This window comes from Barrientosiimonas humi (genome assembly GCF_006716095.1).
GTDB classification, from domain to species: Bacteria; Actinomycetota; Actinomycetes; order Actinomycetales; family Dermatophilaceae; genus Barrientosiimonas; species Barrientosiimonas humi.
In genome coordinates, this window is sequence record NZ_VFOK01000002.1 from 1 (window position 1) to 56,185 (window position 56,185).

The 56,185-nt window shown below is 72.7% G+C and carries 57 protein-coding genes and 2 pseudogenes (1 of these 59 cut by a window edge); 26 read left to right on the forward strand and 33 right to left on the reverse strand.

From position 1 onward, the window contains the following. The 4 genes and pseudogenes from FB554_RS15750 to FB554_RS17950 form a co-directional block, all read right to left on the reverse strand. On the reverse strand, positions 1–484 hold a 484-nt coding region (locus FB554_RS15750), incomplete at its 3' end, for an IclR family transcriptional regulator (RefSeq protein ID WP_142007645.1). 13 nt (positions 485–497) lie between these two features. Continuing rightward, the gene (locus FB554_RS17715) at positions 498–821 is read right to left on the reverse strand and encodes a PfkB family carbohydrate kinase (protein WP_244937450.1); all 324 of its coding nucleotides are present in this window, start codon (positions 819–821) and stop codon (positions 498–500) included. Next, positions 818–1,090: a carbohydrate kinase family protein gene (locus FB554_RS17720; RefSeq protein ID WP_244937451.1), complete on the reverse strand. Its 273-nt coding sequence runs from the start codon at positions 1,088–1,090 to the stop codon at positions 818–820. The genes FB554_RS17715 and FB554_RS17720 overlap by 4 nt, the downstream gene beginning before the upstream one ends. Positions 1,091–1,205: 115 nt before the next feature. After that, positions 1,206–1,508, reverse strand: a pseudogene (locus tag FB554_RS17950) (PfkB family carbohydrate kinase); the annotation flags it as partial. A 174-nt stretch (positions 1,509–1,682) separates the two neighbouring features. Between FB554_RS17950 and FB554_RS15760 the strand changes: the two are divergent. The 7 genes and pseudogenes from FB554_RS15760 (at position 1,683) to FB554_RS15775 (ending at position 6,752) form a co-directional block, all read left to right on the forward strand. Next, entirely contained in the window at positions 1,683–2,564 is an 882-nt protein-coding gene (locus tag FB554_RS15760) for a type III PLP-dependent enzyme domain-containing protein (RefSeq protein WP_244937452.1), read from the forward strand. Continuing rightward, positions 2,561–2,770 (forward strand): annotated as a pseudogene (locus FB554_RS17725) (amino acid deaminase); the annotation flags it as partial. The gene FB554_RS15760 and the pseudogene FB554_RS17725, both read left to right, overlap by 4 nt. Before the next feature lie 64 nt (positions 2,771–2,834). Then, positions 2,835–2,963, forward strand: a complete 129-nt coding sequence (locus FB554_RS17845; protein ID WP_276489375.1) for a hypothetical protein — start codon at positions 2,835–2,837, stop codon at positions 2,961–2,963. 10 nt (positions 2,964–2,973) lie between these two features. Continuing rightward, positions 2,974–3,141: a hypothetical protein gene (locus tag FB554_RS17425; RefSeq protein ID WP_211344686.1), complete on the forward strand. Its 168-nt coding sequence runs from the start codon at positions 2,974–2,976 to the stop codon at positions 3,139–3,141. A 968-nt stretch (positions 3,142–4,109) separates the two neighbouring features. Then, positions 4,110–4,673 (forward strand): amidohydrolase family protein, encoded by a 564-nt coding sequence (locus tag FB554_RS17735; protein ID WP_244937453.1) that lies wholly within the window; start codon positions 4,110–4,112, stop codon positions 4,671–4,673. Then, entirely contained in the window at positions 4,673–5,311 is a 639-nt protein-coding gene (locus FB554_RS15770) for a bifunctional 4-hydroxy-2-oxoglutarate aldolase/2-dehydro-3-deoxy-phosphogluconate aldolase (protein WP_142007319.1), read from the forward strand. The genes FB554_RS17735 and FB554_RS15770 overlap by 1 nt, the downstream gene beginning before the upstream one ends. A gap of 49 nt (positions 5,312–5,360) precedes the next feature. Further along, a complete protein-coding gene (locus tag FB554_RS15775) occupies positions 5,361–6,752 on the forward strand; it encodes a GntP family permease (RefSeq protein ID WP_142007320.1) in 1,392 nt (463 codons plus the stop codon). A 293-nt stretch (positions 6,753–7,045) separates the two neighbouring features. Here the strand turns inward: FB554_RS15775 and FB554_RS15780 are convergent, their stop codons facing one another. The 7 genes from FB554_RS15780 to FB554_RS15810 form a co-directional block, all read right to left on the reverse strand. Next, positions 7,046–7,636, reverse strand: a complete 591-nt coding sequence (locus FB554_RS15780) for a DUF6801 domain-containing protein (protein ID WP_142007321.1) — start codon at positions 7,634–7,636, stop codon at positions 7,046–7,048. A gap of 116 nt (positions 7,637–7,752) precedes the next feature. After that, positions 7,753–8,361, reverse strand: coding sequence for a hypothetical protein (locus FB554_RS15785; RefSeq protein WP_142007322.1), 609 nt, complete (start codon positions 8,359–8,361; stop codon positions 7,753–7,755). Positions 8,362–8,452: 91 nt separating this feature from the next. Continuing rightward, the gene (locus FB554_RS15790; RefSeq protein ID WP_211344628.1) at positions 8,453–9,508 is read right to left on the reverse strand and encodes a DUF6801 domain-containing protein; all 1,056 of its coding nucleotides are present in this window, start codon (positions 9,506–9,508) and stop codon (positions 8,453–8,455) included. A 187-nt stretch (positions 9,509–9,695) separates the two neighbouring features. Next, positions 9,696–10,166 carry a DUF3592 domain-containing protein gene (locus tag FB554_RS15795; protein ID WP_142007646.1) on the reverse strand — a complete coding sequence of 157 codons (471 nt, stop codon included), beginning with the start codon at positions 10,164–10,166 and terminating at the stop codon, positions 9,696–9,698. A gap of 15 nt (positions 10,167–10,181) precedes the next feature. Beyond that, positions 10,182–10,646 carry an SRPBCC family protein gene (locus FB554_RS17270; RefSeq protein ID WP_170206947.1) on the reverse strand — a complete coding sequence of 155 codons (465 nt, stop codon included), beginning with the start codon at positions 10,644–10,646 and terminating at the stop codon, positions 10,182–10,184. Continuing rightward, complete coding sequence (locus FB554_RS15805; RefSeq protein ID WP_142007647.1) at positions 10,643–11,557, reverse strand: diacylglycerol/lipid kinase family protein; 915 nt, start codon at positions 11,555–11,557, stop codon at positions 10,643–10,645. Before FB554_RS15805 ends, FB554_RS17270 begins: the two co-directional genes overlap by 4 nt. An 11-nt stretch (positions 11,558–11,568) precedes the next feature. Then, positions 11,569–11,754, reverse strand: a complete 186-nt coding sequence (locus FB554_RS15810; protein WP_142007648.1) for a hypothetical protein — start codon at positions 11,752–11,754, stop codon at positions 11,569–11,571. 71 nt (positions 11,755–11,825) lie between these two features. Here FB554_RS15810 and serS point away from each other — a divergent pair, with 71 nt between their 5' ends. From serS to FB554_RS15835, 5 genes are all read left to right on the forward strand, one after another. Further along, entirely contained in the window at positions 11,826–13,133 is a 1,308-nt protein-coding gene (gene serS / locus FB554_RS15815; RefSeq protein ID WP_142007649.1) for a serine--tRNA ligase, read from the forward strand. Between the two features lie 139 nt (positions 13,134–13,272). After that, positions 13,273–14,292, forward strand: coding sequence for a hypothetical protein (locus FB554_RS17435; RefSeq protein ID WP_211344687.1), 1,020 nt, complete (start codon positions 13,273–13,275; stop codon positions 14,290–14,292). Between the two features lie 24 nt (positions 14,293–14,316). Continuing rightward, positions 14,317–15,123, forward strand: a complete 807-nt coding sequence (locus FB554_RS15825; RefSeq protein WP_142007650.1) for an HAD family hydrolase — start codon at positions 14,317–14,319, stop codon at positions 15,121–15,123. Further along, complete coding sequence (locus tag FB554_RS15830; RefSeq protein WP_142007651.1) at positions 15,120–15,956, forward strand: TrmH family RNA methyltransferase; 837 nt, start codon at positions 15,120–15,122, stop codon at positions 15,954–15,956. Before FB554_RS15825 ends, FB554_RS15830 begins: the two co-directional genes overlap by 4 nt. 42 nt (positions 15,957–15,998) lie before the next feature. Then, positions 15,999–16,655, forward strand: a complete 657-nt coding sequence (locus FB554_RS15835) for a VOC family protein (RefSeq protein ID WP_142007652.1) — start codon at positions 15,999–16,001, stop codon at positions 16,653–16,655. Between the two features lie 230 nt (positions 16,656–16,885). Here FB554_RS15835 and FB554_RS15840 read toward each other — a convergent pair whose 3' ends face one another. Beyond that, positions 16,886–17,104, reverse strand: coding sequence for a heavy-metal-associated domain-containing protein (locus FB554_RS15840; protein ID WP_142007653.1), 219 nt, complete (start codon positions 17,102–17,104; stop codon positions 16,886–16,888). Positions 17,105–17,307: 203 nt separating this feature from the next. Between FB554_RS15840 and FB554_RS15845 the strand changes: the two genes are divergently transcribed. Beyond that, complete coding sequence (locus tag FB554_RS15845) at positions 17,308–18,759, forward strand: SigE family RNA polymerase sigma factor (protein WP_142007654.1); 1,452 nt, start codon at positions 17,308–17,310, stop codon at positions 18,757–18,759. On the opposite strand, the gene purB is transcribed toward FB554_RS15845, so the two are convergent. After that, positions 18,760–20,199 (reverse strand): adenylosuccinate lyase, encoded by a 1,440-nt coding sequence (gene purB, locus FB554_RS15850; RefSeq protein ID WP_142007655.1) that lies wholly within the window; start codon positions 20,197–20,199, stop codon positions 18,760–18,762. Between the two features lie 42 nt (positions 20,200–20,241). Further along, positions 20,242–21,018: a VOC family protein gene (locus FB554_RS15855; protein ID WP_142007656.1), complete on the reverse strand. Its 777-nt coding sequence runs from the start codon at positions 21,016–21,018 to the stop codon at positions 20,242–20,244. A gap of 119 nt (positions 21,019–21,137) precedes the next feature. Between FB554_RS15855 and FB554_RS15860 the strand changes: the two genes are divergently transcribed. After that, a complete protein-coding gene (locus FB554_RS15860) occupies positions 21,138–21,656 on the forward strand; it encodes a hypothetical protein (RefSeq protein ID WP_142007657.1) in 519 nt (172 codons plus the stop codon). Here the strand turns inward: FB554_RS15860 and FB554_RS15865 are convergent. From FB554_RS15865 to FB554_RS15915, 11 genes are all read right to left on the reverse strand, one after another. Further along, positions 21,649–22,146 carry an arsenate-mycothiol transferase ArsC gene (locus tag FB554_RS15865; RefSeq protein ID WP_170206948.1) on the reverse strand — a complete coding sequence of 166 codons (498 nt, stop codon included), beginning with the start codon at positions 22,144–22,146 and terminating at the stop codon, positions 21,649–21,651. The two genes, FB554_RS15860 and FB554_RS15865, sit on opposite strands and share 8 nt — an antisense overlap. A gap of 85 nt (positions 22,147–22,231) precedes the next feature. Further along, positions 22,232–22,870 carry a DUF4282 domain-containing protein gene (locus tag FB554_RS15870; RefSeq protein WP_142007659.1) on the reverse strand — a complete coding sequence of 213 codons (639 nt, stop codon included), beginning with the start codon at positions 22,868–22,870 and terminating at the stop codon, positions 22,232–22,234. Between the two features lie 35 nt (positions 22,871–22,905). Next, positions 22,906–23,775, reverse strand: coding sequence for a M56 family metallopeptidase (locus FB554_RS15875; protein WP_142007660.1), 870 nt, complete (start codon positions 23,773–23,775; stop codon positions 22,906–22,908). A gap of 616 nt (positions 23,776–24,391) precedes the next feature. After that, positions 24,392–25,000 carry a response regulator transcription factor gene (locus FB554_RS15880; protein ID WP_142007661.1) on the reverse strand — a complete coding sequence of 203 codons (609 nt, stop codon included), beginning with the start codon at positions 24,998–25,000 and terminating at the stop codon, positions 24,392–24,394. Positions 25,001–25,010: 10 nt separating this feature from the next. After that, entirely contained in the window at positions 25,011–26,114 is a 1,104-nt protein-coding gene (locus tag FB554_RS15885) for a sensor histidine kinase (RefSeq protein ID WP_236022175.1), read from the reverse strand. 59 nt (positions 26,115–26,173) lie between these two features. After that, positions 26,174–26,938, reverse strand: coding sequence for an ABC transporter permease (locus FB554_RS15890; protein ID WP_142007662.1), 765 nt, complete (start codon positions 26,936–26,938; stop codon positions 26,174–26,176). After that, on the reverse strand, positions 26,935–27,936 hold the full coding sequence (locus FB554_RS15895) for an ABC transporter ATP-binding protein (protein WP_142007663.1): 1,002 nt from the start codon (positions 27,934–27,936) through the stop codon (positions 26,935–26,937). Before FB554_RS15895 ends, FB554_RS15890 begins: the two co-directional genes overlap by 4 nt. Before the next feature lie 270 nt (positions 27,937–28,206). Then, on the reverse strand, positions 28,207–28,578 hold the full coding sequence (locus FB554_RS15900; RefSeq protein ID WP_142007664.1) for a BlaI/MecI/CopY family transcriptional regulator: 372 nt from the start codon (positions 28,576–28,578) through the stop codon (positions 28,207–28,209). Beyond that, on the reverse strand, positions 28,575–32,192 hold the full coding sequence (gene cydC, locus FB554_RS17740; RefSeq protein ID WP_142007665.1) for a thiol reductant ABC exporter subunit CydC: 3,618 nt from the start codon (positions 32,190–32,192) through the stop codon (positions 28,575–28,577). The genes FB554_RS15900 and cydC overlap by 4 nt, the downstream gene beginning before the upstream one ends. Next, the gene (gene cydB / locus FB554_RS15910) at positions 32,192–33,241 is read right to left on the reverse strand and encodes a cytochrome d ubiquinol oxidase subunit II (RefSeq protein WP_142007666.1); all 1,050 of its coding nucleotides are present in this window, start codon (positions 33,239–33,241) and stop codon (positions 32,192–32,194) included. Before cydB ends, cydC begins: the two co-directional genes overlap by 1 nt. 23 nt (positions 33,242–33,264) lie before the next feature. Further along, a complete protein-coding gene (locus FB554_RS15915; protein ID WP_142007667.1) occupies positions 33,265–34,704 on the reverse strand; it encodes a cytochrome ubiquinol oxidase subunit I in 1,440 nt (479 codons plus the stop codon). A 167-nt stretch (positions 34,705–34,871) separates the two neighbouring features. Here FB554_RS15915 and argS point away from each other — a divergent pair, with 167 nt between their 5' ends. Beyond that, entirely contained in the window at positions 34,872–36,665 is a 1,794-nt protein-coding gene (gene argS, locus FB554_RS15920; protein WP_142007668.1) for an arginine--tRNA ligase, read from the forward strand. A 492-nt stretch (positions 36,666–37,157) separates the two neighbouring features. On the opposite strand, the gene galE is transcribed toward argS, so the two are convergent. Beyond that, positions 37,158–38,180 carry a UDP-glucose 4-epimerase GalE gene (galE, locus tag FB554_RS15925; RefSeq protein ID WP_142007669.1) on the reverse strand — a complete coding sequence of 341 codons (1,023 nt, stop codon included), beginning with the start codon at positions 38,178–38,180 and terminating at the stop codon, positions 37,158–37,160. A gap of 121 nt (positions 38,181–38,301) precedes the next feature. Here galE and FB554_RS15930 point away from each other — a divergent pair, with 121 nt between their 5' ends. Further along, positions 38,302–38,886 (forward strand): hypothetical protein, encoded by a 585-nt coding sequence (locus FB554_RS15930; protein ID WP_142007670.1) that lies wholly within the window; start codon positions 38,302–38,304, stop codon positions 38,884–38,886. Between the two features lie 42 nt (positions 38,887–38,928). After that, on the forward strand, positions 38,929–39,474 hold the full coding sequence (locus tag FB554_RS15935) for a DivIVA domain-containing protein (protein WP_170206949.1): 546 nt from the start codon (positions 38,929–38,931) through the stop codon (positions 39,472–39,474). On the opposite strand, the gene FB554_RS15940 is transcribed toward FB554_RS15935, so the two are convergent. The 5 genes from FB554_RS15940 to FB554_RS15960 form a co-directional block, all read right to left on the reverse strand. After that, complete coding sequence (locus FB554_RS15940; protein ID WP_142007672.1) at positions 39,453–41,183, reverse strand: hypothetical protein; 1,731 nt, start codon at positions 41,181–41,183, stop codon at positions 39,453–39,455. The two genes, FB554_RS15935 and FB554_RS15940, sit on opposite strands and share 22 nt — an antisense overlap. A gap of 18 nt (positions 41,184–41,201) precedes the next feature. Then, positions 41,202–42,950, reverse strand: coding sequence for an alpha/beta hydrolase (locus FB554_RS15945; protein ID WP_142007673.1), 1,749 nt, complete (start codon positions 42,948–42,950; stop codon positions 41,202–41,204). 134 nt (positions 42,951–43,084) lie between these two features. Next, positions 43,085–44,401: a phenylacetate--CoA ligase PaaK gene (gene paaK, locus FB554_RS15950; protein WP_142007674.1), complete on the reverse strand. Its 1,317-nt coding sequence runs from the start codon at positions 44,399–44,401 to the stop codon at positions 43,085–43,087. A 2-nt stretch (positions 44,402–44,403) separates the two neighbouring features. Further along, positions 44,404–44,832 (reverse strand): hotdog fold thioesterase, encoded by a 429-nt coding sequence (locus tag FB554_RS15955; protein ID WP_142007675.1) that lies wholly within the window; start codon positions 44,830–44,832, stop codon positions 44,404–44,406. Further along, positions 44,829–46,109 carry a 3-hydroxyacyl-CoA dehydrogenase NAD-binding domain-containing protein gene (locus tag FB554_RS15960; RefSeq protein ID WP_142007676.1) on the reverse strand — a complete coding sequence of 427 codons (1,281 nt, stop codon included), beginning with the start codon at positions 46,107–46,109 and terminating at the stop codon, positions 44,829–44,831. Before FB554_RS15960 ends, FB554_RS15955 begins: the two co-directional genes overlap by 4 nt. Before the next feature lie 60 nt (positions 46,110–46,169). Here FB554_RS15960 and pyrE point away from each other — a divergent pair, with 60 nt between their 5' ends. Beyond that, entirely contained in the window at positions 46,170–46,709 is a 540-nt protein-coding gene (pyrE, locus tag FB554_RS15965) for an orotate phosphoribosyltransferase (protein WP_142007677.1), read from the forward strand. Beyond that, positions 46,709–47,356, forward strand: a complete 648-nt coding sequence (locus tag FB554_RS15970; RefSeq protein ID WP_142007678.1) for an HAD family hydrolase — start codon at positions 46,709–46,711, stop codon at positions 47,354–47,356. The genes pyrE and FB554_RS15970 overlap by 1 nt, the downstream gene beginning before the upstream one ends. A gap of 131 nt (positions 47,357–47,487) precedes the next feature. Here FB554_RS15970 and FB554_RS15975 read toward each other — a convergent pair whose 3' ends face one another. Beyond that, positions 47,488–48,261 carry an SDR family oxidoreductase gene (locus FB554_RS15975; protein ID WP_142007679.1) on the reverse strand — a complete coding sequence of 258 codons (774 nt, stop codon included), beginning with the start codon at positions 48,259–48,261 and terminating at the stop codon, positions 47,488–47,490. A 121-nt stretch (positions 48,262–48,382) separates the two neighbouring features. Here FB554_RS15975 and FB554_RS15980 point away from each other — a divergent pair, with 121 nt between their 5' ends. Further along, complete coding sequence (locus FB554_RS15980; protein WP_236022176.1) at positions 48,383–49,432, forward strand: NUDIX hydrolase; 1,050 nt, start codon at positions 48,383–48,385, stop codon at positions 49,430–49,432. Positions 49,433–49,451: 19 nt separating this feature from the next. Here FB554_RS15980 and FB554_RS15985 read toward each other — a convergent pair whose 3' ends face one another. Continuing rightward, complete coding sequence (locus FB554_RS15985; protein WP_142007681.1) at positions 49,452–49,847, reverse strand: phage holin family protein; 396 nt, start codon at positions 49,845–49,847, stop codon at positions 49,452–49,454. Positions 49,848–49,906: 59 nt separating this feature from the next. Between FB554_RS15985 and FB554_RS15990 the strand changes: the two genes are divergently transcribed. The 6 genes from FB554_RS15990 to FB554_RS16020 form a co-directional block, all read left to right on the forward strand. Beyond that, entirely contained in the window at positions 49,907–50,896 is a 990-nt protein-coding gene (locus FB554_RS15990) for a nucleoside hydrolase (protein ID WP_236022177.1), read from the forward strand. Beyond that, positions 50,897–51,727 carry a ribokinase gene (locus FB554_RS15995; RefSeq protein ID WP_142007682.1) on the forward strand — a complete coding sequence of 277 codons (831 nt, stop codon included), beginning with the start codon at positions 50,897–50,899 and terminating at the stop codon, positions 51,725–51,727. It begins immediately after the preceding gene. A 32-nt stretch (positions 51,728–51,759) separates the two neighbouring features. Continuing rightward, a complete protein-coding gene (hisC, locus tag FB554_RS16000) occupies positions 51,760–52,875 on the forward strand; it encodes a histidinol-phosphate transaminase (RefSeq protein WP_142007683.1) in 1,116 nt (371 codons plus the stop codon). A gap of 196 nt (positions 52,876–53,071) precedes the next feature. Next, complete coding sequence (locus tag FB554_RS16005; RefSeq protein WP_338070578.1) at positions 53,072–54,109, forward strand: alpha/beta fold hydrolase; 1,038 nt, start codon at positions 53,072–53,074, stop codon at positions 54,107–54,109. 212 nt (positions 54,110–54,321) lie between these two features. Next, positions 54,322–55,494 (forward strand): pyruvate dehydrogenase (acetyl-transferring) E1 component subunit alpha, encoded by a 1,173-nt coding sequence (gene pdhA, locus FB554_RS16015; RefSeq protein WP_236022415.1) that lies wholly within the window; start codon positions 54,322–54,324, stop codon positions 55,492–55,494. Next, on the forward strand, positions 55,494–56,185 hold the 5' portion of the coding sequence (locus FB554_RS16020) for an alpha-ketoacid dehydrogenase subunit beta (protein ID WP_142007684.1). It continues 301 nt past the right edge of the window; only the first 692 of its 993 coding nucleotides appear in the window; it begins with the start codon at positions 55,494–55,496; the stop codon falls past the right edge of the window. The genes pdhA and FB554_RS16020 overlap by 1 nt, the downstream gene beginning before the upstream one ends.

A 56,185-nucleotide genomic window follows, 5' to 3' on the forward strand; every position in this document is an offset into this window, starting at 1 on the left:
TGGGCGTCCGGCGTACGAAATCGATCCGGTCGACCTCGAGCTCCAGCTGGTCGTCCGGCAGGTCGGCCAGGATCACCTTGGCGACTCCGGTCGAGTTCAGGTTGGCCGCCGTGCCCACCCGGGAGAACATCCGGATCTGGTCGCGCGACTCCAGCTTCTCGATGTAGACGACGTTGGATCCCTCGCGCTCGGCGAGGTGGGTGGTGCGACCGTACTCCCGGTTGAACGAGGTCAGGTGCGGCGAGGCGATAACGCGCAGCGTGCGCTGCTCGGCCGCTGCCGCGGCGAGCTCGAGCAGCCGGGCGCCGAGGTGATAGCGGTGCTGTTCGTCGCGATAGGTGAAGTGCTCCTCGGTCAGCGGCCTCAGCAGGCGCAGCACCGTCGTCTTGTGCACGCCCAGCTGGCCGGCGAGGTCGTCGAGGCTGGCCGGCTCGTCGCCGAGCAGGGTGAGGATGTGCAGCGCACGCTGCAGGCTCTGGCTCATCGCACGCTCCTTGTCAGCCGACCGGCTCGAGCACGTCGGCGCCGGTGAACCGTATCCCGGCCCACTGCTCGTGGTCGGCGGCCAGCAACCGGCGTACGACGTCGGCGCGAGCGCGGGCGAAGTCGCCGTGCACGGTGAGGGTCGCGGCGGCGCCGATGTGCCCGCGGCGCAGGCAGGTCTGCAGGTGTTCGCCCGCGAGCCAGCCGTGGAGGAAGCCGGCGGCGAACGAGTCACCGGCGCCCACCGCCTCGACCACCTCGACGCGCAGCGCGGGCACCTCGGTCTGCGTCCCGTCGCGGCCGACGGCGACGGCGCGGCGGTCGGCGTCCTTGATCACGAGCAGCTCCGGCTCGGGCAGCAGCGCCCGCAGCCGCGCGGGTCGCTCTCGCCGAGCACCCGCTCGGCCTCGTCGGCGCCGACGAGCACCAGGTCGGCCAGACCCGCTAGCCGTACGACCTCGGACGGGTCGCCGCTCGGCCACAGCTTCTCGCGCCAGTTGACGTCGAAGCTCACCTGCCCCGCGACGCCGCGGCGCTCGCCGACGAGCGCGTCCATCAGCGCGGCGCACTGCGGGGACAGGGCCGGGGTGATGCCGGAGCAGTGCACGAGGCGGGGCGCCGCCGAGGAGGTCGCGCACGGCGGGGTCGACGAGCAGCTCCGGGCCGGCGGCGGAGAAGGCGGAGCCGGCCCGGCGGTAGTCGGCCACGGTGGACGGCTCCCCCGACGCGTCCGGGGTGACGACCTTGGTGAAGCGGCCCGTGGGTCGCTGCGGGTCGACGCCCAGCGCCGAGACGTCGACCCCGGCCTGCTCCAGCGCGGTCACGACGTCACGGCCGGCCGCGTCGGCGCCGACCCGACCGACGTAGCCCACCGGCACCCCCGACCCGGCGAGCCCCACGGCGACATTGGCCTCGGCCCCGCTCAGGCCGGCCTCACCGGGGGCGGGCACGAGGTCGAGGCGCTCGGGCGCGACCAGGGCCAACGGCTCGCCGAGGCAGGCGACGGTGGGCTGGGCAGCGCGCATGCGCGGGCTCCTTCCGGGTCATCGGGTGGGTGATCCGAGCGGGATGTGTGCGTTGCCACACCGCCGCGACGATGCTAACGTCAACGCTGCTCAATACGCAACATGCGTTGCATATTACGCAACACAAGCCGTAGAACCCCCAGATCGACCGGCATCCGAGAAGGACGTGATCGCGTGCCGCACCAGCTCACCGGCCGCCCCGAGGGCCCGCTCTCCGCGACGGACAAGGCCCTCCCGCCGCAGGCCGACGGACTCACCGCCGAGCAGTTCTTGGCCACCGCGCCACGCCTGTCCTCGCTCGCGACCCCGCTGCTCACGTTGTCCGAGCCGGCGATCGCCGCCAATGTCGAGACCCTTGCCGCCTGGTCGAGCGACCACGGCATCGCGCTCTCCCCGCACGGGAAGACCACGATGTCTCCGGTCCTGTGGCGCCGGCAGCTGGAGGCGGGCGCGCACTCGATCACCGTGGCCAACTACCCCCAGCTGCGGGTGGCGGTCGCGGCCGGGGTGCGCTGCATCCAGGTCGCCAACGACCTCGTCGACCCCGCCGCCCTGCGCTGGCTCACCGAGGCTGTCGACACCGACCCCGAGCTGGAGGTCATGGTCTGGGCGGACAGCCTCGAGTCGGTCGCGGTGCTGCGCGAGCACTTCACCGGCAACCGTCCGCTCACCGTGCTGGCCGAGCTCGGCGGGGCGCACGGCCGCACCGGGGCGCGCAGCGTCGAGGTCGCCGTCGCCATCGGTCGCGCCCTCGCCGAGGCCGGCAATCTGCGACTCGGCGGGGTCGCCGGCTACGAGGGCGCCCTCGCCCACGACCCGACGCCCGAGGCGGTCGCCGCGGTCGACGCCTCCTGCGCAGGATGGCGGCGACGCACCAGGCGCTGCACGACGCGGGGAGTTACCCCGCCGACGGGGAGATCGTGCTCACCGCCGGCGGCAGCGCCTACTTCGACCGGGTCGCCGCAGTGCTCGCGCCCCTGGCGTCCGACCGGGTCCGGTCGTCATCCGCTCGGGGGCGTACGTCATCCACGACTCCGGCTATCTACACGGCCATGACGCCTTTCGCCCGCACCGACGACGGCGCGACCTATCACCCCTCACTCCGCGATGACGGCGTGGGCGCGGGTGTGCTCTCGCGGCCCGAGCCGGGGCTGGCGCTGCTCGACGTGGGCAAGCGCGACGTGTCCTTCGACGAGGGATGCCCACGGTGCTCGGCGTCGCCGCGCAGCTCGGCGCGCCCCCGCCGGGAGCTCGAGGGCGCACAGGTCACCGCGGTCAACGACCAGCACGCGTTCGTGCAGCTGCCGGCGGAGGGCCGACCTCGCCGTGGGGGAGGTCGTCGCGCTGGGCCTGTCGCACCCGTGCACCGCACTCGACAAGTGGCGCACCATCCCGGTGCTCGCCGACGACAGCGACGACCCGGTGGTCGCCGACCTCCTCACGACCTACTTCTGAGGGCAGCACGATGAGCAACGACCTGCGCGCCCCGCGCCTGCTGATCACCGGCGCCACCGTCGTCGACGGCACCGAGACCCCCCAGCTTCACCGCCGACGTGCTTGTCGACGGCGACCAGCAGTCGCCAAGCCGTCGGGTGTGAACCTCGGGAGCGCGCGAACGGGCCGCACCGGGTGATCGATGCTGCCGGTCTGGTGCTCGCGTCGCCCCTGGACTTCATCGGACATGCACGCCCACATCCGTACCTGCAGGTCTTCCTACAACCCCGAGCACTCCCTCGCGGCGGCGGACCCCATGCGATGAACAGTACCGACGGTGAATCGGCCAGGACGGCCTGTCCTACGCCCCGGTCACCGACGAGACACTGTTCGGTGGCTACCGGCGGAAAGAAATCGCCGGCCTGGAACAAACCGAACCCGACGACTTCGACTATCCCGTGGGCGGCTCGGTTGCCGAACTATCTCGACGATCATCGACCGCGGCGCTGTCGCGAACCAACCTCGCCTACCAGTCTCTCCGCACTGGCAAACGATCCCAGCTGCGCTGTCCCGCGGCTGGAACACCGGCTGGGGGCGTAAAGTGCGACCGACGACGAGATCGACCAATGGCCCGGATCCTCGACCGCTGCGCTCGAGGAGGGGGCGGTGGGCCTGTCGACCGGCCTGACGTACACGCCGGCCATGTACGCCGAACGCGGCGAGCTCGTACGCCTGTGCCAGGTCGTGGCGCGCCGCGGGCGGCTTCTTCTCGCCGCACCACCGCAGCTACGGTGTCGGGCGCCCTGGACGCCTACCGCGAGATGGTCGAGGTGACGTCGGCGGCCGGCTGCGCGCTGCACCTGTCGCACGCCGCGATGAACTTTCCGGCCCAACGCCGGCAAGGGTCAGGAGCTGCTCGCGCTGCTCGCCGAGGGGCGCCGCCGGCGGGGCTGACATCAGCCTCGACACGCTATCCCTACCTGCCCGGCGCGACCACGCTCTCGGCGATCCTGCCCAGCTGGGCCGGTGCGGGCGACACCGACGAGATCATCGCGCGGCTGCGCGACCCCGACGCGCTGGCACGCATCCACGAGCACCTGGAGGTCACCGGGTCCGACGGCTGCCACGGGGTCGTCGCCGAGTGGGACAACCATCGAGATCAGCAGTGTGGGCAACCCCCGCGCTCGCCGACCGCGTCGGCCGACGATCGCGCAGGTCGCCACCGAGACCGGGCGCGAGCCGTTCGACGTGTGCATCCAGCAGCTCGTCGACGACCGGCTCGCGACGGGCATCCTGCAGCACGTCGGGCACGAGGGCAAACGTGCGGGCGATTATGACCCACCCGTGGCACACCGGCTGGCAGCGACGGTCTGCTCATCGGCGCCAAGCCGCACCCGCGCGGCTTCGGGACGTTCGCCCCGATACCTCGGCCGATACTGCCGCGAGCTCGGCATCTTCTCCCTCGAGGAGTGCGTGGGACACCTCACCGGGCGCGCCGCCCGCCGGCTGCGGCTCGTCGACCGCGGCTTGGTCCGCGAGGGCTACGGGGCCGACCTGGTGCTGTTCGACCCCGACACCGTCGCCGACCGCGCGACGTTCGACGCCCCGCGGCAGCCTGCCGCCGGCTTCCACCACGTCCTCGTGCGCGGGCAGCTCGCGCTCGACGACGGCCATCTCACCGGCGCGCGCTCCGGACGGGCCCTGCGCCGCACCGACGAAGGAGTCCGTTGATGACCGCGCCCTCACCGCAGCAGGTGCTCGCAGACCTCACCGCCGACCGGGTGCTGGCCATCGTCCGCGCCCCCGGCATCGCCGACGCCGGCGCCCTGCGCGACGCGCTGGCCGCCGGGGGGATCCGGTGCATGGAGCTGACGTTCACGATCCCCGACGTGCTGCGTCACCTCGAGCGAGCGGCGAGCGCCGCCGGCGGTGACGTGCTGCTCGGCGCCGGCACCGTGCGTTCGGCGGGGGAGGCGCGCGACGCCGTCTCGGCGGGCGCCACGTTCCTCGTCGCGCCTGACGTGAACGAGCAGGTCGCCGAGGCCGCCCGCGACCTCGGCGTGGCCTACTTCCCGGGCGCGATGACCCCGACCGAGGTCGCGCGGGCCGAGACGCTCGGGGCCACCGCGGTCAAGGTCTTCCCGGCCGCGACGCTGGGCGCCCGGTTCCTGCGCGACCTGGCCGGGCCGTTCCCGCAGGTCCCGCTGCTGCCCTCCGGCGGGATCACCGAGCAGAACGCCGCCGACTTCCTGTCCGCCGGCGCGGTCGCCGTCGCCGCGGGCACCGGCGTGGTCCCGCCCGACGCCGTCGCCGGCGGCGACTGGGCCGACATCACGGCTCGCGCGCGCAGCTTCCGCTCCCACCTCTGAGCCCCTCAGCCGGGCTCCACCCGCGAGCCCCGCCCCACCCAGGAGAGTCATGACGTCCTTCATCGACTGGTTGCAGACCAGCACCGGTGGCCTGCTGCTGCTCGCGGCGCTGTCCATCGCGGGGCTGCTCGCGATGATCATCAAGGCCAAGATCGAGCCGTTCATCGCGCTCATCGTGGTCTCTCTCGCGCTCGCGCTCGTCGCGGGCGTACCGGTCGAGGAGCTGGTCGGGACCCCACGAGCGGCCGGCGAGTCGATCCTGGAGACCGGGTTCGGCGGGATCCTCGGCCACATCGCGCCGATCATCGGCCTCGGCACGATCCTCGGCGCGCTGCTCGAACGCTCCGGCGGCGCCGACGTGCTTACCGAGCGGCTCATCCGGCTGTTCGGCGAGCGTGGTGCCCCGCTCGCGATGGGCGTCTCCGGCCTGATCCTCGGCATCCCCGTGTTCTTCGACATCGGCGTGTTCATCCTCGCGCCGCTGGTGTACGTCACCGCGCGCCGTGGCGGGAAGTCGCTCGTGCTCTACGCGATGCCGATGCTCGCCGGACTGTCCATGACGCACGCGTTCCTGCCGCCGCACCCGGGCCCGGTCGCGGCCGCGGGCGTGCTGGAGGTCTCGCTCGGCTGGATCATCGTGATGGGCCTCGCGTGCGGCATCCCCGCGTGGTTCGTCGCCGGCATCCTGTGGGGTTCGTGGATCGGCAAGCGGGTGCAGGTCGAGGTGCCCGAGGACCTCGTGCCCGAGGAGCGCAACGCCTCGGCCCAGCCGCCCGGCATCGGCACGATCGCGTTCATCATCGCGGTGCCCATGCTGTTGATCCTCGGCGCGACGTTCGGCGACGTGCTGCTCACCCCGGGCACCACGCTGCACGGCGTGCTGATCTTCCTCGGCACCCCTGCGGTCGCGCTGACCATCGCCGTGCTCATCGCGCTGTACCTCCTCGCGCTGCGGCGGGGCACCTCCGCCAAGGAGGTTGCCGAGATGACCTCGAACGCGCTGAAGCCGATCGGCATGATCCTGCTGGTCGTCGGCGCCGGAGCGTTCTTCGGCGCGGTGCTCAAGGCGACCGGGGTCGGGCAGGCCATCGCCGACTCGATGTCCGACCTCGGCCTGCCGGTGATCGTGTCGGCCTACATCATCAGCTCGGCCCTGCGCATCGCCCAGGGCTCGGCGACGGTGGCGATCGTGACCACCGCGGGCATCGTCGCCCCGACCGTCACCGCCGGCGGGTTCAGCTCGGCGCAGGTCGCCCTGATCGCGATCGCCATCGCGGCCGGCTCGATCATCCTCAGCCACGTCAACGACGGCGGCTTCTGGATCGTCTCGCGCTACTTCAACATGTCGGTCAAGCAGACCCTGCTGACCTGGACCGTCCTCGAGACGGTGCTCTCGCTCGTCGGCTTCGGCGTCGCGATGGTGATCTGGGCCTTCGTGTAGCTCGCAGGACGAACCCGGCACGGACGGCTCCGGACGTACGCCTCGCCCGGCGAGGGCGTACGGCACCCGGCGGAGCCGACGACGGCGGCCCACAAACCACGACGGCGGCACAGATCTTTTCTGTGCCGCCGTCGTGGTTACTGTGCCGCCCTCGACGATGCCGGGCGGGTGAGCCTGCGAGCCCGGCCGGAGGAGGAGAGGCGGCCAAAGGATGCTCCCTTGCCGCCCTCGACGAGGAGCGGCCCCGTCCCTGACGGAGGTCCAGGACGGGGCCGCCGGTGCTGCAGCGGGAATCAGGAGACGCTGATCGTGTCGATTACCCGGTTGCCCGACTTGTAGGTGCAGCTGGACTGGATGACCGGCTGGGGTTCGCCCGCGGCGTCGTACGGCGTGATGTCCATGGTCACCGTGGTCGGGGCGAGCAGCGTCCAGTCGCCGGCGACGTCGGCGACCGGGGTGGTGCCGGCGGCGCCCGTGGCGTTGAGCGTGGTGCCCGAGCCGTTCAGCTTCACCTTCGGGGCGTCGAGCGAGGAGTCCATCGTGGCGCGGGTGGCGCCGGTCGGGTCGACGACCTGCACGCTCGTGCCGGCGACGCCGGAGATGCTGTCGTAGCCGAGGAACATCAGGCCCGTCGACAGGGAGCTCGGCAGGGTCGCGGCGACGGTGCCGGTGCCTCCGGAGAACGACTCCCCCATGGGCAGGGTGGCCGGCGCGTTGGTGTCGATGGTGGTCGACACGTCGGCCGGCCCGACCGGGCTGGTGCAGCTGTAGACCAGCGTGGTCGCGGCCGACGCCGAGGGGGAGCCCGCGGCGACCCCCGCCCCGGCGAGGAGCAGGCCGGTGGCGGCGACGCCGAGGGCGCGGGTGGTGCGGTGTGCAGACATGGTGCTGTCCTTTCGAGAGGGGGCGGACACGTGCGGTGGTGCAACCCGCCGACGGCGGGGCGTTGGGGGCGCGCGGTCGGGCCGGGCGCGGTGCGGACCGGCGCAGGCCGGCCTGGTCAGGTCCCGGCGGGTGACAGGTCGACGGTCACCGTGTTGCCCGGGCCGGAGACCGCGGCGGTGACCAGCAGGTCGCGGCCGAAGCCGCACCCGGAGAAGCTCGGGATCGTCAGGTCGCCGGTCAGCGTCGCCGGCTCGGTGATGCCGGTGAAGTCGCCGCTCAGCGCCACCGTCCCCGCCGACGTCGTCTTGCACGTGGGCTTGACCAGGTTGATGCCGGGCGCGATGACCGGCCTGATCGACTCGATCTCGACGTTCAGCCGCTGGGTGGTCCTGATCCAGCCCTCGGTCGGGCTCATCGACCCGACGGCCGGTCCGTCGGGGACGATCCGCAGTCGTACGTCCGCGAGCGGCAGACCCGCCAGCGCCAGTCGGGTGGTCGTGGTCTGAGCGGGCATCGTGCTGGTCATCGACCCGTCGTCGGTGTCGATGGTGCTGGTCATCGTGGTGGCCGGGAAGCTCACCGTGCTGCCGAGCTTGGCGAGCCGGGTCGAGGTCGTGGCCTGCTGGGTCGTGGTCAGCTCGACCGCCGACGCGGACGGGGCGGCAGCCAGCAGGAACGCGACGGGCAAGGTGGTGAGCGCGGCGGAGCGGGCGATGGTGGGCATGACGAGATCACCTCTGGTGCGAAGTCGGGCGAAGGCGGGGTGGAACGAGTGCGGGGCAGGCACCGCTGCGGGTGCCTGCCCCGTTCGTGGGCTACTGCCGGGTGAGGCGGCGGCGCGCGGCGAACCCGCTCGCGCCGGCGGCCGCGCCGAGTGCACCGAGCGTCATCAGCGTGGCGGTGTTGCTGCCGCTGCCGACGACTCCGGTCTGCACGGGCGGGCCGCTCACCGACGGCTCGCCGCTGCCGGCGTCACCGGCTCCCGGGCCGGACGGCGCGGTCGTGCCCGGCGCGGTCCCGGTCGGTTCCGACGTGGGCTCGCTGGTGGGCTCCGAGGTCGGCTCGCTCGTGGGCTCAGAGGTCGGCTCGGAGGTCGGCTCGCTCGTGGGCTCAGAGGTCGGCTCGCTGGTCGGCTCGCTGGTCGGCTCCGCGGTGGGCTCGGACGTCGGCTCGCTCGTCGGCTCCGGGCTCGGCTCGCTCACGGCCGGCGCGACCGTCAGGTTGCCGACCACGTCGTCACCCTGCGGCGTGCAGCTCATGAACACGTCGACCTTGGTGCCGTCGGCCTTGGTGACGACCGTGTTGGCCGTGAAGTCCGACACCCGGATCACCAGGTCGCCGGCCTCGGCGGCGGTCAGCCCGGTGGCCGAGCCGGTCCCGGTGGCGGTCATCGTCGACCCGGCCTCCTGAGGCACGTCGGACTCGGGGATCGTGATGTCGCCGCTGATCGTCTGCTCGGAGGCGCTGTCGTCGTTCAGCGTCGTGGTGATCGTGGTGCTGCCCGTGCCGCCGAGCGTCTGGCCCTGCAGGATGCCGCGGGTCGCGTCCATCAGGCCGGCGGGGATCGTCATCGCCGCGGTGATGTCGGTGTCGTACGACTCGCCCGCCACGGGCTCGTCGGGCGCCGTCGCGGAGATGGAGACCGGGAACGGGTCCTGGTTGGCGTCGGTCGCCTCGGGGTCGCCGGGCAGGTACCAGAGCTTGAACGGGCCGGTGTCGTCGGTGCCGAGGTAGACCTCGCAGCCGAAGGTGAGGTCCTTGGAGATCGTTGCGGCCTGCGCCTGGCCGGGGGCGACGGCCATGAGTCCGAGGGCGAAGGCGCCGGCCACGCTCACGCGGGCGGCGGTGGTGAGGGGGTTGCGAGGGGTCACGTGCGGCTCCCTGTCCGAATGGGTGAAGTGGGCACCCCCTACGAAACCGTAGCCCGCAACTGTGGGCAAGGTCACAGATGCTGTGAAGTCCTGTGAATCCGGTCGCGGTCCGGACACGACCAGGTGAACGACAGATCCGGCGGATCCTCAACGGGGAGAACGCATTTCGCGTGCGAGTTCGCCGTGCTCAGCCGCGCAGACCGTTGACCGCGTCGACCAGCAGCAGCAGCCCGACGGCCACCGCGACGAGCCCGCCGACCGCGCGCACGACCGGGTTGAAGTCGACGAACATCGAGCGCGACAGGCGCGGGCTGACCAGCACCGTGATGGCGTCGCCGACCGCGGGCGGCAGGTCCGAGTGCCACCGGGCCACCCCCTCGCGCGAGCGGCCGGACCGGTCCTGGAAGGCGTACCGGATCTTCCACCGCACGTCGCCGACGTCGTCGACCCACACGCTGCTCAGGTCACCGGTGGCTCCCCACGGCATCCGCATCACCCGGCTCGCGCCGATCTCGGTGACCGTGGCCGGGGTCGGCGCCCAGGTGCGGCTGCGCACGGAGTGCAGCACGACCGGCACGATCAGCCACAGCCCGAAGATCGCGAGCGCGGGCCCCAGAACCACCAGTGCCTGGTTGGCCAGTGTGGTGCCGCTGTCCATCGTCGTCCCCCTGCGTCAGTCCTGCGCGGCCGGCTCCTCGCGCGCTCGCACGGCGAGCCGGCGCATCCCGGTTCGCATCATGGCGCTGTGGTTGAGCTGGAGCAACGGACGCGCCGCGAGCGCCACCCGCCGGACCCGCGCGTGGGCCAGGTCGCACTCCTGGTCGTACGTCACCCGCGCCCGGTCGGGCGCGTCACCCTCGGCGACGCGGAACTCGATCCAGCCGACCAGGTCGCGGGCGAGGTCGGCGCGCAGCACCCCGCGGTCGGGGTCGTCGACGGTGCTGGTGAGCTCGATGCGCAGCGAGAACGGCAGCACGCTGCGGGCGGTGACCAGCCCGCGGCGCTCGTCGTAGCGCTCGACGCTGCGGATCTGCGGCCACCACTGCGGCCAGCGCTCGGCGTCGCGCAGCACCGCGATCACCTGCTCCGGCGGGGCGGCCAGCGGGAAGCTGCCGGCGAACCGGAACGGCCGGCTCACGGCACGCGCAGCACGAGCGAGCGGGGCTCGACGGTCACCCGCATCGCGCGGCCCTCGCCGATCAGGTCGCCGTCGACCTGGACCGTGCGGGGCGTCACTGCGGTGACGTCGAACTCCCGACCCGGGCGATGGCGTACCTGACTGCCGCCCTCGCCGCCGCGCAGCACCTGGACCACGAGCCGGCCCCACTGCGGCAGCGACCCCGCGGACAGCACGACCGCGTCGAGCAGACCGTCGTCGGGCAGCGCCCGGGGCATCAGGCGCACGCCGCCGGTGAGCCGGCCGCAGTTGCCGATGAGCACGGTGGTGGTGGGGGCGGGGTCGGCGCCCTCGCCGTCGGTGTAGAGCTGCATCTCGACCGTCGGCCGGCGCAGGTGCCGCGCGCCGGAGAGCACGTAGGCGACCCAGCCCAGCCGGGCCTTGAGCGACTCGGGGGTGCCGCCGAGCATCTCGGCCTCCAGGCCCATGCCGCACATGACGAGGAAGACGTGCTCCTCGATCGTGCGCCCGTCGCCGGTGCGGTCCAGCTGCAGCACCCCGACGTCGATGCGCCGGTCGGTGCCGTGGATCGCGCGGCGCACGGCGTCGGCGTAGCGCCGGTTGACCGGCAGCCCGAGGTTGCGGGCGAGCAGGTTGCCGGTGCCGGCGGGCACGAGTCCCATGGGGGTGGTGCTGGAGCGTACGGCCGTGGCCACCTGGCGCACGGTGCCGTCGCCGCCGAGCGGGCAGATCAGGTCGACGCCCTCGTCGAGGGCCGCGCGCGCCTGCCCCTGGCCGGGGTCCTCGATGGTGGTCTCGAGCCAGAGCGGCGGGGCCCAGCCGTTGCTGCGGAAGACGGCGTCGACGTCGGTGCGCAGCCGCCGCAGGTCGTGGAACTTGGCAGGGTTGACGACCAGGCCCGCGCGGCGCATGCCGGAGGCGGTCAGTGCCTGGCGGAGTCGGCGTCGGCAGACGACTCGAGCTCGGCGACCGGGTCGGGGTCGTAGTCCGACGGCGCCGGGACCGAGCTCGACTTGCCGAACATCAGGCCAGAGGCCCAGGCGGGCACCACGATGAGCGCGATGATGAACGCCAACGTGACCACGATTTCGGCGAAGAGGTCGACCACGAGACCCATGCTAGCGGGGCAGGGGAGAACTCGGTCGGCGCCCGGGTGCTGCGCTCGTTAGCCTGACCTCCGTGATCGACATCAAGCAGCTGCGCGACAACCCCGACCTGGTGCGCGCGAGCCAGCGTGCTCGCGGTGAGGACGAGAGCCTCGTCGACCAGGCGCTGGCCGCCGACGAGCGCCGGCGCTCCAGCCTGCAGGAGTTCGAGTCGCGGCGCAGCGAGCAGAAGTCGGTCAGCAAGGGCATCGGCGCGGCCATGGGACGGCTGGGCGCCGCCAAGAAGGCCGGCGAGCCGACCGAGGAGCTCGAGCGCGCGGCCCAGCAGGCCCGCGACGACGCCGCGAGCCTCAGCGAGGACGTCAAGCGGCTGGAGGCCGAGGCGACCGAGGCGCAGGAGCTCTACGACCGCACCCTGCGCAGCATCGGCAACGTCATCATCGACGGCGTCCCGGCCGGCGGCGAGGACAACTTCGTGACGCTCGAGACCGTCGGTGAGACCCCGACGTTCGACTTCGAGCCGCTGGACCACCTGGCCCTCGGCGAGAAGCTCGGCGCCATCGACATGGCGCGCGGCGCGAAGGTGTCGGGGTCGCGGTTCTACTTCCTCACCGGCGTGGGCGCGCGGCTCTCGCAGGCGCTGATGGCGTACGCCCAGCAGGTCGCCTACGAGGAGGGCTTCAGCCCGCTCGGCGTGCCGACGATGGTCAGCGCCGCCACGATGAGCGGCACGGGATATCTCGACGCGCACGACGACGTCTACCGCGTCGCCGACGTCGACCTCTACCTCACCGGCACCAGCGAGGTCGCGCTCGCCGGCTTCCACAGCGACGAGATCCTCGACCTGTCCGACGGGCCGCTGCGCTACACCGCGACCTCGACGTGCTACCGGCGCGAGGCCGGGTCGTACGGCAAGGACACCCGCGGGATCTTCCGGGTGCACCAGTTCACCAAGACCGAGATGTTCGTCTACTGCAAGCCCGAGGACGCCGTCGCCGAGCACGACAACCTGCTGCGCATCGAGCGGCGGCTGCTCGACGGCCTGGAGCTGCCCTACCGCGTCATCGACGTCGCGGCCGGCGACCTCGGCGGCTCCGCCGCGCGCAAGTACGACATCGAGGCCTGGGTGCCGACGCAGGGCAAGTACCGCGAGCTCACCTCGACCTCGAACACCACGTCGTTCCAGGCGCGCCGGCTCGGCATCCGATACCGCACCGACACCGGCCGCACCGACTTCGTCGCGACCCTGAACGGCACGATGCTCACCGACACCCGGCCGATCGTCGCGCTGCTGGAGAACAACCAGCAGGCCGACGGCTCGGTGCGGGTCCCCGCGGTGCTGCAGCCGTTCCTCGGCACCGACGTGCTGCGCCCGGTCTGACCCGTCCCGCGCGACCGGCTCCGCGGGGAGCCGCGCCTCGCGCCAGCCGCCCGACGCCACCGGCCCGAAGCCCTGCTCCGGGCCGGTGCGCGCTGCTACCTTGACTGCGAATCTGCACGGTGGATGGGGGAGTTCAGCGATGAGTCAGTACCCAGGCCAGCCCGGGCCGCACGGCGGCGGGCAGGGGCACAGCGGTCAGCACGGCGGCGGTCAGCAGGGCGGCCCGTACCCCGGCGGTCAGCCGCCGCAGCAGGGCGGCCGGTCCATGGGCCAGCAGTACGGCGGTGGCCAGGGAGCGCCGCAGCAGGGCCAGTCCTACGGCGGGCCGGGGGGCCAGCCGGGCGGGCACCAGGGCGGTCCGTCGATGGGTCAGCAGTACGGCGGTGGCCAGGGCGCACCGCAGCAGTCCTACGGCGGGCAGCAGGGCTACCCGGGCCAGGGCCCGCAGGGCGGGGCCGGTCACGGCCAGCCGCAGCAGGCGTACGGCGGGCAGGGGCAGCAGGGCTACGGCCAGCAGCCGACGTACGGCCAGCAGTACGCCGGGCAGCAGACCGCGCAGCGGCCCGCCTCGGGCATGGGCAAGATGCTCGGCTGGGTGCTCGCGGCCGTCGCGGCGCTCGCGCTGCTCGGCAGCTTCGGCACGTGGATGAGCTTCTCGTTCGAGGCGCCGGGCGTGCCGGGCAGCGGGGGCAGCATGTCGGGCATCGGCTCGTTGTCCGCCGACGACCCGCGGGCCCAGCAGCAGCTCGACCAGGACAGCTCCAGCGGCGACAGCGAGCAGACCTTCGGCCTGATCAGCAAGAGCAACGGCGCCACGCTCGACGGGTGGATCGTCATCGCGCTCGCGCTGGGCGCCATCGCGGTCGGCGTGCTGATGGGGCTCGGCCGGCGCGGAAAGCTCTTCCCCGCCGTCGGTCTCGGGCTCGGGCTGGTCGCGCTGCTCGTCGGGCTGCTCAACTTCTTCGACGTGCGCGACGCCGCCGGCCAGCTGGAGAGCCAGATGAACCAGCTGGAGCAGCAGCAGAACAACAGCGGCATCCCGATGCCGATGCCCGACATCAACGTGGAGATGGGCGCCGGCTGGGGGCTGTGGCTCGTGCTGCTGAGCGCGCTCGCGATGATCGCGGTCGGCGCCGCCGGGTTGGTCAAGTCCCGCTGACCCCGGGGCAAGTAGGGTGCTCGCGTGCCCTGGCTGATCGCGCTCGACATCGACGGCACCACCATCGACCACGACGGCCACCTCGCCGATCGCGTGCGCCGCGCGGTGCGTGCCGTGGTCGACGCCGGTCACCACGTGGTCCTGTCCACCGGCCGCACGGTCATGGGCACGTTGCCCATCGCTGAACAGCTCGGTCTGACAACGGGATTCGCGATCTGCTCCAACGGGGCGGTGACGATCACGCTCGACCCCGACGCGCCCGAGGGGTACCGCCTGCTGCGCGCCGTGACGTTCGACCCGGCGCCGGTGCTGGAGCGGCTGCGCGGGGTCGTGCCCGACGGGGTGGTCGCCGTCGAGCAGATCGGCGTCGGGCACAAGGTCAACGCCCCCTTCCCCGACGGGGAGCTCATGGGCGATCAGCAGGTCGTCGACTGGGCCGAGCTCGCGGCCGACCCGGTCACCCGCGTGACGTTCCGGTCACCGGGCAGCAGCGCCGAGGAGTTCGTCGAGCTGGTCGAGCGGCTCGGGCTGCACGGCGTGAACTACGCCGTCGGCTACACCGCCTGGCTCGACATCAACCCCGAGGGCGTCTCGAAGGGCACCGCGCTGGAGCAGGTGCGCGAGGAGCTCGACGTCGACCCGCAGCGCACCCTCGCCGTCGGCGACCAGCGCAACGACCTCGAGATGCTGCGCTGGGCCGCGCGCGGTGTCGCGATGGGGCAGGCGCCCGACGAGGTCGTCGCCGCCGCCGACGAGGTGACCGCGCCGGTCGAGCAGGACGGTCTCGCCCTGGTGCTGGAAGGTCTGGTCGCCGAGGCCGCGAGCGCATGAGCGACCTCGTGATCACCTCTCCTGCGAACGCGCGGGTCAAGGCGCTGAGCGCGCTGCGCCGACGCCGGGTGCGCGAGGCCGAGGGCGTCACCCTGGTCGAGGGCTACGACGAGCTGCGGCTCGCGGTCGAGGCGGGCGTGCGCCCGCGCCAGCTGTTCACCTGTCCCGAGCTGATGCACGACCCCGACGCCCAGCGCGGGCTGGTCGACGAGGTGGTCGCGCTCGGCGCGGAGGGCGTACGTCTGTCGCGGCCGGTCTTCGAGAAGGTCGCCTACCGCGAGGGCCCCGACGGATTCCTGGCCGTCGTGCCCGGCGTCGACCGCGAGCTGGCGGCGCTCGAGCTGCCCGCGCGGCCGCTGCTGCTGCTCGCCGAGGGCGTCGAGAAGCCCGGCAACCTCGGGGCGATGCTGCGCACGGCCGAGGCCGCCGGGGTGGACGCGGTGATCGCGGTCGACCCGCAGACCGACTGGGGCAACCCCAACGTGGTGCGCGCGAGCAAGGGCACGGTGTTCGCGGTGCCGGTCGCGAGCGCGACGCTCGCCGACACCCTCGCGTGGCTGGCCGAGCACGAGGTGCAGCTGGTCGCGACCACCCCCGACACCACCACCGCGCACACCGCGGTCGACCTCACCGGCGGCGTCGGCATCGCCGTCGGCACCGAGAAGCACGGCCTCACCTCCGGGCTGCTCGAGGCGGCCGACGCGCGGGTGCGCATCCCGATGCACGGCAAGGTGAACTCGCTCAACGTCGCCACGTCGGCGGCGATCATGCTCTACGAGGCCGAGCGACAGCGTACGTCCGAGGGTGGATCGCGCACCCCCGCTGCCGATTGACCCGATTCCGGGATGCCTGCGCCCCCGTGGCACGATGCAGACATGCGCATCGACCATGTGGTGTACGCCGCAGAGCCCGACGGTCTGGTGGCCACGGCCAAGCGGCTGGGTGACCGGCTCGGCGTCGAGTCGCTCGACGGCGGACTGCACCCGCGCTTCGGCACCCGCAACTCGATCATCCCGCTGCGCACCCACCGGTTCGTCGAGATCGTCGAGCCGCTCGACCACCCCGCGTCCGACAAGGCTCCGTTCGGTCAGGCCGTGCGCGCGCGCTGCGAGGCCGGCGGCGGCTGGCTCGGCTGGGTCGTCGAGGTCTCCGACATGCGCGGCGCCGAGGAGCTGGTCGGTCGCGAGGCCGTGCCCGGCAATCGGCACCGCCCCGACGGCACCGAGATCACCTGGCGCCAGCTCGGCGTCAAGGGCCTGATGGCCGACCCGCAGGTGCCGTTCTTCATCACCTGGGACGACCCCGACCAGCACCCCTCCGCCGAGGGCGAGGCGGGCGCGGAGCTGACCGGTCTGCAGATCGCCGGCAGCCCCGACCGGGTGCGCGAGTGGCTCGGCCTCACCGGTGAGCCCGGCGTCGACCGCAACGACTGGGAGCCCGGCGTCGACTTCGACTTCGCCGCCCCGCACGGCACCCCCGGTCTGCTGTCGGTCACCTTCCGCACCGACGGCGGCGACGCCGTCACCGTCTGACCCGAACTTTCTGGCCGCGTCTCCTCCTCCGGGCGGGCTCGCAGGCTCACCCGCCCGGCATCGTCGACGGCGGCGTTGACCCCCTGGGCCGCGTCTCCTCCTCCGGGCGGGCTCGCAGGCTCACCCGCCCGGCATCATCGACGGCGGCACAGTAACTACGACGGCGGCACAGATAACTTCTGTGCCGCCGTCGCGGTATGTGGGCCGCCGTCGTCGGGCGGGGGCGTACGTCAGGAGCCGGTGACCTGGTAGCCCGCCTCCTCGACGGCGGAGCGCACAGCGGCGTTGTCGAGGTCGCGGTCGCTGGTGATGGTCACCGGGGAGTCGCCGCCGGCGACGAGGTCGACCTGCACGTTCTGCACGCCGTCGACCTCCTGCAGCTCCTCGGTCACCGACGCCACGCAGTGCTGGCAGGTCATCCCGGACACGGTCACCGTCGTCGTGGTCATCGTTGCTTCCTTCCGTGCGGACGTTGTCGGATACCCCACCAGGGTATCTCATGGTGTCCCGGAACCGCTTGCCCCCGGGGTCACCCGCGCCCATGCTTGCCCCAGGACCACAGGGCCCACCCGTCTCACCGACGGCGCCGACGGCACGAGCCGCGACCCGCCGGCGCTGGAGGCGGTGGGACGGAAGGGTGGGCGAGGGTGCGATGACGCGATCCCGGGAGGAGTTCGCGCACTTCGCCGAGACCGTGACCGGCTCGTCAGCCCGGCTGGCGTGGCTGCTGACCGGCGACGCGACCCGCGCGAAGGGGCTGGTGCGCGCGGCGCTGGCGCGGACGTACGTCGACTGGCCGCACCTGCACGACGACTTCGCCCGGGGCCAGCGCACGCGAGAAGTGTTGCTGCGCAACGCGATCCACGACCCTGAGCCGTTCGTCCCGCTCGCCACCGACCGGCTCGCGCGGCTCGGGCAGCTGAGCCCGCGGGACCGGGCGATCGCGGTGCTGCGGCACGGGGTCGAGCTGCCCGAGGCCGCCGTGGCCGAGCTCGTCGGGTGCTCGCGCGGCGCGGTGCGCACGGTCGCCCACGACACCCACGACCTGCGCGGCGGGCTGCGCGACGCTGACGCCCCGCCCGAGCTGGGGCGGCTCGACCCGGCCGAGGCCGTCGCCGAGGGCGAACGGCTGCGCACCACCTCGAGCCGCCGCGACCGGCGCCTGGTGATCGGCGGGCTGGCCGCGGTCGCGCTGCTGGCCGCGGTGGTCGTGCCGCAGGTCGCCGGCCCGCCGGAGGTGCGCACCGAGTCGCTGATCCTCGACGCGCGCCTCGCCGAGACCGGGCGCCCGCTGCAGGGCACGTTCGGCCTCGGGCGGGTCACCGACGGCGACGGCCAGGCCGCCTCGCTGGTCGCGACCGTGGTCGGCAGCGGGCCCGGGCGGCAGCTGGTGCTCGCGCTGGACTACGTCGACGGCGCGGCGCGCATCGGCTCCACCGTGCTCGACCTGCCCACGCAGCAGGGCCGCGTCAGCCAGGGGATGATCGGCCGGATGCCGGTGTACGTCGTCCGCGGCCGGGTCGCGCAGGCGATGGTCAGCTTCGGCCCCACCGTCGGCGACGCGAGCCGCCGGTCGGTCGAGGCGCTGCCGCTGAGCGAGTGGACCGTGCTGTGGCCCTGGCAGCCGGGCCTGTCGCGCACGAGCCGGCAGCCGGTCGGCCTGCTGTGGAACGACGGCGACCAGGGCTACTACGCCGCCGCCGTCGCGGGCAGCTACCCGGCGGCGCAGCGGATGCGGGTGCTCGCCCCCAACGGTCGCCAGGGCCTGCTCACCTCCGACGGCACCAGCCTGCTGTTCGAGACCTGGTCGGGCGAGAGCCGGCTGGCGCTCGACAACGGGCCGAGCCTGGTCGCCGTCGACCGCGTCGGGATCGGCTACGGCATGCCGTTCACCGCCGTCGGGTCCGGGCCGGCCACCCGGGGCGAGGTGCTCGGCGTGGCCGGCGCACGCGTACGGCTCCAGCGCGCCACCCCGCCCACCGACGTCTACGCGGTGACGGTCGAGGGCCCGGGCGGCACCCAGCTCGCGGAGTCGGTGCTGGTGCAGGTGTTCGACGGTGCGAAGCCGGTCGCGCGGGTCCAGGTCGGCCCGGCGACCCGCTGATCAGCCGGCGTCAGGGGCGTCGACCGGGTCGACGTCGAGGTGGTCGACCAGCTGCGGCGCCAGCCCGACGTACGTCTGTGGCGTCAGCGCGACGAGCCTCGCCTCCACGTCGGCCGGCAGCCCGAGCCCGCGCACGAACTCGCGCAGGTCGTCGCCGGTGATCCGGCGACCGCGGGTGAGCTCCTTGAGCCGCTCGTACGGCTGGTCCATGCCGGGCACGCCCTGCGCGGCGAGCGCCCGCATGGCCGACTGCACCGGCTCGCCGAGCACCTCCCAGTTCGCCTCGAGGTCGGCGGCCATCGCCGCGGGCACGGCGTCGAGGCCGTCGAGCCCGCGCGAGACGTTGTCGATCGCGAGCAGCGAGTGGCCGAAGGCGGTGCCGATGTTGCGCTGCATCGAGGAGTCGGTGAGGTCGCGCTGCAGCCGCGAGGTGACCAGCGTCGAGGCGAGCACGTCGAGCAGCGCGTTGCTGACCTCGAGGTTGGCCTCGGCGTTCTCGAAGCGGATCGGGTTGACCTTGTGCGGCATGGTCGAGGAGCCGACCGTGCCCTGGCCGCGCACCTGCGCGAAGTAGCCCATCGAGATGTAGGACCACACGTCGGTGCACAGGTTGTGCAGGATCCGGTTGAACCGGGCGACGTCGGCGTACAGCTCGGCCTGCCAGTCGTGGCTCTCGATCTGCGTGGTCAGCGGGTTCCAGGTGAGGCCGAGGCGCTCCTCGACGAACGCCCGCGCGATGCCCGGCCAGTCGGCGTCGGGCAGGGCCGCGACGTGCGCGCCGTAGGTGCCGGTGGCGCCCGACATCTTCGCGAGGTAGTCCTGCCGCGCGACGCGGCGCAGCTGGCGGGTGAGCCGGTGGGCGTGCACCGCGAGCTCCTTGCCGAGCGTCGACGGCGTGGCCGGCTGGCCGTGCGTGTGCGACAGCAGCGGCACGTCGCGCAGCTCGCGCGCCATGGTCGCCAGCTGCTCGACGAGGGCCCGGGCGCGCGGCAGCCAGACCTGCTCGACGGCGCCGCGCACCATGAGCGCGTAGGAGGTGTTGTTGATGTCCTCGCTGGTAGCGCCGAAGTGCACCAGCTCGCCGAGGCCGGCCGCGTCGTCGCCGACGATCGCCGGCAGCCGCCGCTTGAGGTAGTACTCCACCGCCTTGACGTCGTGCACCGTCTCGCGCTCGATCGCACCGAGCTCGGCGATGTCGTCGGTGCCGAAGTCGGTGACCACCGCACGCAGCTGCGCCTGCTCGTCGGGGGTGAGCCGGCGTACGTCGGGGACGAGCTGGGCGTCGGTCAGGTGGATCAGCCACTCGATCTCGACGTTGACCCGCTGACGGTTCAGCGCGGCTTCGGACAGGTGGTCGACCAGGGGCGCGACGGCCGGGCGGTATCGGCCGTCGAGCGCACCCAGCGCGATCGGGGGTTGCGCGTCGGCGAGGGAGGGCATGCGTCGATTATCGCCGGGCCCGCACGCGTGCCGTCGCCCGCCTCACTCCTCGGGCGGGGTGTCGGGCAGCTCGGTCACGTTGAAGACCTCGCCCTCGGGCCCGCGGATCACGGCCTCGGGCCCGGCGGGGGAGTCGAACGACATGAGGATGTCGGTGTCGTCCTCCATCTCGGCCATCGCGACCGTGGCGTCGCGGCTGGCGACGGCGAAGTGGACGTTCCAGGCGGCGTCGACGCCGTCGGGCAGCTGGTCGGCCTGGTGCATCGCGCCGGCGGGTTGCCCGTCGACGAGGAACGTGACGAGCCCGCCCTGCTCCACGCCGAAGGTGTAGCCGAAGACCTGCTCGTAGAACGCGCGCGAGGCCTGCAGGTCGCGGGTGAGCAGCACGCACGCCGCGACCGTGCCCGGCTCGCCGAACACCTGGAAGCCGGTGTGCGCGCCCGCGCCCCAGAGCGCGAGCACCCCGCCGCTCGCGTCGCGCACGACGGCCAGGCGCCCGGCGCCGCGGCCGACGTCCTTGGGCTCCTCGATCACGGCACCGCCGGCCTCGACGACGCGCTGGGTGGTGGCGTCGACGTCGCTGGTGGCGAGGTAGGTCAGCCACGCGCTCGGCTCCTCGGCCGAGGTGCGCTCCATGATCCCGGCGGCGGCGCGGCCGTTCTTCAGGCAGGTGACGTATCCCTCGTCGCCACCGGGGGAGTCGTCGGTGTCCCAGCCGAACAGGTGGCCGTAGCGGCGCTTGGCGCTGCCCAGGTCCTCGACGCTGAGGTCGGCCCAGCACGGGCTGCCGTCGGGCCAGGCGGTGTCACGGGTGGGCATGCGATCTCCTCGTGCGGTGGTCCAGGGCGTGCGGGACCAGCCAACCACGACCGACCGCACTGTGAACGCAGGTGTCGCGGACGGCACGCGCCCTGCCCGGCGGCCCTACAGTGCTGCGGGTGACGTGCACAGAGGGTCGCGAGCCGATCGATCGTCGGCTCGCGGATCTGCTGGCCTCACCCGCGTTCGCCGGGTGCCGCCGCGAGGCCGTGGCGATCTCGACCGACCCGGGCCGGCTGCGCGAGCTGATGCGCCAGGTCGAGCAGAAGCAGTTCGCCGGCTGGGACGTCAGCGACTCCTTCGGCCGGGTCAACGTCGACATCGCCTGCGCCGTGCTCGACGCCCGCATCGAGGAGCTGGAGTGCGGCGCCCCCCGCACCGAGACCGGTCTGCTGGAGCAGCGCCGCGACGGGATGATCGGCGGGGCGGGCGCCGACGCCTCGGCCGGCACCAGCCGGCTCGACGCGGCGGCGATCATCGCCGGGGCCCGGCTGCAGCTGTTCGTCGCGGTGCTCTACTACTTCGCCAAGTCCGACGACACCGTGCCCGACCACACGCTGCCCGGCCACCTCGACGACCTCACGCTGCTGCGCTGGGTGATCGATGTGGCGCGCCGCGAGCTGCCGGCGCTCAGCTGACCTCGGCGAGCCGCTCGATCTCGGTGATCACCCGCGGCGCCGCCGCGCGGATGTCCTTCAGGCACTGGCGGTACGCCTGCGCACCCCTGCCGTAGGGATCGGCCAGGTCGGTCTCGCGCAGCGCGGAGGCGACGGGGTCGAACGAGCGGATCAGGCGTACGCGCTCCTGCCAGCCGCGCGGCGGCCAGGCCGACGCGACGAGGCCGACGTGCCGCTCCTCGGCGAACACGACGAGGTCGAGCTCGGGGAAGTCGTCGATCTCGAACTGCGTTGCGCGGTGGGCGGATCCGTCGAGCCCGACCGCGGCGAGGGCGGTGAGCGCCTCGGGGTCGGCGGGGGCGCCCGGCTGGTGCACGAGCAGCCCGGCGGAGGTGATCTCGGTGGCCGCGGCCGCGGGCGACCGGGAGAGCAGGTCGCGCAGCACGACCTCGGCCATCGCCGAGCGGCCGGTGTTGCCGTCGCAGACCACCTGCACGCGCACGGGTCGCATGGACGTTCCTCTCATGCGGCGACGGCCGCGCCGGTGAGGTCACCGGGCGCGGCCGTCGTCACGGTCGTGATCGAGCTGGCCTCGGTCAGCTCTTGCCCCGCGCCAGGCGCGCGACGTTGACGAACAGCTCGAGGGCGAGCCGGGCGGCGATGATCGCGAAGATCATCCAGGCCAGGCCGCCGAGGGTGGTCATCATCGCCTCGAAGCCGCCCATGTTGCGGACCTGGAACTCGCCGTTGCCCTGCGAGCCCCACGCGTTGGCGAGCACCCGGATGAAGTTGAGCACCTGCCACACCACGGCCACCAGGAACGCGATGGAGGCGAGCTGCTCGGTGAGGCTCTTGCGGAAGCCGAAGTCGCTGAACAGGTCACCGAGGCCGCCCCCGGAGCTGCTGGTCGTGATCGGGCCGCTGCTGCCCGGGCCGCCGGGAGCGCCGAAGCCCTGCTGCCCGTGCTGCTGACCCTGCTGGCCGAAGCCCGAGTCGGAGCGGCCGTGCTGCTGACCGAAGCCGGAGTCGGACTGGCCCGGCTGGCCCTGCTGGCCGAAGCCGGAGTCGGACTGGCCCTGCTGGCCGAAGCCCTGTTCGGCGGGGTAGCCGCTGCCGCTCTGGCCGAATCCCTGGCCGAGGCTCTGCTGGCCGAAGCCACCCTGCTGCTGCCCACCCCCCTGGGGGGCGCCGTACTGCGGCCCGTCGTTCCACGAGCCGTTGGAAGGCGTAGACATCGTGATCTCCTCCTGGTCCGGTGTCGGTCCACACCCTAGGCCAGGGCAGCCACCACGAGGACGATCGGGCAGGCGAGGATCAGCGCGGCCGCGAGCAGCGCCACGGCGGCGATCCCGCGGTGCGGGCCCGGGTCGCGCAGCTGCCGCAGACGTACGCCCGCCATCCCGGTGCCACCCCCCGCGCCCAGACCTGCCTCGGGGTGGTTGCTGCCGGCCAGGGTGACCAGCGCCGAGCCGAGGTCGCGGGGCCGGTGGTCGGCGACGGCGTGCTGGTCGGCGTGCAATTCGAGCAGCAGCCGCACCTCGTGCATGCCGGCGTTGCTGCGCACCCGCTCGGGCACCGCCGTGTGCAGGACGGTGAAGAACTCCAGCACCAGGTCGTGCCGGAAGCGCAGGTGGGTGCGCTCGTGGGCCAGCACCGCGCCGAGCTCGGTGGGGGACAGCCGCTGCAGGGTGCCCGCGCTCAGCACCACGCGGCTGCGGCGGCCGGGCAGGCAGTACGCCGTCGCCGTCGGGTGCTCCAGCACGCGCAGCGCCCGCCCGCCGTCGCTGCCGGGCAGACCGATGAGGTCGACCAGCTCGCGGTGCTCGCGGCGCGCGCGGCGCAGGGCGGTGCCGGTGCGGTGGCCGGTGAGCAGCAGCCGCGCCGCGAGGAACCCGGTCACCACGAACCCCGCCACCAGCATGATCGGGTTGAGCGCGAGCGCCGGCCCCTCACCGGTGACGGCCTGCTGCACCGCCACGGGCGCCGCCGCCAGCCCCGCGATCAGCGCCGCCAGGGAGATCGACTGCCACAGCACGAGCGCCGCCGCCGGCGCCTTGCGCAGCACCGTCAGCCGCGCGAGCAGCCGCGGCGCCGGCCCGGCCAGTGCCACGGACAGCAGCACGAGCGCGGCGGAGTACATGCCGGCCATTGTCGCTGGGCCGCCTGCTCGACGCTGGTCGAGTCGCCTCCCACGGTGGTCGAGCAGGCCGGAGCGAAGCGGAGGCCGTATCGAGACCAGGTCACCTGCTCGTGCGGTCACCGAAGGGCGCCGGGAGGCGTGAGTACGCGTGTGGTGACGTCGAACTCGCGAGTCGCCGAGGGCGTACGGCACCAGAGTGGTCACGAACTACCAAAGTGGTCGGTTGCAAGTGATGACCAGTCTGTTAGTTCGTGACCAGTCTGAGTGATTCTGGCCAGTCTGGGGCGGGGTCGGTCCTGACCCGACCGCACGATCCCGACACGACAGTGCGTTGTTGACACAAAGGGCTGCTACAGCACGCACGTCTGTCAACAACGCCTGTCCGTGTCAACAACGTCGGGCTCTGTCAGAAACGTCGCCACCGTGAGCCGCCAGACCAGGCCGACCACGGGCCGACTCCCGCTTCCAGGCGCCTTTCGGTGACCACAGCGCGAGCCGAGGGGTCTCGAAACGGCCTCCGCTGCGCTCCGGCCTACCCTTCGATACGCGCTCGTCCCTCGCGCTACTCAGGGCGTCGCTCGACCAGCGTGGGAAGCCCGCTCGACCACCTTGTCCCTCACAGCCACCCGTTCTCCTGGGCGGTGCGGGCGGCCTCGACGCGGGTGGCGGTGTCGGTCTTGCGGATCGCGGAGCTCAGGTAGTTGCGCACCGTCCCGGGGGACAGGTGCACCTGGGTCGAGATCGTGGCGACCGGGGCGCCCGACAGCGCCGCCCGGAGCACGTCGCGCTCGCGCTCGGTGAGCGGGTTGGGGCCGCCGAGCAGCGAGGCGGTCGCGAGGGTGGGGTCGACGACGCGCAGGCCCTGGTGCACTCGGCGTACGGCCTCGGCGAGCTCGCGCGCGGGCGTGTCCTTGACCACGAAACCGGTGGCGCCGGCGTCGATGGCCGCGCGCAGGTATCCCGGCCGCCCGAACGTCGTGACGATGATGCTGCGCACACCGGGCAGCTGCTCGCTCACCTCGCGGGCGGCCTCGATGCCGGAGCGGCCCGGCATCTCGATGTCGAGCAGGCAGACCTGCGCCTCGTGGGTGCGCGCGGCCTCGACCACCTCGTCGCCGCGCCCCACCTCGGCGACCACCTGCATGTCGCGCTCGAGGTCGAGCAGCGCGGCCAGAGCGCCGCGCACGAGGGCCTGGTCGTCGGCCAGCAGCAGTCGGATGCTCACGCGTCCACCCTCACAGCCGCACCGTCACGCTGGTGCCTCGCCCGTCGGGTCCGGGCACGATCTCCAGGCCACCGCCGGCCGCGGCGACCCGCTCGCGCAGGCCGCGAATCCCGTTGCCCTCCTTGAGGTCTCGCGGACCGACCCCGTCGTCGACCACGGTGAGCCAGGTGTCGCCCCAGGTGACCTGGCAGGAGTCGGCCCGGCTGTGGCGTACGACGTTGGTCACCGTCTCGCGCAGTGCCCAGGCGAGCGTGATGCGGTGCCGCGGGTCGACCTCGTCGGGGTCGGTGGGCAGGTCGGCGGCGATGCCGGCCGCGGCGAGCGCCTCGGCGGCGTTGCGGGTCTCCTCGTCGAGGCGGGTGACGCGCAGGCCCGCCACGGTCGCGCGGATCTCGGCGAGCGCCTGACGCGACAGCGACCGGATCTCGGCGATCTCGGCCTTGGCCCGCTCGGGGTCGAGGTCGACCAGCCGCTCGGCGAGCTCGGACTTCACGGTGACGACGGTGAGGGAGTGGCCGAGCACGTCGTGCACGTCGCGGGCGACCTGCTCGCGCTGGGCGGTGAGGGCGCGCTCCTCGGCAAGCGCGCGGTGCTCCTTGGCGCGGTGGTCGACCAGCCGCACGGTGAACACGACGACCGAGACCATCAGCACGATGATCGAGAAGACGATCGCGGCGGCGGGTTCGCCGGTGAGCACCGGCACGACGATGCAGCTGATCAGGGCGGCGATCGCCAGCGCCAACCCCTGCAGCAGCGGCAGCGACAGCACCCCGAGCGACACGACGAACGGCAGCATGCCGAGCGCTTCTTCGCGCACCAGCAGACCGAGGGTCACGGTGAGCGCCAGCAGCACCGCGAGGTGGCGCACCCCGAACCGTTGCTGCGCGGCCTCGTCAGCCTGCGCGTCGAGCCGGATCAGCCCGTGCAGGTAGACCGCGGCGAAGACGAGGATGAGCCCCACGCCCCCGACGCGCAGCCCCCACGGGTGGTCGCTGGTGACGACCGACTGGATCGGGAAGACCAGGAAGATCAGCCAGATCGCGCCCATGATCCAGCCGAAGCGTTCCCACGGCTCGCGCGGCTCCGGCGTCGACCCGTCCGCCGACCGGCCCACGCACCGGTCCACCGCCGGCGGCGCGGTGCGGTCAGCGGTGGCGGGGTCGGACGCTCGCCTCACTGGCGGCCCCGGCCGCGGCGCACCAGCCACGTCGCGAGCAGCGCGAAGATCAGGCCCCACACCGTGAGGTTGAGCAGGGGGACCCACAGCGGCTCGTACACCGGCTCGGCGGGGGCGGAGGTGTCGATCATGCGTCCCTCGGTCAACGGGTATCGCGCCAGGCTCACGTAGCCGTAGAGCGGGGTGAACTTCGCGATCGTCAGCATCGTGCCAGAGAGCGGGAAGAAGATGTTGCCGAGGAAGGCCATGATGACGAGCATCCCGGCTGCCACCGAGACGGCAGTCTCGCTGCGGAACGCCTGGGCCATCGCGAGCCCGTAGAGCGCGAACACCCCGGCGCCCGCCACCACCACGAGCGCGCTGAGCAGCCAGGCGCGTGCGGTGCCCTCGGCCCCGGTCAGCATGCCGATGCCGTAGATCAGGGCGATCGGGACGAGCGCCACCAGCACCGCGAGCACGCTCTTGACCAGCACGAACTGCCCGTCGCGCATGGGGGTCAGCCCGAGCTGGCGACCCCAGCCCTGCAGCCGCTCGACCGCCGCGGTGCCGCCGACCCCGGTGGTGGCGGTGACCGCGCCGTACGCCGCCATCGAGATGACGATGAACAGCGCCACGTTGCCGTTGCCGGCGTTCGCGGACTTGTACGACTGCGCGGCGCCGAAGATGACGTACATGAAGGCCGGGAGGCCGGCGGTGAAGAACAGGCCGGCGGGGTCGCGCACGATGCGCTTGAGCTCCATCCCGAGATAGGTGCGGTTCATGCCACGGGCTCCTTCGCGCTGTCGTCGGGCAGGTCCGCGGCGGCCGGGGCGCCGCCGGTGATGGTGAGGAACGCGGCCTCGAGCGACCCGCTGGAGATCTCCAGGTTGCGGGCGCCGAGGTCGCTCAGCAGCAGCCACGCGATCGCGTCGGAGTCGCCTGCGGCGACGGTGACCCGGTCGCCCTGCACCTGCACGTCGGCGACGTCGTCGATCGCCCGCAACCGGCGTACGACATCGGCCGGGTCTCCCGGCAGGTCGGCCGAGACCGTGCGGCCGCTCGCGCGGGAGCGGATCTGCTCGGCGGAGCCGTCGGCGACGACGCGGCCCCCGGCCACCATGACGATCCGCTCGGCGAAGGCGTCGGCCTCCTCGAGGTAGTGCGTCGCGAAGATGACCGTGCGGCCGGCGTCGGCATCGGCGTGCATGGTCGCCCAGAACGCGCGACGGGCGGCGACGTCCATGCCGGCGGTGGGTTCGTCGAGCACGAGCAGGTCGGGGTCGGGCAGCAGGGCGAGCGCGAACCGCAGCCGCTGCTGCTCGCCGCCCGAGCACTTGCCGACCTTGCGGCCGGCCAGGTCGCTCAGCCCCGCCTGCTCGATGACCTCGTCGACCGGTCGCGGCCGCTCGAACGTCGAGGCGATGACCTGCACCGTCTCGCGCACCGACAGGTCGCGCAGCAGCCCGCCGCTCTGCAGCACCGCCGACACCCGGCCGGCGTCGACCGCGGCGCGCGGCCGCTGGCCGAGCACGCGGGCGCTCCCGCCGGACGGCTCGGTCAGCCCGAGCACGACGTCCAGCGTCGTGGTCTTGCCGGCGCCGTTGGGTCCGAGCAGCGCCACGACCTGGCCCTGCGGCACGGTCAGGTCGATGCCGCGCACGGCCTGCACGGGCGGCTGGCCGGCGCGGCGGAACGTCTTCGTCAGACCGCGCAGCTCGACGGCGGGCGGCTCGTCGGCGGCACCGGGCCGGGCCGGTGCGGCGGCAGTGGTGAGGTCCATGCCCACCAGGCTCGGGCGTACGGCGGGCGGGCGGTAACGCGTTGCGTCACCGACTGCGCATGACAGGTGTCACGCCGAAGCCGTCGAGCAGTCCGTGCCCAAGCCGGTCGAGCAGCCCGTGCCCAAGCCGGTCGAGTAGCCCGTGCCCAAGCCGAGCCGTATCGAGACCTCTCGCGCCACCCACCAGGTCTCGATACACCGCGCTCGTCCCTCACGCGGCTACTCGACCAGCATGAGCCCCACGTCGGCCGAGCCGTATCGAGACCCGCCTCAGTCCAGCTGCTCCAGCGCCGCCCGCAGCTCGGCGATCTCCTCGGGCGTGGCCTCGTCGAGGAAGTGCATGAGCGTGGCCTGCCGCTGGGTGTCGGGCAGGTCCTCGAGCGAGGAGCGCATGCTGCGGGCGGTGAGCTCCTCGCGGGTGGCGGCGGGGGCGTATCGCCAGGCGCGGCCGTCGCGCTCGCGGCTGACCATCTCCTTCTTCGCCAACCGGTCGAGCACCGTCATCACGGTGGTGTACGCCGGGTCGCGGTCGGTCAGCCGGTCGACCACCTCGCGCACGGTCAGCGCGCCGTCGGCCGACCACAGCACGGTCATCACCGCGGTCTCGAGCTCGCCCATGGCGGCACGGGGCGCCTTGCTCATGTCGTGGTCCTCTCCGTGCGCGCGGCGACGGTCCAGCGTAGGTGGCGGTCGCAGCCGTCCAGACCCAGGGCCTGGTGGGTGACCAGGGCGACCGTGCGGCCGCGGCTGGCGGTGTGCAGGTCGGTGAGCACGCGGCGCGCGGTGGGCTGGTCGAGGTGCGCCACCGGCTCGTCGAGCAGCAGCACCGGACGGTCCGACAGCAGCGCCCGCGCGATCGCGAACCGGCTGCGCTCGCCGCCGGACATCCCGCGACCGCCGGCGCCGAGGTCGGTGTCGAGACCGTCGGGCAGGCCCGCGAGCCACGACCCGAGACCGGCCTTGGTCAGCGCGTCACGCACCGCGGTGTCGTCGGCACCGGGGCGTGCCAGCAGCAGGTTGGCCCGCACCGTGCCGGTGAACAGGTGCGGCTCGTCGTCGACGACGGCGACCTGCGCCCGGGCGCTGGCCAACGAGACGTCCTGCGCGTCGTGGCCGTTGATCGTGCTCCGGCCGCTGACCGGGTCGAGGTGCCGTGCGAGCACCGACAGCATGGTCGACTTGCCGCACCCGTTCGGACCCGTGATCGCCAGGTGCTCACCTGGGCGGATCACGCTGTCGGGCAACGTGATTCGTGCAGAGTCGGGGTGCCACGCGGCGACGACCTCGTCGGTGCCCAGCGTGCGGCCGGTGGCCGGCGCGAGGTCGGGCAGGCCGGGGGTGTCGGAGACGGCCGGCTCCTGGTCGAGCAGGTCGGCGACCCGGTCGCGGGCGGCGCGCGAGCGGGCCCAGGCGCCCATCGCGTCGGGCAGCGTGCCGAGCACGTCGCCCAGCGCGAGCGGCATGAGCAGCAGCAACGCGGCGATCGGTGCGATGACCTGGCCGTCGGCGAGGGCGCCCGCGACGACGTACGCCATCGCGGCCGTCGCCAGGCCGGTCACCACGGGTGTCGCGGTGGCGCCGAGGGCTCGTCCGCGCGCCTGGCGCAGAGCGGCGCGCTCGGCCTGCGCCTGGGCCTCGTCGAGCTGGTCGAGCGCCAAGCCGGTCGCCGAGATCGCTTGCAGCTCAGTGGTCTTCGTGGTCGCGACGTGCGCTGCGCGGGCGATGCCGGCGCGCGCGGCCACGCTGTCGCGCTGCCCGGCGAGCTCGCCCGCGAGGTCGAGCCCGGCGACGACTGCGGCCGCGACCAGTGCAGCCGCGATGACGAGCGCGGCGGGCGGGAGCAGGCTGCCCGCGACCACCGCGGCCCCGACGCCGGCGAGGGTCGCGGCGACGAGCGGCACGACCACGCGCACCTGCGCGTCGACCTCGTCGTCGAGGTCGCGCACGAAGCCGGTGAGCAGGTCGGCGCGGCGGCGGCGTCCGAGGCGGGCGGGGGTGAGCGGGATCAGCGCGCGATAGGCGCTGGTGCGCCGGTCGCTCAGCTCGGCCAGGGCCGCGTCGTGCGAGCGGACCCGCTCGGCGTAGCGGAAGACCGGACGCGCGATGCCGAACGTGCGCACCAGCACGATCGCGACGATCAGCGTGAGGATCACCGGCTGCTCCGCTGCGCGCACGATCAGCCAACCGCTGGTGGCGGTCAGCGCCACCGAGCTCGCGGCGGCCAGACCGCCGAGCGCCCCGGCGACGAGCGTGCCGCGCGTCGGTCGCAGCAACGGCCGCCGCGGGATGCGCGCAGCGGTGGAGCGGGCCGGAGCGCCCACGCTGGTCGAGGAGGCCGGAGCTCGCACGCTGGTCGAGGAGGCCGGAGCGCCCACGGTGGTCGAGGAGGCCGGAGCGCCCACGGTGGTCGAGGAGGCCGGAGCGCCCACGCTGGTCGAGTAGGCCGGAGCTCGCACGCTGGTCGAGTAGGCCGGAGCGCTAGCGGAGGCCGTATCGAGACCCGTGGAGCTGGTCTCGATACGGCTCGCCCTGGGGGGCTCGCCTACTCGACCGCCGTGGGGGGCGGGCTCGCCTACTCGACCGCCGTGGGGGGCGGGCTCGCCTACTTGACCGCCGTGGGGGGCGGGCTCGCCTGCTCGACCACCGGCGGGAGAAGGCTCGTCGGCCGCACCGGCGTGCGGGGCCTGGAGCTCGACCACCTGGTCGGCCAGGGCGAGCAGCTCGGGGTCGTGGGTGACGGCGATGACGACGCGGTTGCGGCCGAGGGTGACGAGCTCGTCGCGCAGAGCCGCGGCGGCGCCCTCGTCGAGGTGGGCCGTGGGCTCGTCGACGAGCAGCACGGACGCATCGCTGAGCCGGGCGCGCTCCAGCGCGAGCCGGGCGCGCTGGCCGGCCGACAGGCCGAACCCGTCGTCGCCCAGCACGGCTCCGCTCGGCACGCCAGGGAGCAGGCCGACCTGGTCGGCGGCGGCGCGGGTGCCGAGGGCGAGGTTCTCGCTGGTCGTCATGGGTGCGACGAACGGCTGCTGGGTCACCAGGTGCACGGCAGGGCGCTCGACGGTGCCGGTGCTGGCTGTGCGCACGCCCGCGACGACCTCGAGCAGCGTGCTCTTGCCCGCGCCGGAGGGTCCGCTGACGATGGTTAGCCCGCGCCCCGCGGTGAACGAGACCGGTTGCAGCGCAACGGTCTTCGCCCCGGGGTGGCGGTAGGAGACGTCGCGCACGACGACCTGATGTTGCGTGCTGCCCGGACCGCCGGTCGTCGCGCTGGTCGCGGCGGTCGTCGCCACGCTCGTGTCGCCGGCCACGTCGCCGCTCGCGTCGCCGGGCTCGTCGGCGAGCAGCCGGTCGAGCGCCTCTGCGCCGTCGGCGGCGGCGTGGAACTCCTGGCCCACGCGCCGGACGGGCCAGTACGCCTCGGGCGCCAGCAGGATCGCCGTCAGCCCGACCCCGAGCGCCATGCTGCCGTGGGCCAGCCGCAGCCCGACCGCGACGGCCACGATCGCCACCGAGATGGTGGCCAGCAGCTCGAGCGCGGCCGAGGACAGGAACGCGGTGCGCAGCGTGCGCAGCGTGGCCCGGCGGTGCCGGTCGCCGACGCGGTCGACCTGGTTCAGCTGGGCGTCGGCCCGGCCGAAGTTGACCAGGGTCGGCAGCCCGCGCACGACGTCGAGGAAATGCCCTGCGAGCGTGACGGACTCGCGCCACCGGGCCTGCGTCTCGTCGCGCGTGTGCTGCCCGATCAGCGCCGCGAAGACAGGGAGCAGCGGCAGGGTCAGCAGCACGATCAGCGCACTGAGCCAGTCGACCCAGGCGAGGGCGATCAGCGTCGCTGCCGGCACCACGGCCGCGGCGACGAGGGTGGGGAGGTAGCGGGCGACGTACGGCTCGATGGCGGCGGCACCGTCGGTGCTGTCGGTGAGCGCGGCGGCGGCGTCAGCGCGCTGCTCCGCCGGGCGGCACAGCCACGCGCCGAGCCGGCGCCGGCGTACGGCCGAGGCCACGACGCTCCCGGCGCGGGCCGCCGCCAGCTCCTGCCCGCCCGCGACCAGACCTCGCGCGGCCAACAGCACGACCAGGGCCACGGCGGGGGTGGCGAGCGAGCGCTGCTCGACGAGGGCGACCACGAGCGCCGCGAGCGCGAACGCCTGGCCGACCGCGAGCAGGCCGCCGACGACCCCGAGCGCCCCGAGAACCGCCAGGGGAGAACGGGTCTCGGGGAACGCTCGCAGCAGGCGCGGGTCGAACGGACGCATCAGCTCTCGACTCGTTCGATCTGCGGCGCCGACTCCTCGGACAGCATCTGGATGCTGACCCGCTTGCGGAACACCCAGTAGTTGTAGGCGCTGTAGGCGAGCACGATCGGCAGGAAGATCACCGCGGCCCAGGTCATGATGGTCAGCGTGAGGTGGCTGCTCGCCGCGTTGGTGGTGGTGAGCGACCAGGCCTCGTTGGTCGAGGACGGCATGACGTCGGGGAACAGCAGCAGGAAGTAGGTCGCGACGGTCATGCCGATCGTCACGAAGGTGCCGGCGAACGCCGCGCCCTCGGCCCCGCGCCGGTTGAACGCGAGGGCGGCGACCAGCGCCACGACGGCCACCGCGGAGGTCGCCCAGGTGAGGGCGGTGCCGTCGGAGGCGACGCCAAGCCACAGCAGCAGCGCCGCGACGAGCACCCCGGCGACGACCCCGACGCGGGCGCCGAGACCACGCGCCAGCTCACGCACGTCGCCCTTGGTCTTCAGCGCGACGAAAAAGGCGCCGTGGGCCAGCGACACCACCACGTGGGTGACACCGCCGAGCAGGCTGAGCGGGTTCAGCAGGCTGAGCAGGCTGCCGGTGAACTCCATGTTCTGGTCGATCGGCAGACCGCGCACGGTGTTGGTGAGGGCGACGCCCAGCAGCAGCGGCGGGAGCACCGAGCCGAACACGATCATCAGGTCCCAGCGCCGGCGCCAGGTCATGTCGTTGCGCTTGGGGCGGTACTCCAGGCCGACGTTGCGCACGATGAGCGCCACCAGCACGAGCAGCAGCGGGAGGTAGAAACCGCTGAACATCGTGGCGTACCAGTGCGGGAACGCCGCGAACATCGCGCCGCCCGCGGTGATCAGCCAGACCTCGTTGCCGTCCCAGAAGGGGCCGATGGTGGTGAGGACGAGCCGCCGGCGCTTCTCGGTCTCCGCGGCGTTCTTGCCCTTGCCGACGATCGGCAGCATCATCCCGACGCCGAAGTCGAAGCCCTCGAGGATGAAGTATCCCGTCCAGAGCACGGCGATGAGGATGAACCAGACAGTGGTGAGTTCCATGGGGTGTCAGTCCTTTTCGCGTGTCAGTAGGAGAACGAGAGCTGGTCTTCGCCCTCGTGCTGCGTGACGGGCTCGTACGGTTCGGCGCCCTTGCGGACGTACCTCATGAACAGGCGGACCTCGACGACGGCGAGTGCGGCGTACAGCAGGGTGTACACGGTCATCGAGATGATGATGTCGCTGGACGTGACGCTCGGAGAGACGCCCTGCGCGGTGGTGTAGACGCCGAACACCACCCACGGCTGCCGGCCCATCTCGGTGAAGATCCAGCCGAAGCTGTTGCCGAACACCGCGGCCAGCGGCGCGATGACCAGCAGCGGGCCCCACCAGCGCTGCATGGGCACCCGGTTCTTGCGGATCGAGAACAGCGCGAGCGCGGCGATGGCGGCGGCGGCGACGCCGGCCCCGATCATGAACCGGAAGTTCCAGTACGACACCGGGATGTTCGGGACGTAGCTCGCCGAGTAGGTGACCGGGTTGTCCTTGTACTTCTCCTGGTAGGCCGCCTCCAGGTCGCGGATGCCCTCGACCTTGCCGTCGAACGAGCCGGTGCCGAGGAAGCTCAGCAGGCACGGGACCTCGACGATCTCCTTGGCCTCGGAGCCGTCGAGGGTGCCGATGCTCAGCACCGAGAAGTTGGCGCACTGCCCGTCGGGCGGGGTGTCGTACAGCGCCTCGGCGGCGGCCATCTTCATCGGCTGCACCTCGGTCATGACCTTGCCCTGCAGGTCGCCGGTGATGGCGACGCCGATGCCGGCGATCAGGGTGACGACGGCGCCGGCCTTCACGGCCTTGCGGTACATCGGGATGTCCTCGGTGCGCTCCTCGGAGCGACGGTGCCGGCGCATCATGAACAGGGCGACCGACATGACGATCGCGCCGCCGACCATGAAGCACGCGGTGACGACGTGCGGGAAGGCGACCAGCTGCACCTTGTTGAGCAGCACCGCCACGAAGTCGGTCAGCTCGGCGCGGTTGGTCTCGGGGTTGAACCGCCAGCCGACCGGGTTCTGCATGAACGAGTTGGCGGCCAGGATGAAGTAGGCCGACAGCAGCGTGCCGATGTGCACGATCCAGATGCACGCGTTGTGCAGCTTCTCGGGGATGCGGCCCCAGCCGAACAGCCACAGCCCGAGGAACGTCGACTCCAGGAAGAACGCCAGGAGGGCCTCGAGCGCGAGCGGGGCGCCGAAGATGTCACCGACGAAGCGGGAGTAGTTCGACCAGTTCATCCCGAACTGGAACTCCTGCACGATGCCGGTCACCAGCCCGAGGGCGAAGTTGATGGTGAACAGCTTCCCGTAGAACTTCGACAGCCGCATGTACTCCGGCTTGCGGGTGCGCAGGTACGCCGTGTGGAACGCCGCGACGAACGCCGACATCCCGATCGTGATGGGGACGAACAGGAAGTGATAGACGGTCGTGATGGCGAACTGCCACCGCGCCAGATCGAGGTTTCCCACCGGGCTGCTCCTGGGACGAGCGGTTGCTACTACATGACGTAGTGGACGGTACTCCTACGTCGTGTAGGAGACAACTCGTTCGCGGAAACCGCCCGCAGAGCTGGTCGAGTAGCCGGCGAGGGACGAGCCGGCGTATCGAGACCACGCCGTCCTTCTACCCTTGGCGCATGACCGATCCCGCGTCCGCCCTCGCCCCTCGTGTCCAGGCCGCCATCGTCGCCGCCCTGGGCGATGAGTTCGAAGGGGCCGACCCGGTGATCCGTCCGTTCACGCTCAAGCCCAAGAAGGGCCAGCAGGCCGCGCCCGCCCCGGCCGCCGACCTCCAGATCAACGCCGCGATGGCCCTGGCCAAGCGGGCCGGCAGGCCGCCGCGCGAGGTCGCCCAGGCGATCGTGGACGCGCTGCGCGAGCAGGGCATCGACGACCTCGCGACCGACCTCGAGGTGGCCGGCCCGGGCTTCGTCAACGTCACCCTCGCCGACAGCTGGGTCGCGGACGCCGCCCAGGACCTGCTCGCCGACGACCGCGTGGGCGTACCCACCCCGCCGGCGCAGGTCATCCCGCTGGACTACTCCTCGCCCAACGTGGCGAAGGAGATGCACGTCGGCCACCTGCGCACGACCGTGGTCGGCGACTCGCTCGCGCGCACCCTCGAGCGGCTCGGCCACCGGGTCGTCCGGCAGAACCACATCGGCGACTGGGGCACGCCGTTCGGGATGCTCGTGGAGCACCTGCTCGAGGTCGGCGAGACCTCCGAGGAGGCTGCGCTGCTGGAGACCGACCCCAACGAGTTCTACAAGGCTGCGAACGCGAAGTACAAGGCCAGCAAAGACGATTCGGCGCCCGACTCGTTCGCGGCGCGCGCCCGCAAGCGGGTCACCCTGCTGCAGAGCGGCGACCCCGACACGCTCCGCATCTGGGAGCGGCTGCTCGACCGGTCGAAGGCGTACTTCAACCGGGTCTACACCGAGCTCGGCGTCACGCTGACCGACGCCGACCTCGACGGGGAGTCGCGCTACAACGACGAGCTGGGGCCGATCTGCGAGGACCTCGAGCGCACCGGCGTCGCCGAGATCAGCGACGGTGCGCTGTGCGTCTTCCTCGACGGGTTCACCGGGCGCGACGGGCAGCCGCTGCCGGTGATCGTGCGCAAGTCCGACGGCGGCTACGGCTACGCCACGACCGACATCGCGGCGCTGCGGCACCGCTCGCTCGACCTCGACGCCGACCGGGTGATCTACGTCGTCGGCGCCCCGCAGAACCTGCACTTCCGCATGGTGTGGGCCGCGACGCGCAAGGCCGGCTGGCTGCGCGACAAGACCGAGCCGCTGCACGTGCAGATCGGCAACGTGCTCGGCACCGACGGCAAGATCCTGCGCACCCGCTCCGGTGACCTGGTCTCGCTGCAGTCGCTGGTCGACGCAGCCATCGAGAAGGCCGGCACGGTCGTCGCCGAGTCACGGCCCGACCTCGACGAGCAGCAGCGCGCGAGCATCGCCGAGGCCGTGGGCGTGGGCGCGATCAAGTACGCCGACCTGTCCGTCTCGCACGACAGCGAGTACGTCTTCGACCTGGACCGGATGGTCGCGCTCACCGGCAACACCGGCCCCTACCTGCAGTACGCCGCCGCCCGGATCCGCTCGATCCTGCGCCGCGCCGACGCGGCCGAGACCCCCGGCCCGATCGTGCTCACCGAGCCGGCCGAGCGCACCCTGGCCCTGCGCCTGCTCGACTACGGCAAGGTCGTCGCGGAGGTCGGCGAGTCCCTCGAGCCGCACCGGCTCGCGGCCTACCTGTTCGACCTGGCCCAGGCGTTCACCGGGTTCTACGAGCAGTGCCCGGTGCTCAAGGCCGAACCGGCCGAGGTCAAGGCCAGCCGCCTCGCCCTGTGCGCCCTCACCCTGCGCGTGCTGGTCGACGGCTTGTCGCTGCTCGGGATCAGCGCACCCGAGGAGATGTGACCGGTCGGCCGAGGTGGTTGGTCTCGCGGGCTTCCCAAGGCCCGTCGCCTCGGTCGTGGGTCACCGAAAGGCGCCGGGATGCGGGAGTCGGCCCGTGGTCGGGTCGGTCTGGCGGCGCACGGTGGTGACGTTGCTGACAGGGCCCGACGTTGTTGACACGGGTTGACGTTGTTGACAGACGTGCGTGCTGTAGCAGCACTTCGTGTCAACAACGTGCGGTCGTGTCGAGATCGTGGGGTCGGGTCAGGACCGACCCCGCCCAGACTGGCCAGAATCTCTCAGACTGGTCGCGAGCTAACAGACTGGTCACTTTCAACCGCCCCGTTGTTAGTTGGTGACCACTCTGGCGATGTACGCCATCGGCGACTCGCGAATCCGACGTCACCACAGGCGTACTCACGCCTCCCGGCGCTTTTCGGTCACCACGCGAGTACGTGAGCGGTCTCGATACGGCCTCGCCTAGCGGCTCGACCCACTCGACCAGCCTGATCGTCAGGCGTCGGGGTAGCCGTGGGGGTTGGCGGACTGCCAGCGCCAGGTGTCGACGCACATGTCGTCGATGGTCTTGGTGGCCTTCCAGCCGAGCTCGCGCTCGGCGCGCGTGGGGTCGGCGTACGTCGCCGGCAGGTCTCCCGCCCGGCGCGGCGCGATCTCGTGCGGCAGGTCGTGGCCGACCGCCCGCTCGAAGGCGCGGAGCACCTCCATCACCGAGGTGCCCTGGCCGGTCCCGAGGTTGTAGGCACGGGCCGAGTCCTCTTGTCGCGCAAGGTGTTCCAGCGCGGCAAGGTGACCGGCGGCGAGGTCCTCGACGTGGATGTAGTCGCGCAGGCAGGTGCCGTCGGGGGTGTCGTAGTCGTCGCCGTAGACCTTCAGCAGGTCGCGCCGCCCCACCGCGACCTGCGCGATGTAGGGCACCAGGTTGTTCGGGATGCCGCTGGGGTCCTCGCCGATCTGGCCCGAGGGGTGCGCACCGATCGGGTTGAAGTAGCGCAGCAGCGCCACCTTCATGCCGGGCGTCGTCGCCGCGACGTCGCGCAGCACCTGCTCGTTGAACACCTTGGTCCAGCCGTAGGGGTTGCTCGACTCCAGCGGCCACCACTCCTCGCTGTAGGGCAGCGGCGCGTTGGGGCCGTAGACCGTCGCGGAGGAGGAGAAGACCAGGTTGCCCACCCCGTGCCGCCGCATCGCGCGCACGAGGGAGAAGGTCGAGTCGAGGTTGTTCTCGTAGTACTCCAGCGGCTTCTCGACGCTCTCGCCGACGGCCTTGAGCCCGGCGAAGTGCACGACCGCGTCGACCTCGGTCTCGGAGAAGATCTGGTCGGTCTTGTCGCGGTCGGTGAGGTCGATGCCGTGCAGCGGAATGTGCTTGCCGGACAACGACTCCAGCCGGTTGACGACCGTCGGCTTGCTGTTGGAGAAGTCGTCGACCACGACGACGTCGTGCCCCGCGCCGAGCAGCGCCAGGACGGTGTGGGAGCCGATGTAACCGGCTCCGCCGGAGACGAGAACGCGCATGCGCACACCCTAGAGGTGGGGCTGTGTGTCCCTCGTCGCACTCTCGGCAGATCCGGAATGCCGCTCGGCAACGGTCTCGTTGCGTCCACGGAGCCGTACGCCGTCAGGAAGTTGATCACGCATGTCCACCCCCTCCCGCGCCACCGTCGTGAAGGGCGCCGCCTGGGCGATCCCCACGATCGCGCTGGCGTCGGCCGCCCCCGCCACGGCTGCCTCGCCCCTCCCGTGCCCCACCGTGCCGGGCGGCAGCGACTGGTCGCTGACGTACAGCGGCACTCTCGGCCCGGCCTCGACGGGCGCCTACTCCTGGAACTCGACCGGCACCCAGTGGACGGTCTACCGCGACAACGGATCCAGCTCATCGACGCTGACCTTCACGACGACCACGACGATCTCGAACCTCATCGTCGGGCGGTCGTACTCGATGCGCATCCCGATCAGCTGGGGCTACGGCAACGGCGTCGCCAGCCAGAGCACCGGCGCCACCGCGCGGGTGATCGTGGACGGCACGACGGTGCTCAGTCGCGCGACCCGTTCGAGCGCCGGCCTCGGCACCTCTCCCGGCGGCGCGACCTACACCGCGACGTCGTTCACGGCCACGTCGACGTCGATGCAGCTGCAGTACCAGGTCATCATCAGCGCCAAGACCTCCCAGGCGAACGACGACATCATCATGTCGGTCCCGACGTTCGCCAACTGCGTCTGACCGGCTGACCCGCGCCCGGCGCCCGCTGTCATGCTGGGCGCCGTGGAGTGGACGACCCATCACCTCGACCGGCTGGCCAACCTGCGCTTTCGCACCGAGCGCGGTGGGCACGTCGAGTCCGACGTCGACCTGCTGATCGGCAACGTCGTCGCCTGCATGCGGGCGGGCCGGCAGATCCCCGACGCCACCCAGTTCGCCCTCCCCACGCGCACGATCGGTCAGGGGTACGCCCGCGCGGACGTGCGCGAGCTGGTCACCCTGCTCCAGGGCTGGCGGGCCGACTGGACGGGCGCTCCCGCGCCCGCCCCCGAGCCGCGGGCGGCGCGCGGGCCGACGCCGCTGCGCTGGACGCAGGCGCAGATGGACTGGGTGCGCGAGAAGCGGTTCCGCACCAAGCGTGGTGGCTACGGCGTCGACGAGGTCGACGACCTGCTCGACTCGGTGCTCGTCGCGATGGCGCACGGCCAGCGCCTGCCCGACATCCAGGGTGCGGTGTTCAGCTCCACGAGCTTGCGCCCCGGCTACGACATGGTCGAGGTCGACGGCTTCCTGGACGAGCTGATGACTCAGCGCCCCGAGGACGCCTGACCCGCGGCGTAGACCTGCACGTAGATGTCGCCCAGCGTGGGTGAGGTGTGGAGGAAGACAGGGCGGCCGACGGGTCGCATCCCCACCGCCAGGCGGTCCAGCACCGCCTGGTCGGCCGCGGTCCAGTCGGGGTCCGCAGCCGCCCGGGCGGCCAGGATGCAGGTCGGGCGCCGCGCCAGTTGACGCTCGACGGGGATGGACTGGACCGCGTCGTTGCCCAGCCACGAGCCCATCGCGGCGCTGCGGGCCGGCAGCCACAGGTATCCACCCGGAGCGCCGACCACGAGGGCGCGCGCCTCGGCCGGGCAGCGGTCGGCCAGCGTCTCGACCGCCCGGATCCGGGTGACGGAACTGTCCGAAACCCACAACCCGGCAGCCGGGCCGCTCGTGACCAGGTTGCGCTGCTGGAACGTCGTTCCCTCGTTGAAGACGACGGCCGTCAGGCACGCACCCGTGATGAGCGCGGGAGCCAGCAGACCCACCTGCCAACCGCGGCCGAGGTCCGGACGGCTCAGGAACTGCGCGAACGCGACGAAGACCGCGAGCGCGAACGGTGCCCCGCCCGCCGCGATCGCGCCGAAGGTGAACCCGGAAGCCGTCATGGCCTGCACCCCGAGCAGGCTCGGCAGCGTCACCGCGCTGAGCAGGAGCAGCTGTCGGGTCGCGGCATCGCGCCCCGCGCAGCGCACTGCGATCGGCAGCAGCACCACCGACGCCAGCACCCCCATCGCCCCGGGGTAGGTGCCGTCGTCGATGTCCAGCATGTTGGCGCCGGGCTGGGCGCTCGCGAACCACAGCAGCAGGCCGGCCGCGGCCAGCGCGGCCGCCGCTGCGGCCTGCCGCCAGGGAAGGACGGCGGCGGCGGCCGCAGCAAGCAGGGCCAGCGGTAGCTTGCCCGGCTCGGTGAGGTAGCCCCCGAGCCAGGACGAGAAGAGGTCGAGCACGCTGCCCAGCCCTCCGGTGGCCGGTCGGGCCGTGCGCTGGTCCGCCACCGACTGCTCGACCTGGTCCCACCCTGGTCCGACGGTGAGGAAGACGAGCAGCGCCACGACGACGAGCGCGGCGGGGAGGGCTAGGTTGCGCCCGATCTGCGCCCAGCTCGCCCCCTGCCGGCGCAGCACCACGAGAAGCGCGAGCAGCAGGCAGACCGCTCCGGGTGTCACCCCTGGGAAGGCGATCGATGCGACGGGCGCAGCCACCGCCGCGGTCGGCAACCACCCGCGCGGTCGCGCGTGCACTGCCGCAAATCCAGCGCAGGTGGCCAGCAGCAGCCCGAACATCGCGACCGTGTTGTAGGTCGTGCCGATCACGGCGTAGGGCAGGGCAAGCGTCACTCCGCACAGCCCCGCGGCGACCGGGAGCGGCGGCAGCGTCGGCGTCAGCGCCCGCTGGCACACAAGCACGACGACGGCGATCCACGCGACCGTGAACAGGCGGGTGGCCAGGATCAGCCCGGTGCTGCCGAAGGCGGCCTCCCACACCAGCACGAACGGCGCCGCGGGAAGCGAACCGAAGACGTGCAGGCCCTGCTCGTCGGCCAGCGGCATCGCTCCGTGCGCCACCCGCCGCGAGAGCACGAGCGGGTAGCTGCCGTCGGCCAGGTCAACCCCCAGGAACGACCGCAGCGTGAGATAACCGAAGGTGAGTCCGAAGAGCGCCGTGACTGCTGCCTGCCCCCCGAGTCCTCCCCGCCGGAGGCGAGTCAGCACGGGTGAACGGTAGACCCTCTATCGCTGCGGGCGGGTGGCTTCGGCCAGGATCCGCAGCAGCAGGTCGATCACCTGCTGCGCCAGGTTCGGCTTCTGCCGGGCGTAGCCGTCGGCGGTCGGCAGCTGCGGGCCCTGCGCCTTCGACCCGACCTCGAAGACCTGGCTGTCGTCGGGCAGCGGCACCGCCGGACACACCGAGTCCTGGGCGATGAGCTTGCCCTTGGTGAGGAAGTCGTACGCCGCGGTGGTGACGCAGGCGTTCTTGCTGCCGACGACGGCGCCGTGGTCGCCCTGGTTGTCGACCACGAGCATCCGGGTCGAGGGCGACGCGCGGTGCGCGCTCATGGCGTTCTCGTACGACGTCGCCGGGTCGAGCTCGGTCTGCACCATCATCATCGGCGGGGCCTTGCTGACGTCGACCTTGGTCTGCGGGGCGGTGTACGGCCAGTAGGCGCAACGGTTCTCGACGACGTCGTACCCGGTGAGGGGGTACTTCTTGCCGAGGTTGAACGCGTTCGCGGCGTACGTCAGCGGCTGCTTGTTCCACGGGGTGTCGTTGCACGTGACGGCCATGAAGGTCGTGCTCTCGCGGTAGTCGGTGTAGCCGTCGCCGCCGCTGGACATCAGCGACCGCTTGGCCTGGCGCAGCGCGTCCGGATCGCCGTCGGTCGCCTTGTCCAGCAGACCCAGCAGCGTCGCCGCCGAGACGAAGCCGGGGTCGCCGTACATCTCCGACGCGAGCACGTTGTCGATGAGCGACGGGGTGAACACGTCGAGCCGGCCCTCACCGGCGGCCTTGCGCACCTTCTCGTAGACGCCGTTGACCGCGCGGTTGTCGGTGCCCAGGCCGTACGTCGCGTCGTGCCGGGCCGCCCACGGCAGGAACTGCTGGTCCCACCGCCGCTGGAAGGCCATCGGCTGGTTGCCGAAGGTCTTCGCGAACGGGGCGGTGAACTCGGTGTTGCTGTCGAGCACGAACCGGCCGACCTGCTTCGGGAACAAGGTGGCGTAGCGGCTGCCCAACCAGGTGCCGGCCGAGACGCCGTAGTAGTCGACCGTGCCGGCGCCGAGGATGCGGCGCACCAGGTCGTGGTCGCGGGCGGTGTTGTCGGAGGTGAGGAACGGCAGCAAGCCGCCGTGCTTGGCGACGCAGTCGGTGACGCTCTTCTTCACCCGCGACTGCACGGTCGTGACCTGCGCGGGCGTGAGGTTGCGGTTGTCGTCGACGCCGGTGCGCGGCGGGTCGCAGCTGACCGACGTCGAGTCGCCGGTGCCCCGCGGGTCGACGCCGATCACGTCGTGGGTCTGCGCCAGCGGCGACAGCTTGGCGACCACGGCCGAGAAGCGGGCCGCCGGCGCGCCCGGGCCGCCGGGGTTGGTGAACAGCACGCGCGCGTCGGGGTTGTCGCTCTTGGTGCGCGCCACCATCAGCGTGATGTCGCCCTTGCCGGGGTCGAAGTAGTCCTTCGGCGCGGTGATGCGCGCGCAGGTCGTCTTGTCCGAGAGGGCGGTGACGACTCGCATGCTCGAGGGGCAGGTGTCCTCGCTCCAGCTGACCTGCTGCCCGACGTAGCGACTCAGGTCGGCCATCGGCCGCTGCGGCGCCGGGGCCTGCGCACCCGGCGCGGTGCCGGCCGAGCTGGTCGCGCTGGACGACGACGAGCGCGGCACGGTCGGGCCGGAGGCCTCCTGGCAGGCCGACAGCGCGGTCGCGGTCGTGAGGGTCAGCGCCATCACGGTGGCGAAACGGGCGTGCGAGCGGGTCATCGGTTCCTCCCCGGGGGACGCCCGACGGACGGGCGGGTGAAGTCCTGCCTCCGACGCCGGTGCGGCGGCGCCGGTTCCTGCGGCCGAACCCCAGCTGGTCGAGGAGGCGGGGCCTGCGGAGCCGTATCGAGACCTCACCGCTCACGCTGGTCGACGATCCGGCGCGCCTTGCCGACCGAGCGCTCGATGCCGCCCTCGCCGACGACCTCGACGCGGGCGCTGGTGCCGATGCGGGTCTTGATCTGCTCGGCCAGCGTGCGGCCCAGCTCGCTGCGCCGCTCGGCGGTGACGTGCGGCTCGGCCTCGGCGCGCACGGTGAGCTCGTCGAGCCGGCCGGGCCGGGTGAGCACGCACTGGAAGTACGCGGTCAGCCCGGGCAGCGCCAGCACCAGCTCCTCGATCTGGGTCGGGAACACGTTGACGCCGCGCACGATCATCAGGTCGTCGGAGCGGCCGGTGACCTTCTCCATCCGCCGCATCGCCGGGCGCGCGGTGCCGGGCAGCAGCCGGGTGAGGTCGCGCGTCCGGTAGCGCACGACCGGCATCGCCTGCTTGGTGAGCGAGGTGAAGACCAGCTCGCCCGGCTCCCCGTCGGGCACCGGGTCGCCGGTCAGCGGGTCGACGATCTCGGGCAGGAAGTGGTCCTCCCAGACGTGCAACCCGTCCTTGGTCTCGACCGCCTCCTGCGCGACCCCCGGCCCCATCACCTCGGACAGCCCGTAGATGTCGGTCGCGTGCATGCCGCCGCGCTGCTCGATCTCCGCCCGCATCGCCGGCGTCCACGGCTCGGCGCCGAAAACGCCTATCTCCAAGGGAGATTCGGCCGGGTCGATGCCCTGCGCCTGCATCTCGTCGAGCAGGGACAGGAAGTACGACGGCGTCACCATGATCGCCCGCGCACCGAAGTCGTGGATCAGCTGGATCTGCCGCTCGGTCTGCCCGCCCGACATCGGGACGGCGGTGCAGCCGAGCCGCTCGACGCCGTAGTGAGCGCCGAGCCCGCCGGTGAACAGGCCGTACCCGTAGGCCACGTGCACCACGTCGCCGGGACGCACCCCCGCCGCCCGCAGCGACCGCGCCATGAGCCCGGCCCAGGTGTCGATGTCGTCGCGGGTGTAGCCCACCACCGTCGGCTTGCCGGTCGTGCCGCTGGACGCGTGCACCCGCACCACCTGCTCACGCGGCACCGCGAACATCCCGAACGGGTAGTTGTCGCGCAGGTCGCTCTTCTGCGTGGTCGGCGCGTGCCGCAGGTCGTCGAGCGTCTTGACGTCGCGCGGGTGAAACCCCTTGTCGTCGAACGCCTTTCGATAGTGCGCGACGTTGTCGTACGCATGCTGCAGCGACCACTGCAGCCGCACCAGCTGCTCGGCGCGCAGCTGGTCGAGCGACCAGCGCTCGGCCTCGTCGAGCAGCTCGCTCCCGTCGCTGACGGGCGGCACACCGGCCATGCTCAGGCGTCCTTCCTCGGGGGCAGGGCGCGCGAGCGCCCGCGGAACTCCGCCACGAGCGCCCCGTCGGACTCGCGCGTGACGGTGACGTCGGTGACTCCGCTGCGGCCGTAGGTCGCTCGCTCGCGGCCCTCGGCCAGCAGCACGTCGCCGAGCCGGGTCGAGGTGACGAACACGATGTCGGCGCCGGCCGCGACGGTCAGGCGGCCGGAGGCGTTGCAGGTGAGCGCGAACGTCGAGTCGGCCAGCGTGAACACGAAGCCGCCGTGGGTGATGTCGTGGCCGTTGACCATCGGCTCGGCGACCGCCATGCGGGTGCGGGCGAACCCGCGCCCGTCGGCGTCGACCCCGACCTCCTCGAGCGTGATGCCCAGCCGGCGCGAGGCCTCGTCGGAGGCCCACATCTGCTCCACGTGGCCCAGGTCGGTCATGCCGGCTCCTGCGCCGCGCCGTGGTCCTCGCCCGTAGCGTCGCGCTCGTCGGCACCGTCGAGGCTGCCGTCGGTGAGCGCGGGGCTCGGGCGGTAACGGCCACCCGGGAAGTGCGCGTCGAGCTCGACCAGCTGGGCGTGCACGGTGTTGAACCCGATCTCGCGCCCCCACTCGATCGGGCCGCGGGGGTAGTTCGTGCCGAGCCGCATCGCGGTGTCGACGTCGGCGGCGCTCGCCTCGCCGCGGGCCACGAGGTCGACGGCCTCGTTGACCAGCATCGCCAGCGTGCGCGCGACCGGATCGGTCTCGACGGGCGCGTCGGGGGCGGTCAGCTCGGCTGCCCGCCGCTCGTCGGGCTCGGCGCCGAGCGGGGAGCCGGCGGGGTCGTACTCGAAGACGCCCCGGCCGGCCTTGCGGCCGAGCCGGCCCTCGGCGACCAGGCCGCGCTGCCACTCGGTCGGTTCGTAGCGCGGGTCGCGCCCGGTCTGCTCCCAGACGGACTCGCCGACCGCGAGGTTGACGTCCTGGCCGATGAGGTCGGTGAGCGCCATCGGGCCGAGCCGGAAGCCCTCGCGGGTGAGGGCGTAGTCGAGGGTGGCGGGGTCGATGGTGCCGTCGGCGACCATCCGCTGGCCCTCGCCGTAGAACGGCCGCGCCACCCGGTTGACGATGAATCCCGGTGTGGCAGAACAGGTCACGGGCGTCTTGCCCCAGGCGCGCATCAGGTCGGTGCACCGCGCCAGCAGCGCCTCGCCGTCAGCCGTCGCGTTGTGCTCGCCGCGCACGACCTCGACCAGCTTCATCAGCGGCGGCGGGTTGAAGAAGTGCAGCCCGACCAGCCGGTGCGGCTGCGGCAGACCCTCGGCGATGTCGGTGGTGCTGAGGCTGGAGGTGTTGGTCGCGAGCACCGTGTCCGGCGCCTGGGTGGCGGCGAGCGTCGCGAACAGCTCGCGCTTGGTCGCGAGGTCCTCGCGGGCCGCCTCGATCACCAGGTCGACCGACGGCAGCTGTTCGACGCCGGCGGCCGTGCGCACGCGGGCGAGGGCGGCGTCGGCCTCGGCGGTGCTCATCCGGCCCTTGTCCACCTGGCGCGCCCACACCGCCCGCAGCGACTCGCGCGCCCGGTCGGCCGCCCCCGGGGCCACGTCGACCAGCGTCACCTCGCAGCCGGCCTGCGCGGCGACCTGGGCGATGCCGGTGCCCATCGCGCCCGCCCCGACCACCGCCACCGCAGGGGTCCAGGCGTCACCGTCGGCCGTCACGTCGCTGTGTGCCATGGGTCACATGGTGGCAGGGGGTCGAGGGCGGTTCGCAGCGACCAGGGAGAATCGGGACCCGTGAGTGAACGTGCAGCGCTGGCCCGCGACGTCGACGCCGCCAGCCGGGTGTCCGGGGAGTTCACGCTGCGGTCCGGCCAGGTCGTCAGCGAGTACTTCGACAAGTACCAGTTCGAGTCCGACCCGGCGCTGCTGCGGCGGGTGGCCGAGCAGCTGCGACCGCTGGTGCCCGAGGGCACCGACCTGCTCGGCGGGCTCGAGCTCGGCGGCATCCCGATCGTCACGGTGCTCAGCAGCCTCACCGGGCTGCCCGCGGTCTTCGTGCGCAAGGAGGCGAAGACGTACGGCACGTGCCGGCTCGCCGAGGGCGCCGACGTCAGCGGGCGGCGGGTGACCCTCGTCGAGGACGTCATCACCACCGGCGGCGCGGTGCGCGACGCGGCCCGCGAGCTCCGCGCCCGCGGCGCCACCGTCGAGGTCGTGCTGTGCGCGATCGACCGCAGCCCGGAGCCCGGGCAGGCGCTGCGCGACGTCGGCCTGGAGACGCGGTACGTCTTCGCCCGCTCCGACCTCGACGCGGCTCGGGGGGTGGCCGGCTGATGGCCGAGTCGCGTTGGCCCGCAGCGGTTTTCGATCTCGACGGCACGCTCGTCGACACCGTCCCGCTCATCGTCGCGTCCTACCAGCACGCCTTCCGCACCCACCTCGGCCGCGAGGAGGACGAGGCGCTGATCCGCAGCTGGATCGGGCAGCCGCTCATCCGCGCCTTCCGGTCGGTCGACGAGACCAAGGCCGACGCGCTCTACGACACCTACGTCGGGTGGAACCAGGACAACACCGAGCGGCTCATCCGCCCGTTCGAGGGCGCCGCCGAGCTGCTGACGGCGCTGCACGACGCCGGCGTGACCGTGGCGGTCGCGACCTCCAAGCGGCGGCCGCAGGCGCAGCGGGCGCTGGAGCTGACCGGGCTGGCCGGGCTCGTCGAGCCGACCGTGACCCTCGAGGACACCGACGCCCACAAGCCCGACCCCGCCCCGATCCTGCTGGCCTGCGAGCGGATCGGCGTCGCTCCCGAGCGGGCGGTGTACGTCGGCGACGCCGCCGTCGACGTGCGCGCCGGGGCGTCGGCCGGGCTCTCGACCATCGCCGTCACGTGGGGCGCCGGCACCGGCACCGACCTCGCCGGCGCCGCACCCACCGGGACCGCGCACAGCTTCGCCGAGCTGCAGTCGCTGCTGCTGCGCTGACGCCGGCACCAGGCCGGCGTGGCGCCGGTGCGAACCCGGCCACCGCGCCGGTGAGAGTGCGCGACACGCCCAGCGATCGCGTACGACATGGGCCACTCGCGCACTCTCACGCCGGCCGGGGGCGCCCCAACTCAGCTGAACAGGATGCCGCCGTCGATCATCACCGACTGCCCGGTCATGTAGTCCGAGTCGGGCCCGGCGAGGAAGGAGACGTAGCCCGCGACGTCGGCGCCCGTCGAGACCCGGCCCAGCGTGATGAGCTCGGCCATCGCGGCCATCGACTCGCCCTTGCCGACCTGGTTGATGTCGCCGAGGTCGCGGTCGATCTCCTCCCACATGGTGGTGTCGACGATGCCGGGGCAGTAGGCGTTGACCGTGATGCCGTGCTCGGCCCACTCCTGCGCCGCGGCCTGGGTGAGCCCGCGCACCGCGAACTTGGTGGAGCAGTAGACCCCGAGCAGCGCGAACCCCTTGTGCGCGGCGATCGAGGCGGCGCCGATGATCTTGCCGCCGTTGCCCTGCTCGATCATCTGCCGCGCGGCCTCGGTGTAGCACAGGAAGACGCCGCGCCCGTTGACGGCGTGGACCTGGTCGTACTCCCGCGGCGAGACGTCGAGCAGCGCCTTGGTCTGCGCGATGCCGGCGTTGGCGACCATCACGTCGAGCGACCCGAGCGCCTCGGCCGTGCCCTGCACCAGCCCGCGCACCGACTCGGCGTCGCTGACGTCACCGGTCAGCGCCACCGCCCGCACGCCCAGTCCCTCGAGCTCGGCGCGGGTCTGCTCCAGCGTCTCGGCCATGCTCGGCAGGTCGCTGACGACCAGGTCGTGGCCGTCCTCGGCGAGCCGGGTCGCGATCGCCTTGCCGATGCCGCGCGCCGCTCCGGTGATGTGGACGTTGCTCATGTGCCTCGCTCCTCGGGTGGGTTGCCTGTCGCGGGAGTGTCTGCCGCGGTCCGCCCGGCGCGAAAGGGTTGCAGGGGGTTGCAGGTTCACCCCGGCCGCGCGGCGGGTTAGCGTCGCTCCCGTGACCTCCGAGCCCGTCCCGCCGCAGCCGACCCTCGTCGACGGCGCGGTGACGCTGCGCCCGTGGCGCGCCGACGACGCCGAGGCGGCGCGGCTGCAGCACGACGAGGAGATCGCCCGCTGGTTCCGCTTCCCCGGGGTGACCCCGAGCGCCGAGCAGCAGGGCGCCGCGATCGAGCGGTGGCAGCGCGACTACGCCGACGGGCGCCGGGTCGTCTCGTTCGTCGTCGAGGTCGACGGCCGCGTCGCCGGCAGCGTCGAGGTGCGCCGCACTGTCGGCCGCGACGCCACCGGTCACCTGTCGTGGGCGCTGTTCCCCGACTTCCGCGGCCGCGGCCACGCCGTGACCGCCGTGCGGCTGCTCGTGGACTACGCCTTCGGCGACCTCGGGCTCGCCCGCGTCGAGGCGTACGTCGACCCGGACAACCGCAGGTCGGTCCGGCTGGCCACGCGGGCCGGGCTGCGGCGCGAGGGAGAGCTGCGGGGGTATGAGTCGGACCGCGAGGGCGTACGGCGGGATGCGGTGCTGCTGGCCCGGCTCGCCGACGACCCCGAGGTCGGCACCGGCGAGATGTTCCGGGCCGCGCTCAACGCGGGCCTGCCGCGCAAGCGCACGATCAGCCAGGGGCTGGTCCGCAACCAGCGTGGCGAGGTGCTGCTGTGCGAGCTGACCTACAAGCGCTACTGGGACCTGCCCGGCGGCGTGGTCGACCCCGACGAGTCACCGGCGCACGCGGTGCTGCGCGAGGTCGGTGAGGAGCTGCAGGTGCCCGCGCGGCTGCGGCGCCTCGTGGTGGTCAGCTGGCTGCCGCCGTGGCAGGGCTGGGACGACGCCATGCTCTACCTGTTCGAGCTGTCCGTCGCCGAGGACGAGGTGGCGCGAGCGACGTTGGAGCCCAGGGAGATTCGCGCGATCCACTGGGCCGACGCCGAGACCGTGCGCGCTCGCTGCGCGCCGTACACCGCCCGCCTGATCGAGCACGCGACCCAGCTGCTCGACGCCGGGGCGCCGACGGCATACCTGGAGGACGGCGAGCCGCCGACCTGGTGAGCCGCCCACCTGGTGCGGGTCAGTAGTCGCGCTCGCGCTCGGGCATCACGACGTTGAGCGCCCAGCTGACCAGGCTGATGATCAGGCCGCCGATGATCGCGCTCCAGAAGAAGCTGTCGACGTGGAACGACAGGTTCAGCCCGCCGGAGATCCATGACAGCAGCTGCAGCATCGCGGCGTTGATGACCAGCGTGAACAACCCGAGCGTGAGGATCAGCGCGGGCAGCGCCAGCACGATGGCGACCGGCTTCACCAGCGCGTTGATCAGCCCGAAGATCGCCGCGACGACGACCACCGTGATGACCTTGGCCATGGTGTCGGTGCCGTCCTGCACGAGCGTGATGCCCGGTACGGCGAGGGCGGCGACCCAGAGCGCGACGGCGTTGATGCCGACCTTGACCAGGAAGTTGTCCATGCCTCCAGTGTCCCAGGCGCGCCCGGCGACCGCCCTCGACCCGGTCGTAGAGTCGCCGTGTGCCGCCCCAGCCCTCCGCGCCGATCCCGCTCGTCCTCGACGTCGACACCGGCATCGACGACGCCATGGCGATCCTGCTCGCCGCGCTGCACCCCGACCTCGACCTGCGCGCGGTGACCTGCGCCGGCGGCAACGCCCCGCTCGAGGACGTCGTGCGGAACACGTTGACCGTGCTGGAGATCGCCGGCCGCACCGACGTGCCGGTGGGGGTCGGCGCGCGGCGGCCGCTGCTGGAGCAGCCGGTCGACGCCCGCCACGTGCACGGCAGCGACGGCATGGGCGACCTCGGCCTCCCGGCGCCTCGGACGGAGCCCGACCCGCGGATCGCGGTGGAGCTGCTGCGCGACGAGGCCGAGCGGGCGTACGCCCAGGGCCGGCCGCTCACGCTCGTCCCGTTGGCGCCGATGACCAACGTCGCGCTGCTGGCGCGGGTGCACCCCGACGCGTTCGCGCGGCTGGGGCGCGTGGTGTTCATGGGTGGCGGGGCCGACGTGAGCAACGCGACGGCCGCCGCGGAGTTCAACGTCTTCCACGACCCGGAGGCCACCGCACTCGTGCTCGACGCGTGCGTGGAGCATGACGTGCCGGTGACGATGTACGGCCTCGACGTCTTCTACGCCCCGCGCGTCACGCGCGAGCAGTCGCAGGCGCTGCGCGACCTCGGCACCCCGGTCGCCACGCTCGCGGCCGGGCTCACGTCGTTCCACCAGCGGGTGTTCCAGGACGGCACGATGACCGTCGGCGACGCCGGTGCGGTCGCGAGTCTCCTTGTGCCGCAAGCGGTTCGGACCGAGCGGCGCCCCGTTCGGGTGGAGCTTGCCGGGACCTGGACCCGCGGCCGCACCATCGTCGACCGCCGCGACTGGACCGGCGACATGGAGCACGACCCGCACGGCCCGGCGCGCGCGATGGTCGACGTCTGCCTCGGGGTCGACGGCGACGCGCTGCGCGACGTGTGGCTCGCGACCGTGCGCGGGGAGGTGGGCTGAGTGGGCCGCGTCGTGGTGCTGGGCTCGCTCAACGTCGACCTGGTCGCGCCCGTGCGCCGGCACCCCAGCCCCGGCGAGACGGTGCTGGCCGACGGCATGGACCGCTACGCCGGCGGCAAGGGCGGCAACCAGGCCGTCGCCGCCGCGGCGGCGGGCGCCGGGGTCGCGATGGTCGGGTGCGTGGGCTCCGACGAGGCGGGGAGGGCGTACGTCGGGCGGCTGGGTGAGCGTGGCGTCGACACCTCCGCGGTCGTGACCGTCGAGGGCCCGAGCGGTCACGCGCTGATCACCGTCGACGACGCGGGGGAGAACGCCATCGTCGTCGTCCCCGGCGCCAACGGCGAGGTCACCTGGGAGCGGGTCGGCGCCGCGCTCGGCGACCTCGCGGCCGACGACGTGCTGCTCGTGCAGCTGGAGATCCCGTTCGGCACGGTCGGGCGGGCGGCCCGTCTCGCCGCCGAGCGCGGGGCCCGCGTGGTGCTCAACACCGCGCCGTACGCCGACCTGCCGCCCGAGGTGCTCGACCTCGCCGACCCGGTGGTCGCCAACGAGCACGAGGCGCAGCTGCTGGCCGCTGCCGGGGCGGCGCCCGGGTCGCTGCTGGTGACCAGGGGAGCCGACGGTGCGGAGTGGGGAGACGTGAATCTGCCTGCGGTCGTTGTGGATCCGGCCGAGGTGGTCGACACGACCGGCGCCGGTGACGCCTTCTGCGGAGCGCTGGCTGCGGCCCTGGCGGACGGTGCCGACCGCGAGCAGGCGCTGCGGGCGGGGCTGCGCGCCGGCGCGGCGGCTGTGCGTCACCGCGGGGCCCAGTCCCGCCCGGACCTCTGACCGCGGCCCGGCTGCGCTCGTACAGTGACGGCATGACCGAAGACCCCAAGCCGGCCAACGCTGTCCGGCTGCGCGCCACGCTCGACTCCGTCCCCGGGTACAAGCCCGGCAAGCCCGCGGCGCCGCGCACGGACGTGACGACCTACAAGATCAGCAGCAACGAGAACCCCTACCCGCCGCTGCCGTCGGTGCTGGAGGTCGTGCGCGAGTCGGCCGGGTCGATGAACCGCTATCCCGACATGGGGGTGTCCGGGCTGAGCGCGCGGATCGCGGACGAGCTCAAGGTCGAGCCCGACGAGATCGCGACCGGCACGGGCAGCGTGGGCGTGCTCGGTCAGCTCGTCGCGATCACCTGCGACCCCGGTGACGAGGTCGTCTACGCGTGGCGCTCGTTCGAGGCCTACCCCATCGTCGTCGCGCTCGCCGGCGCGGCGTCGGTGCAGGTGCCGCTGACCTCCGACGCGCGGCACGACCTCGACGCCATGGCGGCGGCCGTCACCGACCGCACCCGCCTGATCCTCGTGTGCACGCCCAACAACCCCACCGGCCCGGTCGTGCACGCCGACGAGCTCGAGCGGTTCCTCGCCGCCGTGCCTTCCGACGTGGTCGTCGTGATCGACGAGGCCTACCTCGAGTTCGTCACGGACCCCGAGGCCCCGCAGGCGATCGACGTGTGGCGGCGTCACCCGAACGTCGCTCTGCTGCGGACGTTCTCGAAGGCGTACGGCCTCGCCGGGCTCCGCGTCGGCTACGCCGTCGCGCACGAGCCGGTCGCCACCGCCCTGCGCAAGGCGGCGGTGCCGTTCGGCGTGAGCCAGCTCGCCCAGGACGCCGCGATCGCCAGCCTCGACGCGTTCGGCGAGCTGCAGCAGCGGGTCGACGCGCTGGTCGGCGAGCGCACCCGCGTCTTCGACGCGCTGCGGGCGCAGGGCTGGGACGTGCCCGAGACGCACGCCAACTTCGTCTGGATGCCGCTCGGCCCCGACACGATGGCGTTCGCGCGGGCCTGCGACGAGGCCGGCCTGGTGGTGCGCCCGTTCGACGGGGAGGGCGCCCGCTGCTCCATCGGCGAGACCGAGGCGAACGACCGGCTGATCGAGGTGGCCGGCGCGTTCCGCGGGTCCCGCGGCGCCGACGCCGGCGCGTGAATGTGCCTGTGACGCAACGGATCCCGGGTCTGCAGCTCGTCGACCACGAGCTGGAGGTGCCGCTCGATCACGACGCCCCCGGCGGCGACACGCTGACGGTCTACGCCCGTGAGGTGACCGGGCCCGACGGCGGCGGCGACAAGCCGTACCTGCTGTCCTGCAGGGCGGACCCGGCGGCGAGAGCCCGCGGCCGGGCGTGCCGACCTCGCCCGGCTGGCTCGGGCGGGCCATCGAGGACTACCGCGTGCTGCTGCTCGACCAGCGCGGCACCGGTCGCTCCGCACCCGTCGGCGACCTGCCCGGGATGAGCCCCGAGCAGCAGGCCGAGCACCTCACCCACTTCCGCGCCGACTCGATCGTGCGCGACGCCGAGCTGCTGCGCGCGCACCTCGGCGTCGAGCGGTGGAGCCTGCTCGGGCAGTCGTTCGGCGGCTTCTGCTCGCTGACCTATCTGTCGCGGCACGCCGACAGCCTGCGCGAGGTGATCTTCACCGGTGGCATCCCGCCGGTCGCCACCCCGGTCGACGAGGTCTATGCCGCGACCTACGCGCGCACGATCGAGCTGGTCGAGCGGTTCTACCGCACCTTCCCCGGCGACCGGGACCGCATGCGGGCGCTGGTCGAGCGGTGCGCCGCCGGCGAGGTCAGGCTGCTGTCCGGGCGCGAGGTCAGCGCCCGGCGGGTGCGCACGCTCGGGGCAGGTCTCGGGATGACCGGGGGCGCGGAGGAGCTGCACTTCCTGCTCGAGCGCGACCCGGCGTCGCCCATGTTCCGCGCCGAGCTGGAGCGGCACCTGCCGTTCTCCGGCAGCTCGCCGATCTACACCGTGCTGCACGAGGCCTGCTACGCCGACGGGGGCACGACCGACTGGTCGTGCGAGCGGGTGCTGCCGAGGGCGTACGGCGGGGACGAGAGTCTGCTGACCGCCGAGCACGTCTTCCCGTGGATGCTCGAGGAGGTCGACGGGCTCGCGCCGCTCGCCGACGCCGCGCAGCTGCTGGCCCGGCACGAGTGGCCGCGGCTCTACGACGAGCAGGCGCTGCGCTCCGCCGAGGTGCCCTGCGTGGCGGCGGTGTACTACGACGACCCGTACGTCCTGCGCGAGCACTCCCTCGAGACCGCCGGTCTGCTGCCCGACGCGAGGCCGTGGATCACCAACGAGTGGCTGCACAACGGGCTGCGCACCGGCGACGTGCTGGACCGCCTCATCGACCTGGTGCGCGGCCGCCGCTGACGCCGGCGCGCGACGTGGTGCAGGCCCCGCCTTGCGCTCCCGATTCGGTCCCGTCCGGGACCGCGCGTTAGCCTTCCCACACGCTCTGTGAGCGGCACCACACCGTGGTGGTGACGTCCAGGGGTTGTCCACCCTCTGGGACCGAGTGCGTGCGACCCGCGGCCCGCCCCGGCCGTGGACCGAAGGAGATCGCAGTGAGTGACCCCAACGACGTGGTCAGGCACCACGAGAACACCGTCCTTCCGGTCGGTGAGCACGACATCACCGACGGCGGGCCCGACATGGTGCAGTTCGTCGACGGTGACGGCAACCGGCTGAGCACCAACGCCGCCAACGAGCCGTACGCCGGCATCGTCGAGGCGATGACCCCCGACGACGCCCGCGCGCTCTACCGCGACCTGGCGCTGGTGCGGCGCATCGACGCCGAGGGCCACGCGCTGCAGCGGCAGGGCGAGCTGGGTCTGTGGCCCTCGCTGCTCGGCCAGGAGGCCGCGCAGGTCGGTGCCGGTCGTGCGATGCGCCCGCAGGACTACGCCTTCCCCGGTTATCGCGAGCACGGCGTCGCCTGGTGCCGCGACGTCCCGCCGGAGAACCTGCTCGGCATGTTCCGCGGCGTCAACAACGGCGGCTGGGACTCGGGCGAGCACAACTTCCACCTCTACACGATCGTCATCGGCAACCAGATGCTGCACGCGACCGGTTACGCCATGGGTCTGCAGCGCGACGGCGTGGTCGGCACCGGCGACCCCGACCGCGACGCCGCGGTGATGGCCTTTACCGGCGACGGCGGCACCGCCCAGGGCGACTACAACGAGGCGCTCGTCTTCGCCGACGTCGCCAACGCGCCCGTCGTCTTCTTCGTGCAGAACAACCAGTGGGCCATCTCCGAGCCCAACCACAAGCAGTTCCGCATCCCGCCCTACCAGCGCGCCCGCGGCTTCGGCTTCCCCGGCGTGCGGGTCGACGGCAACGACGTGCTGGCGGTGTACGCCGTCGCCAAGACCGCGCTCGACGCGGCCCGCGCGGGGCAGGGGCCGACGCTGATCGAGGCGTTCACCTATCGGATGGGCGCGCACACCACGTCGGACGACCCGACGAAGTACCGCATCGCCACCGAGATCGACATCTGGCGCGAGAAGGACCCGATCAAGCGGATGCGCGGCTTCATGGAGACCAAGGGTTACGCCGACCCGCAGTTCTTCGAGGACATCGACGCCGAGGCCGACGAGCTCGCCGCGCGCATCCGCAAGGCCGCGCAGGAGATGCCCGACCCGGAGCTGCCGACGATGTTCGACCACATCTACGCCGACCCGCACCCGCTGGTCGAGCGCGAACGGGCCGACTTCGTCGCCTACCACGAGTCGTTCGAGGCGGAGGCGAACTGATGGCACAGACGCAGAAGCTCACCCTGGCCAAGGGCCTCAACGCGGGGCTGCGGGCCGCGATGGAGCGCGACCCCAAGGTCGTGCTGCTGGGCGAGGACATCGGCAAGCTCGGCGGCGTCTTCCGCATCACCGAGGGTCTGCAGAAGGACTTCGGCGAGGACCGCGTCATCGACACCCCGCTGGCCGAGTCGGGCATCCTCGGCACCGCGGTCGGCCTGGCGCTGCGCGGATATCGCCCCGTGGTCGAGATCCAGTTCGACGGGTTCGTCTACCCCGCGTTCGACCAGATCGTCAGCCAGGTCGCCAAGATGCACGCGCGCTCGCTCGGCTACCTCAAGCTGCCGATGGTGATCCGCATCCCGTGCGGCGGCGGCATCGGTGCGGTCGAGCACCACAGCGAGTCCAACGAGGCCTACTTCGCCCACACCGCCGGTCTGCGGGTGGTGTCCTGCGCCAACCCGGCCGACGCGTACTGGATGATCCAGCAGTCGATCGAGTCGGACGACCCGGTGGTGTTCTTCGAGCCGAAGCGCCGATACCACGAGCGCGGCGAGGTCGACATCGACGAGGCAGCGGGTGCGCCGCTGGAGCTGGGGCAGGCCGCGGTCGTGCGCGAGGGCACCGACGCGACGCTGCTGTGCTACGGCCCGATGGTCAAGACCTGCCTGCAGGCGGCGGCCGCCGCCGAGCA

Excerpts from the sequence above, each read along its gene's own strand:
- FB554_RS15895 (WP_142007663.1), bottom strand. The coding sequence starts at position 27,936 with ATGGACCTCACCACTGCCGCCGCACCGGCCCGGCCCGGTGCCGCCGAC.
- FB554_RS15975 (WP_142007679.1), bottom strand. The coding sequence starts at position 48,261 with ATGAGCAACGTCCACATCACCGGAGCGGCGCGCGGCATCGGCAAGGCG.
- FB554_RS15955 (WP_142007675.1), bottom strand. The coding sequence starts at position 44,832 with ATGACCGACCTGGGCCACGTGGAGCAGATGTGGGCCTCCGACGAGGCC.
- FB554_RS15795 (WP_142007646.1), bottom strand. The coding sequence starts at position 10,166 with ATGGACAGCGGCACCACACTGGCCAACCAGGCACTGGTGGTTCTGGGG.
- FB554_RS15835 (WP_142007652.1), top strand. The coding sequence starts at position 15,999 with ATGCGCATCGACCATGTGGTGTACGCCGCAGAGCCCGACGGTCTGGTG.
- FB554_RS15985 (WP_142007681.1), bottom strand. The coding sequence starts at position 49,847 with ATGGACAACTTCCTGGTCAAGGTCGGCATCAACGCCGTCGCGCTCTGG.
- FB554_RS15870 (WP_142007659.1), bottom strand. The coding sequence starts at position 22,870 with ATGTCTACGCCTTCCAACGGCTCGTGGAACGACGGGCCGCAGTACGGC.
- FB554_RS15845 (WP_142007654.1), top strand. The coding sequence starts at position 17,308 with ATGACGCGATCCCGGGAGGAGTTCGCGCACTTCGCCGAGACCGTGACC.
- FB554_RS15855 (WP_142007656.1), bottom strand. The coding sequence starts at position 21,018 with ATGCCCACCCGTGACACCGCCTGGCCCGACGGCAGCCCGTGCTGGGCC.
- FB554_RS17435 (WP_211344687.1), top strand. The coding sequence starts at position 13,273 with ATGAGTCAGTACCCAGGCCAGCCCGGGCCGCACGGCGGCGGGCAGGGG.
- FB554_RS15805 (WP_142007647.1), bottom strand. The coding sequence starts at position 11,557 with ATGCGCCGCGCGGGCCTGGTCGTCAACCCTGCCAAGTTCCACGACCTG.
- FB554_RS15840 (WP_142007653.1), bottom strand. The coding sequence starts at position 17,104 with ATGACCACGACGACGGTGACCGTGTCCGGGATGACCTGCCAGCACTGC.
- FB554_RS17425 (WP_211344686.1), top strand. The coding sequence starts at position 2,974 with ATGAGCAACGACCTGCGCGCCCCGCGCCTGCTGATCACCGGCGCCACC.
- FB554_RS15900 (WP_142007664.1), bottom strand. The coding sequence starts at position 28,578 with ATGAGCAAGGCGCCCCGTGCCGCCATGGGCGAGCTCGAGACCGCGGTG.
- argS (WP_142007668.1), top strand. The coding sequence starts at position 34,872 with ATGACCGATCCCGCGTCCGCCCTCGCCCCTCGTGTCCAGGCCGCCATC.
- galE (WP_142007669.1), bottom strand. The coding sequence starts at position 38,180 with ATGCGCGTTCTCGTCTCCGGCGGAGCCGGTTACATCGGCTCCCACACC.
- cydB (WP_142007666.1), bottom strand. The coding sequence starts at position 33,241 with ATGGAACTCACCACTGTCTGGTTCATCCTCATCGCCGTGCTCTGGACG.
- FB554_RS15830 (WP_142007651.1), top strand. The coding sequence starts at position 15,120 with ATGAGCGACCTCGTGATCACCTCTCCTGCGAACGCGCGGGTCAAGGCG.
- FB554_RS15890 (WP_142007662.1), bottom strand. The coding sequence starts at position 26,938 with ATGAACCGCACCTATCTCGGGATGGAGCTCAAGCGCATCGTGCGCGAC.
- FB554_RS15865 (WP_170206948.1), bottom strand. The coding sequence starts at position 22,146 with ATGCGACCCGTGCGCGTGCAGGTGGTCTGCGACGGCAACACCGGCCGC.
- FB554_RS15780 (WP_142007321.1), bottom strand. The coding sequence starts at position 7,636 with ATGTCTGCACACCGCACCACCCGCGCCCTCGGCGTCGCCGCCACCGGC.
- FB554_RS15945 (WP_142007673.1), bottom strand. The coding sequence starts at position 42,950 with ATGACCCGCTCGCACGCCCGTTTCGCCACCGTGATGGCGCTGACCCTC.
- FB554_RS15875 (WP_142007660.1), bottom strand. The coding sequence starts at position 23,775 with ATGTACTCCGCCGCGCTCGTGCTGCTGTCCGTGGCACTGGCCGGGCCG.
- FB554_RS15960 (WP_142007676.1), bottom strand. The coding sequence starts at position 46,109 with ATGGCACACAGCGACGTGACGGCCGACGGTGACGCCTGGACCCCTGCG.
- hisC (WP_142007683.1), top strand. The coding sequence starts at position 51,760 with ATGACCGAAGACCCCAAGCCGGCCAACGCTGTCCGGCTGCGCGCCACG.
- FB554_RS15930 (WP_142007670.1), top strand. The coding sequence starts at position 38,302 with ATGTCCACCCCCTCCCGCGCCACCGTCGTGAAGGGCGCCGCCTGGGCG.
- FB554_RS15770 (WP_142007319.1), top strand. The coding sequence starts at position 4,673 with ATGACCGCGCCCTCACCGCAGCAGGTGCTCGCAGACCTCACCGCCGAC.
- purB (WP_142007655.1), bottom strand. The coding sequence starts at position 20,199 with ATGCCCTCCCTCGCCGACGCGCAACCCCCGATCGCGCTGGGTGCGCTC.
- FB554_RS15775 (WP_142007320.1), top strand. The coding sequence starts at position 5,361 with ATGACGTCCTTCATCGACTGGTTGCAGACCAGCACCGGTGGCCTGCTG.
- FB554_RS15785 (WP_142007322.1), bottom strand. The coding sequence starts at position 8,361 with ATGCCCACCATCGCCCGCTCCGCCGCGCTCACCACCTTGCCCGTCGCG.
- cydC (WP_142007665.1), bottom strand. The coding sequence starts at position 32,192 with ATGCGTCCGTTCGACCCGCGCCTGCTGCGAGCGTTCCCCGAGACCCGT.
- FB554_RS15970 (WP_142007678.1), top strand. The coding sequence starts at position 46,709 with ATGGCCGAGTCGCGTTGGCCCGCAGCGGTTTTCGATCTCGACGGCACG.
- paaK (WP_142007674.1), bottom strand. The coding sequence starts at position 44,401 with ATGGCCGGTGTGCCGCCCGTCAGCGACGGGAGCGAGCTGCTCGACGAG.